Source organism: Micromonospora mangrovicola (assembly GCF_047200535.1).
GTDB lineage: Bacteria > Actinomycetota > Actinomycetes > Mycobacteriales > Micromonosporaceae > Micromonospora.
This window is the reverse complement of the sequence record NZ_JBJZOG010000047.1, coordinates 1-50,342: the sequence shown is the minus strand read 5'-3', so window position 1 is coordinate 50,342 and position 50,342 is coordinate 1. Positions and strand designations below refer to the sequence as shown.

The window sequence follows — 50,342 nt, the reverse complement described above, 5'->3', positions numbered from 1 at the left end:
CGGCGGCGAAGAAGGCTCCGGCGAAGAAGACCACCGCCGCGGTGAAGAAGACGACGGCCGCCAAGAGGACCACCGCCGCGAAGGCTGCCGGGGCCCGCCCGAGTGGCGGTGCCCGCAAGGCGGCCGCGAAGAAGGCGCCGGCGAAGAAGGCCACCGGCACCTCCTCCACCAGCGCGCGCAGGGCGGGGAGGAGAGCCGCCGAAGCGGTCAGCGCTGTCGAGGCCAGGACGAGCACCTCGACCGGTACCCACAAGCGGATGACCGCGGCCCGGAAGCCGGCCGGCACGAGGGTCGTCGCGGGCCGTTCGACGGCCAAGCCGGCGAGCACCCGCCGCAGAACGGGCTGACGTCGGGCACCATCCGTTCACCGGCGGCACGCTGGCTCGGCGCGTCTGACGCCGCGCAGCGACCCGCCGCCGGTGCCGGCGAGCGGATCAACCGCGGCGCTGTCAGGATTGACGCCGTGGTGATCCGACGCGTACTTGCGCCCCGCATCGACTTCGGCGCGCTGCGCCGCGAGCTGGGACTGCCCGAAGGTTTCCCGGCCGCGGCGCAGCGCGAGGCCGACGAGGCGGCCGGCGCGGCGCTGCCCGCCGTCGCCGACCGCACCGACGTCCCGTTCGTCACCCTCGATCCGGCGACCTCGCGCGACCTCGACCAGGCGATGCACCTCAGCCGTCGTCCCGGTGGCGGTTTCCGCGTCCGGTACGCGATCGCCGACGTCGCCAGCCACGTCCGGCCCGGCGGGGCGCTGGAGGAGGAGACCTGGCGCCGCGGGCAGACCGTCTACCTGCCCGACGGCAACGTGCCGCTGCACCCGCACGCGCTGAGCGAGGGGGCGGCGAGCCTGCTGCCCGACGCCGACCGGGCGGCGGTGCTCTGGACCATCGACCTCGACGCCGACGGCGGCACGGTCGCCGTCGCCCTGGAGCGGGCGCGGGTCCGCAGCCGGGCCAAGCTCGACTACGTCGGCGTGCAGCTCGCCGCCGACGCCGGCAGGCTGCCCGAACCGGTCGCCCTGCTACCGGAGATCGGCGCCCTGCTCACCGCCCGCGGGCTGCGAAGGGGCGCAGTCAACCTGCCGTTGCCCGAGCAGGACGTGGAGCCCGACGGCGACGGCTGGCGACTGGTGCTGCGCGGGCCCGCCCCGATGGAGGACCACAACGCGCAGATCTCCCTGCTGACCGGGATGGCCGCCGCCGACATCATGCTCGCCGGCGGGATCGGGTTGCTGCGGACGATGCCCGCCCCGAAGCCGGACGCGGTGGAACGGCTCCGGCTGGCCGCGGGCCCGCTGGGCGTGCCCTGGCCGGCGGACGCGTCGGTCGGTGAGGTGCTCGCCGGGCTGGACGCCTCCCAGCCCCGCGCGGCGGCCTTCATCGACCAGGCGGCCGAGCTGATGCGTGGGGCCGCGTACACGGCCTTCGACGGCGAGCCGCCGGAGCGGCCGGAGCACGGCGGCGTGGCCGCCGCGTACGCCCACGTGACCGCCCCGCTGCGTCGCCTCGCCGACCGGTACGCGACGGAGGTCTGCCTGGCCCTGCACGAGGGCCGCGAGGTGCCCGGGTGGGTCCGCTCCGCGCTGCCAAAGCTGCCGGAGGTGATGGCGAGTACCGACCGGACCGCGTCGGCCGCCGCCCGGGGCGCGGTCGAACTGGCCGAGGCGGTACTGCTGTCCCACCGGGTGGGGGAGACCTTCGAGGCGGCGGTGCTGGACGTGGACGCGCCCCGGCCGGCCGCCGAGGTACCGCGGCAGCCCGGGCAAGCCGAAGCCGCAGCGACGAACGGCGGCGGCCGGCCGGGTCGGACGCCCGGCGGCACGGTCGCCCTGGACGAGCCGCCGGTCCGCGCCCGCTGCCTGGGCGAGCTGCCCCTCGGCGACCGCGTCCCGGTCCGCCTGGTGACCGCCGACCCCACCGAACGCAAGGTCCTCTTCGAACGCGCCTGACCGCGCGTCGGTCGGGTGGCTGCCGCGCCGGGCGGGTCACGCGGGCGGGGACCGGCTCGCCGGGGTCGCCCGGACGTGGCGTAGGCGAGCTGCGTGCGGGGTGCGGGGGTGCTGCGTGCGTGCGGGGTGCGCCTGTAGCTGAGAGCGATATGCCTCTGCGGCATGAATATGACCGAGAGGCACCTCACTCGCGGGACTGCTGTTCTCCGGATGGCAGACGACCGCCGGCCTGGACGACTGTCCGCGGGGACCGGGCCGGCAGCGGGGATTGTCACAGCGCCCGGCCGTCCGGTTTGCCGATGACCTTTGCGAGGATGGCCGCATGGCTTATGACGCGACCACGCTGCCCGACGTCTCCGGGCTGACCGTCGGGATCATCGGTGGCACCGGGGACCAGGGGCGGGGCCTCGCCTACCGGTTCGCCCGGGCCGGGCAGACCGTGCTGATCGGGTCCCGCTCGGCCGAGCGGGCGGCGCAGGCCGCCGCCGAGATCGCCGCGCTGCCCGGCGTGCCGGCCGGCACCGAGGTCTCCGGCGCCGACAACGACGAGGTCGCCCGGCGCAGCGACGTGGTGATCATCGCGGTGCCGTGGGACGGGCACGCCGCCACCGTCGCCGCCCTGGCCGGCCCGCTCGCCGGCAAGATCGTGGTCGACTGCGTCAACCCGCTCGGCTTCGACAAGCAGGGCCCGTACGCGCTCACCGTCGCCGAGGGCAGCGCCGTCCAGCAGGCCGCCGGCCTGCTGCCCGAGTCCCGGGTCTGCGCCGCGTTCAACCACGTCTCCGCGCCGCTGCTGGCCGACCCGGAGATCGACCGGATCGACCTCGACGTGCTGATCTGCACCGAGGACCGGGAGTTGGTCGGCGTGGTCGCCGCGCTCGCCGCACGGATCCCCGGCATGCGGGGCATCTACGCGGGCCGGCTGCGCAACGCCCACCAGATCGAGGCGTTCACCGCCAACCTGATCGCGATCAACAAGCGCTACAAGGCGCACGCCGGCATCCGGGTCACCGACCTCTGATGTCGTACCCGTGCGGCAGCATCGCCGCATGGAGTGGCAACTGGTGATCGACTGTCGGGAGCCGGAGCGGCTCGTCGCGTTCTGGGCGGAAGCGCTGCGCTACCGGCCGCAGCCGCCGCCGGCCGGGCATCGCAGCTGGCGCGACTGGTATCTCTCGATCGGCGTCCCGGCCGAGGAACTCGGCGACGGTGACTGCCAGGACCGCCTGGAGGATCCGACCGGGGCCGGGCCGCGCATCTGGTTCCAGCCGGTTCCGGAGCCGAAGTCGGTGAAGAACCGGCTGCACCTCGACCTGAAGGTCGGGGGCGGCCGCTCGGTGCCGTTGGGTGAGCGGCGACACCGTGTCGACGCTGAGGCGGCCCGGCTGGTCGAGCTCGGTGCCCGGGTCATCGGGGGGATGGACGTTCCCGAGAACGATCACTACTCGGTGCAGCTCGCCGATCCGGAGGGCAACGAGTTCTGCGTGGTGTGACCGTCCGGGCGGCGCGGTCCGCAGCCGCACCGCCCGGCGTACCGGTCAGAAGGTGTGCTCGGCGGCGGGGAACTCGCCGCCGCGTACCTCGTCGGCGAAGCGGCGGGTGGCGTCGGTCAGCGCGCCGGCCAGGTCGGCGTAGCGCTTGACGAAGCGCGGTGCCCTGCCCGTGCGCAGCCCGGCCATGTCCTGCCAGACCAGCACCTGGGCGTCGGTGTCGGGACCGGCGCCGATGCCGACGGTGGGGATCCGCAGTTCGGCGGTGATCCGCTTGGCCACCTCACCGGGCACCATCTCCAGCACCACCGCGAAGGCGCCCGCGTCGGCGACCGCCCGGGCGTCGGCGATCACCTCCTCGGCGGTGTCGCCGCGGCCCTGCACCCGGTAGCCACCGAGGGTGTGCTCGCTCTGCGGGGTGAAGCCGATGTGCGCCATCACCGGGATGCCGGCCCCGACGATCGCCTCGATCTGGGCGGCGCAACGCCGGCCGCCCTCCAGCTTCACCGCGTGGCAGCCGCCCTCCTTCATGAACCGCACCGCGGTCCGCAGCGCCTGCGTCGGCCCCTCCTCGTAAGAGCCGAAGGGCAGGTCGCCGACGATCAGCGCCTGCCGGGTCGCCCGCACCACCGCGCGGACCAGCGGCAGCAGTTCCTCGGCGGTCACCGGCAGGGTGGTCTCGTAGCCGAAGACGTTGTTCGCCGCCGAGTCGCCGACCAGCAGCACCGGGATCCCCGCCTGGTCGAAGATCGAGGCGGTGTACTGGTCGTACGAGGTGAGCATCGCCCAGCGCTCGCCGCGCTCCTTGGCGGCGATCAGGTCGCGGGTACGGACCCGCCGGGTGGCCGGCCCGCCGTACAGGGCGGTCACCTCGGTCGGGGTGGACTCCACCATGGCTCTCTCCTTCCTCGAGGCCGCGCTCGCGGTCCCCGGGTTCTGCCGCGATCGTCGCACCGGACGACCGGGCGGCGGCAGGGCGGAGTGGAGGAATTCACTCCCCGGCCCGCAGGACGGCGGGCCGGGGACGGGGGCCGTCGCTCAGCCGTGCTCGCGCCAGCGGTTGGTGATCGGCAGCCGGCGGTCCCGCCCGAACGCCTTGATGGAGATCTTGGTGCCGGGAGCGGACTGCCGCCGCTTGTACTCGGCGGTATCCACCATCCGCAGCACCTTGTCCACGACCGCCGGGTCGTGGCCGGACTCGATCAGCCCCTCCCGGCCCAGGTCACCGTCGACGTAGCCGATCAGGATCGGGTCGAGGACGTCGTACTCGGGGAGGCTGTCGCTGTCGAGCTGACCGGGGCTCAGCTCGGCCGACGGCGGCTTGCCGATCGAGCTTTCCGGGATCGGCGGGGTCTCCCCGCGCCGGTCGGCGTCCGCGTTACGCCACTTGGCCAGCCGCCAGATCAGCGTCTTCCAGACGTCCTTGACCGGGTTGTAGCCGCCGACCGAGTCGCCGTAGAGGGTGGAGTAGCCGACCGCCAGCTCGCTCTTGTTGCCGGTGGTCAGCACCAGGTGACCCTCCTGGTTCGACAGCGCCATCAGGATCACGCCCCGGACCCGGGCCTGGAGGTTCTCCACCGTCACCCCGGACAGCGACATGTTGGCCAGGAAGGTGTCCACCATGGGCTGGATCGGCTCGATCCGGAAGTCCAGACCGGTCCGCTTGGCCAGCTCCTCGGCGTCCGCCCGGGAATGCTCGGAGGAGTGCTGGCTGGGCAGCGAGACGCCGACCACGCGGTCCGGGCCGAGCGCGTCGACGGCCAGGGCCGCCACCACCGCCGAGTCGATGCCGCCGGAGAGGCCGAGCACCACCGACGGGAAGCGGTTCTTGTTGACGTAGTCGCGCAGCCCCAGCACCAGCGCCTGCCAGACCTCGGCCTCGTCCGCGACCGGCTCGATGATCCCGCCCAGCGCGACCTCGTCGGTGGGGGCCGGCGGCAGGATGTCGCTGATCTTGGCCCGCACCACCCGCATCCCGTCGGCCAGGTGCGTGTGGTGGTCGACCGGCTCCTTCGCCGCGGGCAGCAGCACGTCGTGCACCAGCAGATGCTCGACGAACTGGGGTGCGCGGGCGAGCAGCCGGCCGTCCGCCGCGACGATCATCGAGTCGCCGTCGTAGACCAGCTCGTCCTGGCCGCCGACCATGTTCACGTACGCGATCGCCGCGCCCGCCTCGGCGGCCCGGCGGCGGACCAGCGGCAGCCGGATGTCGTCCTTGTTCAGCTCGTACGGGGAGCCGTTGATGTTGAGCACCAGCCCGACGCCGGCCTGGCGGGCCACCGCGAACGGGCCGCCGGCCTGCCAGAGGTCCTCGCAGATGGTCAGCGCCACATCCACACCACCGATCCGCACCACGGTGAGGGTGTCGCCCGGGACGAAGTACCGATCCTCGTCGAAGACGCCGTAGTTGGGCAGGTGGTGCTTGAAGTAGGTGGCCACCACCGCGCCGCGGTGCAGCAGCGCGGCGGCGTTGCGGGCACCCCGGCCCGGCTCGGCGTCGGCGCTCACCTGCGGCGGGCCGTCCGCGTCCAGGTAGCCCACCATGACCGGCAGGTCGCCGAGCCCGTCGCCGGCCAGGTCGGCGGCGAGCCGCTCCAGCGCGGCCCGGGACGCGGCGACGAAGGAACGGCGGAAGACCAGGTCCTCGACCGGGTACCCGGTCAGCATCAGCTCCGGGAAGAGGGCGAGCTGGGCGCCGGCGTCGGCGGCCTTGCGGGCCCAGGTGCGGACCAGGTCGACGTTGCCGGCGATGTCGCCGACGGTGGGGTTGACCTGGCACAGGGCGAGACGCAGGGTGGGCATGTCCTCATCTTGCCCCAGCCGGCCGGGCCGGATCCGGCCGGACGAGGGAGACACCGGACACCCCGCTCCCACCCGGGAGACGGGGGTCGGGGGCGGCGTCCGCCGGGGCGGGACACGGCGGGACGCCCGCCGGGTGAGGGCGTAACGTCGGCGTAACGAGGCCGGTGGAGACTGGGCGGTCAGGCCGGGCCGACCCGACCGGTGCCGGACGTACGTGCAACGAGGGGTGGAAGTGGACCGTCAGCAGGAGTTCGTCCTCCGTACGCTGGAAGAGCGGGACATCCGGTTCGTCCGGCTGTGGTTCACCGACGTGCTCGGCACGCTCAAGAGCGTGTCGGTGGCCCCCGCGGAGCTGGAGGCGGCCTTCGAGGAGGGCATCGGCTTCGACGGCTCGGCGATCGAGGGCTTCGCCCGGGTCTTCGAGTCGGACATGGTGGCCATGCCCGACCCCACCACCTTCCAGGTCTTCCCCTTCGAGGGCGGGGTCAGCGGCGAGAGCGCCCGGATGTTCTGCGACATCCTCCTGCCGGACGGCAGCCCGTCCTGGGCCGACCCGCGGCACGTGCTGCGCCGGGCGCTGTCCAAGGCCGCCGAGAAGGGCTTCACCTTCTACACCCACCCGGAGATCGAGTTCTTCCTGCTGGAGAACGGGGCGCAGGACGGCTCGGTGCCGACCCCGGTGGACACCGGCGGCTACTTCGAGCACACCACCCACGCGGTGGCCCGGGACTTCCGCCGCCAGGCGGTGCTGGCGCTGGAGCGGATCGGCATCTCGGTGGAGTTCAGCCACCACGAGGTGGCCCCCGGCCAGCAGGAGATCGACCTGCGCTACGCCGACGCGCTGACCACCGCCGACAACATCATGACCTTCCGGCACGTGGTGAAGGAGGTGGCCCTCTCCACCGGGGTGCAGGCCAGCTTCATGCCGAAGCCCTTCACCGACCAGCCGGGCAGCGGCATGCACACCCACCTGTCGTTGTTCGAGGGGGAGCGCAACGCGTTCCACGACGCCGGCGACCCGATGAAGCTCTCCAAGGTGGCCAAGTCGTTCATCGCCGGGCTGCTCACCCACGCCCGCGAGTACACCGCGGTCACCAACCAGTGGGTCAACTCGTACAAGCGGCTGTTCCCGCAGGCCCTGCCGGACCGGATCACCGAGAGCCCGGCGTACGTCTGCTGGGGTCACCTGAACCGGTCCGCGCTGGTCCGCGTGCCGGCGTACGGCAAGCCGAACTCGGCCCGGGTGGAGGTCCGTTCGCTGGATTCGGCGACCAACCCGTACCTGGCCTTCGCGGTCATGCTCGGCGCCGGCCTCAAGGGCATCGAGGAGGGGTACGAGCTGCCCCCGGGTGCCGAGGACGACGTCTGGTCGCTGAGCAGCGCCGAGCGCCGTGCGATGGGTTACGAGGCGCTGCCGGAGAACCTGGCCGAGGCGATCGACGTGATGGCCGGCTCGGAGCTGGTCGCCGAGGTCCTCGGCGAGCACGTCTTCGACTTCTTCCTGCGCAACAAGCGGGCCGAGTGGGAGCAGTACCGTCGCGAGGTCACCCCGTACGAGCGGCAGCGCTACCTCTCGCTCTGAGCACTGTCGTACCTTGGGCTTAGCGTCCGGGGCGTGAACCGGACGGACCGTCTCTACGCCCTGGTGGAGGAGTTGCGGGCGGTGTCGCCGCGCCCGCGCAGCGCCCGCTGGCTGGCCCAGCGTTTCGAGGTCAGCGCCCGGACCGTCGAGCGGGACATCGCCGCGCTCCAGGCCGCCGGCGTGCCGATCTGGGCCGAGCCGGGCCGTACCGGCGGCTATGTGGTCGACCGGGCCCGCACCCTGCCGCCGGTCAACCTGAGCCCCGGCGAGGCGGTGGCGATGGCGGTGGCGCTGCACCGCCTGGGCGGCACGCCGTTCGCCTCGGCCGCGGGCACGGCGTTGCGCAAACTGGTCGCGGTGATGCCCACCGCCGACGTCGCCGAGGCACACCGCCTCGCCGGCCGGGTGCGGCTCATCGGCGGCGGGCCCACCACGCCGGTCCCGGCCGCCGTCGCCGACGCGGTCGCCGCGCAGCGCGTGCTGCGGCTGCGGTACGCGGACCGGGCCGGCGCGGACTCGGTGCGCGACGTGGAGCCGTTGGCCTACCTGGGCAACCCGACGCACTGGTACCTGGTCGCCTGGTGCCGGCTGCGGGACGGGCTGCGCTGCTTCCGCACCGACCGGATCGTGTCGGTGCGCCCGCTGGCCGAGCCGGTGACCCGTGAGCTGCGCCCCGACGACCTCGACATCCCGCACGATCGGGTCCGACCGCTCAGCCTGGTCTGAAAGCCGAAGTGCGGGTCACCCGGATGCGGGATCCTGGTGGGTCTGCCGCATCTATCCCTCGGCCGCTCAAAACACCGACAGGACGGTGTCGCGGACGTCGCCGAGGCTGACTCCTGACGACGCCGGCCGACCGGCCGGCGAACCGAGGAGGAAGCATGTCCAGCACGCCCGTCACCTGGTTCGAGATCGGCTCCGACCGGCCGGAGGAGGTCGAGCGCTTCTACGCCGACCTGTTCGGCTGGACCTTCGAGGAGCAGGGCGGCCCGGGTGCGTCGTACCGGCAGACCACGGCCGGCGGGGAGCAGGGGATCGGGGGTGCGATCCGGGCCACCAACGGCGACTCTCCGAACTACGCGATCTTCTACGCCGAGGTGGCGGACGTGGCGGAGACCTGCCGCCGGGCGGAGGCGTCCGGCGGCAAGGTGCTGGTGCCGCTGCGGACCACGCCGAGCGGGCTGGCCTTCGCGCACCTGCTCGACCCGTCGGGCAACCACGTGGGCGTCTTCACCCCGCCCGCGGCGGGCTGAGCGGCGGGACGGGCCGTAGCTGCGGTGCACGGACGGACGCCCGCCCCGGCAGCGCTGCCGGGGCGGGCGTCCGGTCACGGTGTCACGGGGTGGCCCCGCCGTGGAGAAGGTTCCCGGCCGGGAGGGAGGGTCGGCCGGTGCGGGGACGGCGGGGCCACCCGGTCACTTGTCGGCCGTACCGTTCCCGCCGCCGTGCCGGTGCCCGCCCGGGCCCGGGAAGACGCCGGCCTCGACGGCCTTCAGCACCGCGTCGGCCTGCTCCTGGGTGAGCTTGCCGTCCTTGACCGCCTGGTCCAGCCGTTCCTTCAGCCTCGCCTGCCGGTCCTCGGCCGACGGCCGCTGCGGCCGGTCGCCCTGGTGCTGCTCACGGATCTTCTCCAGCGCCGCGGTGACCTTGTCGGTCGAGACGCCCAGCTCCTTGGCGAGGGCTTCGGCGAACTGCTGCTGCCGGTCGGCGCGCTGCTGCTGGCGGTCGGTGCCCTGATCGGTGCTGGTGCTGGTGCTGGCGCTCGGGCTCGGGCTCTTGTCGTCGGCGAGCGCCACCGTCGGGGCGGCGATCCCGACGCCGAGCACCCCGGCGGTGGCCAGGCCAGCCAGCAGGTGCTTCTTCGACATCTTGCGGATCATGCGGGTCTCCAATCCGGTGGTGGTGCGATGACGTCACCGACGGTGACGGTCGAACCTTGGGAAACCCCGTCGCGACCCTATGAACGCGCTGACAATTCACCCACGAACCGGACGAACAAGTCGTGATCGTTCATGCCGGCCTCGGCTCAGTGGACGGCGGGGGTGACGGTGAGGGTGCCGGTGCCGGCGTCGAGGACGGCAGGGGTGCCGACGGGGACGGTGAGCTGGCCGACGCCGTGGCCGATCGGCAGGCCGCCGAGGACCGGCACGCCCAGGTCGCCCAGGCGTTCGGTGAGCACGTCGGTGACCGTGGTGTCCCAGCCGTCGGCGCACTCGGTGAACTGGCCCACCGCCACCCCGGCGATACCGTCCAGCGCCCCGCAGCGGCGCAGGTGGGTGAGCATCCGGTCGACCTTGTACGGCGGCTCCTGCACCTCCTCGACCAGCAGGACGGCGCCGGTCAGGTCCGGCATGTCGGGGGTGCCGATCGAGGCGGTGATCAGGCAGAGGTTGCCGCCGAGCAGCCGGCCCTCGGCCCGGCCGGGCACCCGGACCGGGTACGTCTCCTCCTCCTTGACCGCCTCGACGGTTACCGGCGCGGTGGTCATCAGCGCGGCGTGCAGCGACTCCGCCGAACGCGGCGGGGTCCGGTCGTCCAGCCACGCCGCCCCCGGGCCGTGCACGCCGGCCAGCCGGGCGCCCCGCCAGAGCGCGAACTGCAACGCGGTGATGTCGGAGAAGCCGGCCACCACCTTCGGGTCCCGGCGTACCGCGGCCATGTCGATCAGGTCGACCACCCGCTGCGCGCCGTACCCGCCCCGGGTGCAGATCACCCCGCGCACCTCAGGGTCGGCGAAGGCGGTGTTCAGGTCGGCCGCGCGCAGGTCGTCCCCGCCGGCCAGGTATCCGTGCCGGGCGTACGCGTTCGGCGCCAGCACCGGGCGCAGCCCCCAGCCGGTCAGCAGCTCGACGCCGCGCGCCACCCGCTCCGGCCGGGTCGGGCCGGAGGGCGAGACCAGCATCACGGTGTCGCCGGGACGCAGGACGGGGGGCCGGAGGCAGTCGTCGGTGGGCACGTGCGGGAGCCTAACGGGCGCCCCGCCGTGACCGGCCGCTCCGCCCGCCACGCGCGCACCGCCTCCGTTCGCCGGGCCGCGGGGACCGGCCGGACGTGCCGCGTTCCCGGACGCCCGCCGAGCCGGACCGGGCGTCGCCGGGCGTACCGGATAGCCTCGACGTCGTGGCGACCGCGCTGGTGATCGAGAACGACCCGACCGACGACCTCCGCCGACTGGGGGAGTGGCTGACCGAGGGAGGGGTCGAGCTGCGGGTGCTGCGCCCGCACGCCGGTGACGAACTCCCCGCCGACCTCGACGGGTACGCCGCCCTGGTGGTGCTCGGCGGCGACCAGCAGGCGTACCCGCTGCCCGACGGCAGCCCCGGCGCGCCCTGGTTTCCGGCGCTGGAGGGGCTGCTGCGCAAGGCGGTCCGGCAGCGCGTGCCCACCCTCGCGATCTGCCTCGGCGCGCAACTGCTGGCCGCCGCGCACGCCGGCCAGGTCGAGCGGAGCCCGTCCGGGCCCGAGATCGGGCCGACCGTGGTCGGCAAGCGGGACGCCGCCGACACCGACCCGCTGTTCCGGTACGTGCCGCTGATGCCGGACGTGCTGCAGTGGCACTCGGACGAGATCACCGAACTGCCGCACGGGGCCACCCTGCTGGCCGCCTCCACCCGCTACCCGCACCAGGCGTTCCGGGTCGGGGACCGGGCCTGGGGGCTGCAGTTCCACATCGAGTGCGACACCGCGATGATCGCCGACTGGGCCCGCGACTCGACCCAGCTGGCCGAGCTGGGCTACGACCCGGAGCTGGTGGTGGCCGCCTGCGACCGGGTGATGGCCGACGTCGAGGAGGTCTGGCAGCCGTTCGCGGTCCGGTTCGCCGCGCTCGCCCTCGGTGAGCTGGGCGACGACGCCACCCGCCGCAGCCTGCCGCTGCTCGGGCAGTGAGATGACCCGACCGACCAGGGGACGCCTCGCCCGCTACGGCTTCGCGGAGGGCAACGGTGGTCGGGCCGCCGACCTGCTCGGGCCGGACGGGCTGGGGCTGTGGCGGCCGGACGCCCAGGAGCCCGCCGGCGAGCGCGCCGCGGAGCTGCTGACCGCGCTCTCCCGGGCCGCCGACCCGGATCTGGCGCTGCGGCAGCTGCACCGGCTCGTCGAGGCGGAACGGCGCACCGCGGACGAGCCGGCGCTGCTCGACGCCCTCCACGACGATCCGGGGCTGCGCCGCCGCCTGGTCGCCGTGCTCGGCGCCTCCTCCGCGCTCGGCGACCACCTGGTGGCCAACCCCGACCAGTGGCGGGTGCTGGCCACCGGGCCGGACGGCCTCGCGCCCGACGCCGACGGCCGGCTCGACCTGGCCGCCGCCGCCCGGATGACCGCCGCCACCGGCCCGGTCCCGGTGCTGCGGCAGGCGTACCGGCTGGCGCTGCTGCGGATCGCGGCAGCCGACCTGACCGGCGGGCGTTGCCTGGAACAGACCATGGCGGCGCTCTCCGCGCTCGCCGACGCCACGCTGACCGCCGCCCACGACATCGCCGTGGGCGAGCTGCCGGAGGGGACGCCCCGACCTCGGCTGGCCGTGGTGGCGATGGGCAAGTGCGGTGGCGACGAACTCAACTTCGTCTCCGACGTGGACGTCATCTTCGTCGCCGCGGAGGACGACGAGCTGGGCGCGGCGACGCAGGTCGCCACCCGGCTGATCCACATCTGCGGGCTGGTCGCCTGGCCGGTCGACGCCGCGCTGCGGCCCGAGGGCAACCGGGGGCCGCTGGTGCGTACCCTCGCCAGCCACCTGGCCTACTACCGGCGCTGGGCTCGGACCTGGGAGTTCCAGGCGCTGCTCAAGGCCCGCCCGGCGGCCGGCGACCTGGCGCTGGCCCGGGAGTGGATCGGGCAGCTCGCCCCGCTGGTGTGGACCGCCGCCGAGCGCCCCGAGGCGGTCGAGGACGTCCGGGCGATGCGCCGCAGGATCATCGACCACATCCCGCCGAAGGAGCTGGAACGCGAGATCAAGCGTGGGCCGGGCGGGCTGCGCGACATCGAGTTCGCCGTCCAGCTGCTCCAGCTCGTGCACGGCCGGGGTGACGAGGCGCTGCGGGTGCCCGGGACCATCCCGGCGCTGCGCGCCCTGGTCGCCGGCGGCTACGTGGGCCGCGCCGACGGGGAGGCGCTGCTGCGCGGCTACCGCTTCCTGCGCGGTGTCGAGCACCGGCTCCAGCTCCAGGGCCTGCGCCGCACCCACACCGTACCCACCGAGCCGGCCGCGCTGCGGTGGCTGGCCGCCGCGCTCGGCTACCAGGCGACGCCGGGCCGCAGCGCCGTCGAGGAGTTCCGCGCCGAGTGGGTCACCCACGCCAGCGAGGTACGGCGGCTGCACGCCAAGCTGCTCTACCGGCCGCTGCTGGAATCGGTGGCCCGGGTCCCCGCCGAAGGGCTGCGACTCACCCCGCAGGCGGCCCGGCACCGGCTGGAGATCCTCGGGTTCGCCGACCCGGCCGGGGCGCTGCGCCACCTCCAGGCGCTCACCGGCGGGGTGAGCCGGACCGCCGCGATCCAACGCACCCTGCTGCCGGTGCTGCTCAGCGAGTTCGCCGACGCGCCGGAGCCGGACCGGGGTCTGCTCAGCTACCGACAGGTCTCCGACAAGCTCGGCAGCACCCCCTGGTACCTGCGCCTGCTCCGTGACGAGGGGCCGGTGGCCCGCCGGCTGGCCCGGGTGCTCTCCTCCTCCCGGTACGCCGCCGACCTGCTGGCCCGGGAGCCGGAGGCGCTGCGGCTGCTGGCCGAGGACAGCGAGCTGACCCCGCGTCCGCGCGAGGTGCTCTGCGAGGGCTTCACCGCGGCGGCGGCCAGGCACGGCGACCCGGTCGAGGCCACCCGCGCGGTGCGCGCCCTGCGCCGCCGGGAGCTGGTCCGGTTGGCCTGCGCCGACGTGCTCAGCCGGGCCGGTGCCCTCGCCCCGCTCACCCCCCGCTCCACCGAGCCCGGCGCCGGGCGGGTACCCACGCTGGTCGACGTCAGCGCGGTCGGCACCGCGCTGGCCGACGTCGCCGACGCCACCCTGGCCGCGGCGCTGCGGACCGCCCGGGCCGCCCAGCCGGCACCTCCGGGGCTGCGCTTCGCGGTGATCGGCATGGGGCGGCTCGGCAGCTACGAGTCGAACTACCTCTCCGACGCCGACGTGCTCTTCGTCTACGACCCCCCGCCCGGCGCGGACGAGGCCGCGGCCAGCGCCGCCGCCCACGCCATCGCCGAGGAGCTGCGCCGGCTGCTCTCCGCGCCGGCCCCCGACCCGCCGCTCGGGGTGGACGCTGACCTGCGCCCGGAGGGCCGGCAGGGCCCGCTGGTGCGCAGCCTCGCCGCGTACGCCCAGTACTACGCCCGCTGGTCGAGGGTGTGGGAGGCGCAGGCGCTGCTGCGGGCCCGGTTCGTCTGCGGCGACGCCGACCTGGGCGCCGCGTTCGAGGCGATGGCCGACCCGGTCCGCTACCCGGCCGACGGGCTGACCCGCGAGCAGGCGGTGGAGATCCGCCGGATCAAGGCCCGGGTGGAGAACGAGCGGCTGCCTCGGGGCGCGGACCCGGCCACCCATACCAAGCTGGGCCGGGGCGGGCTCGCCGACGTCGAGTGGGCGGTGCAGCTGCTCCAGCTCCGGCACGCCGGCCGACTGCCCGAGCTGCGCGGCACCCGTACCCTCGACGCCCTGGCGGCGGCCCGGGAGGCCGGCCTGGTCGACCCGGAGGACGCCGCCGAGATGGCCGCCGGCTGGACCCTCGCCGCGCAGGTCCGCAACGCGCTGATGCTGGTCCGCGGCCGGAGCGGGGACCAGCTGCCCCGGCACGGCGTGGAGCTGGCCGGGGTGGTGCGCCTGCTCGGCCGGGACGACCCCGGCGAGTTCCTCGACGAGTACCTGCGCACCGGCCGCCGGTCCCGGGCCGCGATGGAGCGGGTCTTCGATGCCTGAGGCGCGAGGAACGACCGCCTCATACCGCGCTCCGGACAGCAGGGGTTCCCGGTCGACCCGGCCGGCGTCCGGGGTGCCGGCGAGCGTGGCGGGGGCCGGCGTGGCGCTGCTGCTCGGCGTGGCCTTCCTGCTCGCCCCGCCGATGGGCACCGACCTGGCCGCTCAGGTCGCCCGGGCCGGGTTCGTCGCCCGCCACGGCGGCGTGCCGCTCGACCTCGGCTGGTACGGCGGGGTGAACCAGTACGGCTACAGCCTGTTCACCGCCCGGCTGGGCGCCTGGCTCGGGGTGCGGCCGCTGGGCGTCCTCGCCGCCGTGGTCGGCGCCGCCGCCCTGGGCTGGCTCTTCGTCCGGCACCGGGCCCGCCGGCCGGTGCTGGCCGGGGTGCTCGGCGCGGTGGTGCTGGTCGGCAACCTGGCCAGCGGCCGGATCACCTTCGCCGTCGGCCTGGCGTTGGGCCTGCTCGCGCTCTGCGCGGTCGGCGCCGGACGGCCGGGCCGGCCGGTGCGGCTGATCCTGGCCGCCGGGCTCGCCGCCGCGGCCACCTGGGCCAGCCCGGTCGCCGGGCTTTTCACCGGCCTGGCCGGCGCGGCGCTGCTGCTGGCCGGGCTGCGCCGGGGCGACGGTCCGGGCCGGCCACTGCCCGGCGGCTGGCGGGTGGACCGGCCGCTCGCCGAGAGCCTGGTCCTCTGCCTCGCGCCCGCGCTCGCGCTCGCCCCGATGGCCGTGCTGTTCGGCAACGGCGGCACCCAGCCGTACTCGGCCGAGTCGATGCGGATCAACGTGGCGCTGGCCGTGCTGGTGGGCGTGGTCGTGCCCCGGCGCCGCGGGGTGCTGCGGATCGGCGCGGCGCTCACCGTGCTGCTGCTCGTCGCCGCCTTCTACCTGCCCAGCCCGGTCGGCTCCAACGCGCTGCGGCTGCCGATGCTCTTCGCGCTGCCGGTGCTCGCCGGGTACGCCCCGCTGCCCGGCCGGTGGCTGGCCGGGCTGCTCGCCGCCACCGTCTGGTGGCAGAACCCGGTGATGGTCAGTGACGTGACCCGGGCCGGCTCGGCGGAGAGCACCGCCGCGTTCCACCGTCCGCTCGCCGACGAGCTGGCCCGGCGGCAGCCCGTCGGGCGGGTCGAGGTGGTCCCGCTGCGTGACCACTGGGAGTCGGCGTACCTGCCGCCGACGGTGCCGCTGGCGCGGGGCTGGGAACGGCAGGTGGACAGCGAGCGAAACACCCTCTTCTACGGCGACGCGCTGAGCGCCGACGCCTACGCGGACTGGCTACGCCGGGAGGCGGTCCAGTACGTCGCGGTCGCGCCGGACGCCCCGCCGGACCGGTGGGGGCGCGCCGAGGCCGCCCTGGTTCTCGCCGGCCAGCCCTACCTGCGTGAGGTGTGGCGCGACGCGGACTGGCGGCTGTACGCCGTGCTGGACCCGACCCCGCTCGTCGGCGCGCCCGGCCGGCTGGTCGCCGCCGACCAGGCGCGGGTGCGGTTCACCGCGGACCGGGCCGGCGACGTGCCCGTCCGCGTCCGGTGGTCGCGCTGGCTCTCCCTGTCCGGCGCGGACGGGTGCCTGCGGCCGGGGCCGGACGGCTGGACCGAGGTGCGGGTGCGTGCCCCGGGTGAATTTTCGGTCTCCAGCCGGCTGGCGCCGGCGAACCACTGCTGAACATGTCTCCGGTCCCGGTGCCCACCGTCGGCGCCGGCCGGCCGGGCTGGCAGCATGGCGGGGTGTCTCACCTCCTCTCGCGCTGGACCGGCCTGGCGGGCTCGATACTGCTCGCCCTGGCCGCCTTCCTCGGCGGCGCGTTCCCGCACGGCAACCTGCACCCCACCCCGGTCGGCATCTGGCAGGGCCCGCACGGGCCGCTGATCCTCGGTAGCTGGCTGGTCGGCACCACGCTGCTGGTGTGGGCCTGGTGGTCGCTGCGGGACCGGGTGCCGTCGCTGCGCTGGGCGCTGGTCACCGCCGGGCTCTGGCTGCTGCCGATGCTCGTCGCGCCGCCGTTCGGCAGCCGCGACGTGTACGCGTACGCCTGTCAGGGGGCCAGCTACGCGGGCGGGATCAGCCCGTACGAGCAGGGCGTGTCGGCGCTGCCCTGTCCGTGGCTGGACACCGTCTCGTTCATCTGGCGGGACACCCCGGCCCCGTACGGGCCGCTGTTCGTGGTGCTCGCCGGCGCGGTGGTCAAGGTGACCGGCTCGCTGACCGCCAGCATCGTCCTGTTCCGTCTGCTCAGCCTGGCCGGCGTGGCGCTCACCGCGTACGCCGTGCCGGTGCTCGCCCGCCGCTGCGGCGTGCCGGCCGAGCGGGCGGTCTGGCTGGCGCTGGCCTGCCCGCTGGTCGCCATGCACCTGATCGGCGGCCCGCACAACGACTCGCTGATGGTCGGGGCGCTGGTCGCCGGGCTGGCCGTGGTGGCCTCCCGGCCGGGTCGGCCCGGCCCGCTGCTGGCCGGTGGGGCGCTGCTCGGCGTGGCCGTGGCGATCAAGGTGACCGCCCTGGTCGTGGTGCCGTTCGCCGCGCTGGCCGCGATGGTCGGGCCGTACCGGATCCGGACGCTGGTGCGCGACGGCGGCTGGGTGGTGGGCGGCGCGGTCGCGGTCGTGGCCGGGGTGACCTTCGGCGGCGGCCTGGACCTCGGCTGGGTCGGCGGCCTGTCCCAGGGCGGGGTGGCGGTCGCCTGGACCTCCCCGCCGACCGCCGTCGGCCAGACGGTCGGCTACGTGGCGGTGTTGTTCGGCGCGCACATCGACGCGCTGCCGGTCACCCGGGGCATCGCCGTGGTGCTGCTGGCCGTGCTGCTGGTCTGGCTGTGGTGGCGGGCCCGGGACCGGGATCCGCTCTACCACGCAGGGCTGGCGCTGGCCCTGACCGTGGCGCTCTCCCCGGTGGTGCACCCCTGGTACTGGACCTGGCCGCTGGCCGTCCTCGCCGCGACCGCCGCGCTGCGGGAGAAGTGGTACCTGGTGGTCGCCGCCGTCGGGTCGTTCCTGATCCTGCCGGACGGCACCGGCCTGCCCCGGTGGACCAAGATGCCCGGCGCGCCCCTGATGACGCTGTTGGTGATCGTGGTCACGGTCCGGTTGGTACGGTCGGTTCGGGCGGCCCGCAGGCCGGTCCCCGCCGACGCGGCAGCCGACTGAGGAGAGGTGCCGGTGAGCGAGCCGGACGCGGTGCCCGACGGGCCGGTCCGGCCCGTCGCCGCCGCGCTCGCCCGTTACGCCGGCCTCGCCGGCGCGGTGCTGCTGACCGTCGGCGGCTGGCTGGGCGGCGCGCTGCCCGACGCCCCCGTGACCACCAGCCTCGGTGGCCTCTGGCGCGCCCCGCACGGGCCGGGGGTCCTCGGCTGCTGGCTGGCGGGCACGGTGCTGCTGGTCGGCGCCTGGTGGTCGCTGCGCTGGGGTGCCCCGTCCGCCCGGTGGGCGTACCTGACCGCCGGGCTGTGGCTGCTGCCGCTGCTGGGCGCGCCACCGCTGGGCAGCCGGGACGTCTACTCGTACGTCTGCCAGGGGTGGTCGTGGACGCAGGGGGTGTCCCCGTACCAGGTGGGGGTGGCGGCGGCCGGCTGTCCGTGGACGGACACCGTGTCGCCGATCTGGCGGGACACCCCGGCCCCGTACGGGCCGTTCTTCGTCCTGCTGGCCGGGCTGGCGGTGCTGGCCGGCGGCGGTCTGGCCGGGGCGATCGTGCTGCTGCGGGTGATCGCGGTGGCCGGGCTGCTGCTGGCCGCGCTCTGCCTGCCCGGGCTGGCCCGCGCGGTCGGGGTGCCGACCCGGCGGGCCGCCTGGCTGGCGCTGGCCTGCCCGCTGGTCGGGGTGCATCTGGTCGCCGGTGCGCACAACGACGCGGTCGGGCTGGGCCTGGTGCTGTTCGGGCTGCTGGTGCTGGTCCGCAAGCCGGGAAAGCCGCGCGCGCTGGTGGTGGCCGGCGTGTCGCTGGGGCTGGCGGTCGCGGTGAAGGCGGTCGCCGTGGTGGTGCTCCCGTTCGCCGTGCTGGCCGCGGTGCTGGGCCGCTACACCTGGCGCGCGCTGCTGCGCGACGGCGGCTGGCTGGCCGGGGCGGTGCTGGCCACGCTGCTGGTCGTCTCGCTGGTCACCGGCCTGCGGCTGGGCTGGGTGGAGGGCCTGGCACACAGCGGCGACTCGCAGCAGTGGACCTCCCCGCCGACCGCGGTGGGTTTCGTGGTCGACTACGCGGGTGTTCTGCTCGGCCGGGAGCCGCACGCCGTGCCGGTGCTCCGGGTGGCCGCGCTGGTGCTGCTCGTGGTGCTGCTGGTGGCGCTCTGGTGGCGGGGGTGGACCGCGCTGCGCGGGCTGAACGACGTCCGGCAGCGGGTGGTCCGGATCGCCGCGGCCCGACCCCGGGTGGCCCTGGTCGGGGCGGGCCTGGCGCTGGCCGCCACGGTCCTGCTCGCCCCGGTCTTCCACCCCTGGTACGCGATCTGGCCGCTGGCGCTGCTGGCGGTGGCGACCCGGTCGCCGGCCCGTACGGTGTGGTTCGTGGCGCCCAGCGCGGTGGCGTCGGTCCTCGCGCTGCCCGACGGCACCAACCTGGCCCGGTTCACCAAGGCGCCCGGGGCGATCCTGATGACCGCGCTGGTGGTGGCGGTGGCGGTCGGGGCGGCGCTGCGGGCCGCCGGGAGCCGGCGCGCCACCTGACGCGGCACCGCTGCGGGCCGGACCCGGCAGTAGGCCGCCCCGAGGCCGCCGAACGGGCCCGGCGGCGTCGAGGGGCCAGCGACAGCGTCCTGGCCGGCCGCTTCTGGTGGAACGGGTGTCCTCGACCGTTCAGCAGTCGAAGTACATGGCGAACTAACCGCGCGTGGCGGCGGACCTGGGGGAGTGGCGTCGATCAAGCTGCTGAGCAGGTCGTACGCCGTATAGCAACTTCCATCGTTATTCGGTGTTTCCAGGCGGCATCTTACCCCTCGGGTACCTGACGATCATGGTGTCGTGTGTGCGAGTGGTTCGGAAGAGGGCCGGTAGGGCATCCCGTCGCGCAGGCGCCGCCCTGCCGGGCCGCGCCGGGCTGGACCAGGTCGGCGCGGTCTGGTGGCCTCCGGTGTGCGACGGGTCCCCGATCGCGGCCGGGGCATCCCAGAGTCGCCGAGGGTCCGGGGCGAGTAGCCCCGGCCGCCGGAGGCAATCTCCGGGTCGTAGGGCCGGAGGCCCTACCCGCCGGAGGCATGGGCCTCCGGCCGGCGGTCGTCGCAGGGTGCGGGTCGCGCGCCAGCATCAGGGGCGCGGATTCCAGCGTCAGCGGGATCGTGCCGGGGTCCAGGTGGATGTGACTGCCCGGCGGAGCACTCTCGTCAGACAGCGCGAGGCACCATCGCGCGAGGTCGCGAAGACCGGCAGGGTCGCCGAAGAACTCCACTGTGCCGTTGCGGATCTCGACCGTGACGTTCCCACCCTCGGCGGGGGCGACTGCGCCACGATCGGGGTCGTACGCCGGAATGGACAGCGTGTTGTCTTCCACGCGCGAAGTATGCCGCCATAGTCGTCCGTGGTTCGATCCGAGCTGCCCGGCGTCGCCCGAGTAGGACGGTTCGGGCTTCGTGGTGCCCGCTGACGGCCGGCACGGTCCGGGGTCGGCGCGCCGGGAGCAAAGCGGCAAGGCGCGCCGTGCCCCGGGACCGTGCCAGCGGGCCGCTTGCGGCCCGCCTTAGAGACGTATGGAAAGTTCTCAATGACAGAAGCCCGGACGAGAAGCCCGGTCAGGGTCGTACTCCGCTTGATCCGTGACGGGTTGGCGTCACATGATGCGTGACACTCGGCCGAGTGCTGGTGGAGGCGACTGCGGTTTCCTGCTGGAAGCGGAGGAGCGACACATGGATTTCGCACTACCGGACAATCGGGTTCTGGGTTGGGCGGAGTACGGCGATTCGGCCGGGGTGCCCGTGGTGTACCTGCATGGCACGCCAGGTTCTCGGCTCAGCCGCCCGGACGACGCGGCGTTGGAGGGCGTTCGCCTGATCACGGTGGACAGGCCTGGATACGGTCGGTCGACACCTGTCCGGCGGCCAACGCTGCTCGGCGTCGCCGATGCGGTCGGTGCGCTGATGGCATCTCTGGGAATCGAGCGTTTCGGAGTGGTCGGATTCTCCGGTGGCGCACCGTACGCTGTGGCCTGTGGTGGCCGGTTCCCGCATCGCCTTACCGGCGTCGTCGCCGCCGGTTTCACCGGCCCATACCGGGAGCTGCGGACGGTACGCGGCTGGCAGCGGCTTCAAGCGTGGACGGTTTGCAACATCCCGGGACTCGGCCGCCCCTACGTGACTCGCGCTGCCGCCTGGTACGCGGAAGACCCCCTCAAACAGCACCGAGAACTGCTTGCGACTGGCCAGGACACCTGGATGCAGCCAAGTGAGGAGTCCAACCTCGAAGGCGCCCGTCAAGGCGCCGCCGGCCTGGTCAGCGACTGGCTGGCCACAGACATTCGTCCGTGGGGATTCCAACTTCGAGACGTGCCCTGCCGCGTCCTCATCTGGGCTGGTCGACACGACCCCGGCAGAGCTGTTGCCGACGCGCCACTGATCGCGGCACGGATGCCCGACGCTGAGGTCCGCATCGGTGAGAACGCCGCTCACACACCGTCTCCTGCCCACTGGCGGGAAGTGCTGACGTGGGTCAAGGGTGGCTAGGACCCGGCAGGCAGGGCGTGCGATAGGGCCGGCACCCGCCAAGCGATGAACGGACTCGCGTCCGGCTACACCGGATCAGGAGCCTGACACCAGCGAGATCGTCTAGCCGGAGCTGTCACGCATCATCTGATCCGGACCTGTCACGGATCAGGTGGAGCTCGACAAGAAGCCCGGTCAGGAGTCCAGTCAGCGGGGTGGGGGGATGCCATCCCACCAGCCACCGACCCAGGTAGCCGAGAAGGCCGGGGCCAGGGCGACAAGCTCGTACGTCCGGTAGGGCGATCCACCGATCGTCAGGTTTACCGAAGCGGTGTTCCGCCTGCCTGATGTCGTAGCGGTGGCGCTGCGCCAGCATCTGGCCGACGGGTGCGACGCGGTCGAGGTCGACGACGGCACGGACCGCCGCCGGCCGGTCCGCCGACCCGCGCGCCTGCTGTTCCGGGGTGTCGGTGGTGAGCCGGTCAACGCGGCGACCTTCTCCCGGACGTGGGCGACTGCTCGGGAAGCGGTCGGCCTGCCGGCGCGGTGGGGGATACACGGACTGCGGCACTACTACGCGACGGTGCTGATCCACGCGGGCGCATCGGTGAAGACGGTCCAGCTCGCGCTCGGGCACAGCACGCCGACCGTCACGCTCAACACCTACGTGCACGAGTGGCCGGACGTGCTCGACCGGACCCGGCTGCTCACTGACGGCGCGCTCGGGCAACACGAAACGGCGGCCATGCCGGCTGTGAGCCGGGCATGACCGCCGTCCGTGAGGTTGTACCCAACCTGTACCCAAGATCGGTCGCGATCCTGTTGGTGCAGGTCAGACCCTTGATCGGGCTCAGCAGTCGAAGTACATGGCGAACTCGTGCGGGGTCGGGCGCAGGCGCACCGGGTCGACCTCGTTGGTCCGCTTCCAGTCGATCCAGGTGGAGATCAGGTCCGGCGTGAACACGCCGCCGTCGAGCAGGTAGTCGTGGTCGGCCTCGAGGGAGTCGAGCACGGCCGGCAGCGAGCCCGGGACCTGCTTGACGTCGCCCCACTCCTCCGGCGGGAGGTCGTACAGGTCCTTGTCGATCGGCGCCGGGGGCTCGGTCTTGTTCTTGATGCCGTCCAGGCCGGCCATCAGCATGGCGGAGAAGGCCAGGTAGACGTTCGCCGACGGGTCCGGCACCCGGAACTCGACCCGCTTGGCCTTCGGGTTGCTGCCGGTCACCGGGATACGGGTGCAGGCGGAGCGGTTGCGCTGCGAGTAGACCAGGTTGACCGGCGCCTCGAAGCCCGGCACCAGGCGGCGGTACGAGTTGACCGTCGGGTTGGTGAAGGCAAGCAGCGACGGCGCGTGGTGCAGCAGGCCGCCGATGTACCAGCGGGCGGTGTCGGACAGGCCGGCGTAGCCGGTCTCGTCGTAGAACAGCGGCTCGCCGTTCAGCCAGAGGCTCTGGTGGGTGTGCATGCCGGAGCCGTTGTCGCCGAAGAGCGGCTTCGGCATGAAGGTGGCGGTCTTGCCGTTGGCCCACGCCTCGTTCTTCACGATGTACTTGAAGAGCTGGAGCTGGTCGCCGGCGTGCAGCAGGGTGGAGAACTTGTAGTTGATCTCCGCCTGGCCGGCGGTGCCGACCTCGTGGTGCGAGCGCTCCACGGTGAAGCCGGTGTCGACCAGCCGGCGCACGATCTTGTCACGCAGGTCGGCGTAGTGGTCGACGGGCGGCACCGGGAAGTAGCCACCCTTGTACGCGGTCTTGTAACCGCGGTTGCCGCCCTCTTCCTCGCGGCCGGTGTTCCAGGCGCCCTCGATCGAGTCGATGTAGTAGAACGCCTGGTTCGGCCCGGTCTCGTGGCGGATCGAGTCGAAGATGTAGAACTCTGCCTCGGGACCGAAGTACGCGGTGTCGGCGATGCCGCTCGCGGCGAGGTACGCCTCAGCCTTCTTCGCGACGTTGCGCGGGTCGCGGCTGTAGGCCTCGCGGGTGAACGGGTCGTGGATGAAGAAGTTCAGCGCGAGCGTCTTCTGCGCGCGGAACGGGTCGATGAAGGCGGTCGCGACGTCCGGGAGCAGGAGCATGTCCGACTCGTGGATCGCCTGGAAACCGCGGATCGACGAGCCGTCGAACGCGAGCCCGTCGGTGAAGAGGTCGTCGCTGACCGACTCGACCGGCAGGTTGAAGTGCTGCATCACGCCGGGCAGGTCACAGAAACGTACGTCGACGAACTTCACGTCCTCGTTCTTGAGGTATCGCAGGAGTTCCTCGGGATTGGCGAACACTCGTCCTCCTGGCAGGTCCACTCCGGTGGCTGGCTCCTGGCGACGATATGGCGGCGGGGTTGCCCGTCCGTGTCTCTTCTGTTTCCGCCGTGTTACGTCCCTCGCGGAGCGTCATCTGTGCCGCTCAGTCGCCTTCGGGTCTTCGTTGGGACGATACCCGCCGTGACGGTGTGGCGCTAATTGATGGCTTTGGTCCTATTCAGCGGTGCATGCCGAACCGCCGTATCCGGGCAGTGACCGACACCCCTGCCCGCCGGCCTCACCCGGCTCCGGAGTCGCCGCTGACTACCCTGACCGCTGTGACCGATACCGCTGCCGTGCCGGTGCCGCCCGCCGCGGACCCCGCCTTCACGCCCCCGAGCCTCGGCCGCCGCTTCGGCGCGCTGGTCATCGACTGGGTGCTCTGCCTGCTGATCGCCAACATCTTCGCCGACCCGGCCCGGGACGGCTGGGCCCCGGTCCTGGTGCTGATCGGGGAATACGGCTTCTTCCTCGGCCTGTTCGCGCAGACTCCCGGCATGTACATCACGAGGATCCGCTGCCTGTCCTGGTCCGACGGCGGCCGGATCGGGCCGCTGCGGGCCCTGTTGCGCGGCGTCCTGCTGGCCCTCGTCGTACCCGCCCTGATCATGGACGAGCACCGGCGCGGCCTGCACGACCGCCTCACCGGCTCGGTCGTCACCGACGCCCCCCGCCCCGGTCGCCCCGGTCGCGGCTGACCGCGCCCGCATCCGCAGGCGCTGTTTCACGGAAAAAGTGGTCATCCGGCGGCCGGAGACCACTCTTTCCGTGAACGAGTGCGGATCTTGGGGCGTGGCGCGTACGACCAGGGTCAGCGGCCCCGGGTCTGGCGGAACGCGCCCCGCGGCGGCCGCATGTTCTTCGGGATCGCGCCCTTGGGCATCTGCGGGCGGGCGGTGAGCGCCTTGAGCCGCTTGTCGAGGGAGTTCACGTCCTTGGGGGAGAGGGCGCGGGGCAGCCGCATCAGCGTCGTCCGCAGCTTGCGGATCGGCAGCTCGCCCTCGTCCTGACCGATCACGAAGTCGTGCAGCGGGGCGGTGCCGATCACCTTGGCCAGCCGTCGCTTCTCCTGGCCGAGCAGGCCCCGGACCCGCTGCGGGTTCCCCTCGGCCAGCAGGATCACGCCGGGGCGGCCGAGCACCAGGTGCACCATGTCCATCTGCGTGGTCGAGCTGACCGCCGGGGTGACCCGCCAGTCGCCGCGCATGCTCTCAATGATCTGCGCCGCCGCGCCGGGCTGCCCCTCGGCGGCGTTCATCATCGCCTTGTTGGACCGCAGGTTCAGCACGATCAGCACCGCGAGCAGCGCGAACAGGATGCCGACCGGCAACCAGATCCAGCCCCAGAGAACGACCGCGACCACGGTGAGCGCGAGCGGGATCAGCACCGCCGCCGCGGTCAGCGGCGCGAACCACCGGTCCTGCTTGGCGGTGAACTGGAACACCATCCCGATCTGCTTCAGCCGCTGGCCGAACGTGACCTTCTCCTGGGGGTTTGCCATGCCGAAGAGTCTAGTGGTCGCCCCGCAACCTGTTGATCCGTGGCCACCACTCCGCGACGGCTGAGTACCTTACGGCGTCGCCGCCGCACTGAGGACCCCGAGTAAGGAGGGCGCGGGGCCGAAGATCAGGCGACGGACCCATGCCCCGGGGCCACCTTCGCGCGGAAAGTCAGTGTCGACAGCGAGACGACACCGCACGACAGGGGAACCCGAGATGTTCGGCAACGACGCAGACCTGATGCTCTCCCTCCACCGCAGCCACGCCTCCGAGCTCCAGGCCGACGCGGCCCGCGACCGGCTCGCCCGGTCGCTGCCCCGCCGGCACGCCCGCGGCTGGCTCAACCGCCGGCGGTACGCCGGCCGGACCGTCAACGGCAACCGGTGACCGCCCTCGCCGCGCCGGCCGTCCGACCGGCGCCGCAGCCGCCGGACGCGACCGCCGCGCCGGCTGCTCCCGCCAGCCGGCCCGGCCGCGACCAACACGGCCCCGGGCAGCCTTCGGCGGACCGCCGGCACACCGGTCCGGTCCGGGAAACTCCCCGAGCGGCGGCCGCGCCGTCCGCCGGCCCGGCCGCCACGGGGGCGGCCGGACCGGCGGGCGACGGCCCGGGAGACCGACCGGTCGGCCGGGCCGGCGCGGCCGACCGTCATGGCATGCTCGACGGCGTGACCGTACGCGCCGCCAGCACCGTTCTCGTCGGCCGCCAGGAGGAGTTGACCGCGCTTCGTGCGGCGCTCGGCCGAACCCGCGCCGGGGAGCCCAGCACCGTGCTGGTCGGCGGTGAGGCCGGCGTGGGCAAGACCCGGTTGCTGGAGGAGTTCGCCGGGCTGGCCGGCGGCCTCGGAGCGCGGGTGCTGGTCGGCCAGTGCCTGGAGCTCGGCGAGGCCGGCCTGCCGTTCGCGCCGTTCGCCGCCGCGCTGCGCGAGGTGCTGCGCCGCGACGGTCCGGCCGCCTTCGCCGGCTACGAGGCGGAGTTCGCCCGGCTCCTGCCGGAGTTGGCCCGGGTGCCGGCCGGGCTCGCCGCGCCCACCGGCCTGCCCGTCTCGGACACCCCGCGTGGCTACCTGTTCGACCTGGTCGCCGACCTGTTCCGGCGGATCGCCGAGGACCGGCCGCTGGTCCTGGTGATCGAGGACCTGCACTGGGCCGACCGGTCCACCCGGGACCTGATCGGCTTCCTGGTCCGCGCCGCCCGCGCCGCCCACCTGCTGCTGGTCTGCACCTACCGCACCGACGAGCTGCACCGTGGCCACCCGCTGCGGCCCTTCCTCGCCGAGCTGGACCGGGCGCGTGGCGTGGACCGGGTCGAGCTGAGCCGGCTCGACCGGGACGGCACCGCGGCCGTCCTCGCCGACCTGCTCGGCGCCGAACCGGCCGCCCGGGCCGTCGACGACGTGCACGGGCGTACCCAGGGCAACCCGTTCTTCATCGAGGAACTGGCCGCGGCCGGCGACCCGGTGGGCTGTGCGGTGCTGCCCGAGACCCTGCGCGACCTGCTGCTGGCCCGGGTGGACCGGCTGCCCGAGCCGGCCCAGCGGGTGCTGCGGATCGCCGCCGCCGGCGGCACCCGCTTCGCCCACCAGCTCCTCGCCGAGGTCGCCGGCCTGCCCGAGCACGAGCTGGAGGACGCCCTGCGGGCGGCCGTGGCCGGTCAGCTCGTGGTGGCCGACCCGGACGGCGACTACGAGTTCCGGCACGCCCTGGTCCGCGAGGCCGTCCACGACGAGCTGCTCCCCGGCGAGCACGCCCGGCTGCACGCCCGGTACGCCGCCGCGATCGAGGCGCAGCCGCACCTGGTGGCCGCCGGTCGCGCCCCGGCCGAGATCGCCCACCACTGGTACGCCGCGCACGACCACCCGCGCGCCCTGCTCGCCGCCCGGGTCGCGGCCGGCGCTGCCGCCGACCGGTACGCGTACGCCGAGCAGAGCCGGCTGCTGGAGCGGGTCCTCGAACTGTGGGAACTGGTCCCCGACGCCGCCGAGCGGCTCGGCATGGACCACCCGCGGGTGTTGGAGGAGACCCTGGCGGCGGCCACCACCGCCGGCGACTACAACCGGGCGCTCACCCTCACCCGGGCCGCCCTGGCCGAGGTGGACACCGACGCCGAGCCGCTGCGCGCGGCCCGCCTGCTCGACCAGCGTGGCCGGCTGCTCGCCCTGCTCGGCAAGAGCGACGGCACCACCGAGATCCGCGAGGCGTACCGGCTGGCGGTGGGGGTGCCCGACGGCCCGGAGCGGGTCAGGCTGCTCGCCGACATCGCCGCGCACCTGGCGAAGGTCGACCCCGAGCAGGCCGCCGCGGTGGCCGCCGAGGCGATGGCCGCCGCCGAGGCGGTCGGCATGGACGTGGCCCTGCTGCCGACCCGGATCGCCCTGCTCTGCCGCACCGACAAGGCACCCGACCTGGGGCTGGCCGAGCTGCGCCGGGCGGAGACCCTGGCCCGCGCCACCGGCAACGCGCCCGCGCTGGTCAGTGCCCTGGTGCACCTCTCCGACGTGCTCTACCAGCTGGGCCGGTACGCCGAGTCGGAGGAGGCGGCCGCCGCCGGGGTGAGCGAGGCGCGCCGGTTCGGGATCAGCCGCTCCACCGGGGCGTACCTGCTGTCCAACCGGGCCGAGGCGCTGATCGCGCTGGGCCGGTGGGACGAGGCCGACGCGGCCTGCGCGGAGGCGGCCCGGATCGACCCGCCCGGCGTGTCCGGGCTGCACTGGCTCCAGCTCCGCGCCGGGCTGCGACTGGCCCGGCGGCATCCGGCCCCCGACGAGCTGGTCGGCCGGGCGTTGGCCTTCCTGGCCCGGCCCTACCTCTGGCCGAACCACCGGCTGCCGCTGCGGGAGCTGCGCATCGAGGCCGCCCTGGCGGTCGATGACAAGCTGGAGGCGCACCGGGCGAGCCGCGCCGCGCTGGCCGACGAGCGCCTGCTCGATCTGCCCCGGGAGGGCTGGCCGGTGATCACGGCCGTGGCCCGTACCGCCGCGCTGACCGGCGACGCCGAGCTGGCCGGCGAGGTATCCGCGGTGGCCGCCGCGCTGCCCGCCCGCTACCCGGCGGAACAGGCGCACGCCGCCCAGGTCGCCGCGATCCTGGCCGGCGTCGACCGGGGTGGTGCGGTGCTGGCGGCCTGGCAGGCGGCGGTGGCGGCGTGGCGGACGGCCGGGCAGCCGTACCCGCTGGGCCGGGCGTTGCTCGGCCTGGCCGAGGCCGCCGCCACGGCGGGCGACCGGGACATGGTCGCCGCGGCCGTCCGCGAGGCCGGTGAGATCGCCACCCGGCTCGGCGCCGTCCCGCTCGGCGAGCAGGTCGCCACCCTGGCCCGCCGGGTCGGGCTGCGTGGCGGCGGCCGTCCCGGCCCGGACCTGCTCACCAGCCGGGAGCAGGAGGTGCTGCGGCTGGTCGCCGAGGGGCACAGCAACAGCCGGATCGCCGAGCAGCTCTTCATCTCGCCGAAGACGGCCAGCGTGCACGTCTCCCGGATCATCGCGAAGCTGGACGTCAGCAACCGGGTGGAGGCCGCCGCCCTGGCCCACCGCCTCGGCCTGCTCGACCGGGACCCGGCACCGGACACCGCGCCCGGTCAGCGGCGGGGCAGGTAGATCCGCCAGCCCTGGACGGTGACCACCTCGAGCGCCCCCCGGCCCGGCCCGAGCCGGCCGTCGAGCCGGGCGGCCAGCGGCGACCCCGCCGGCGCGACCCACGCCGCCCCCGGGTCGGCCGCCACCGCCCGCCGGTACGCGGGCAGCCGGTCGAAGCCGGGGCGCAGCTCGTCGTCGACCACCGCGCAGATCACGTCCTCGCCGGTGGCGAAGGTGAGCCGGTTGCACGTCCAGTAGCCGCCGCGCACGTGTCGTACGCCCAGCTCGGTGAGGGTGTCGACGAGGGCGCGGTGCCGGTCGGCCTCGGCGTGCAGCGCCGGCACCCGCCCGATCGCGGCCCCGCTGGCGACAGCGGCCGTGCCGAGGATCGCGCCCAGCACGGCGACCCCCGCCAGGCCGACCGCCCGGGCGCGCCGGTCGCCCGCGGCCGGCCGGCCGGCCGTCGGCCCGGCGCTGGTCGACGCCGGATCGGCGAGGTGTCGGTGTGCGACCGTTGCGGCCATCGCCGGACCGCCGAGCTGGCGGGCAGAGCGGAGGTCCGCCCGCCGCGCGGCGCGCCACAGCGGCCAGAGCAGGGCCGGCGTGGCGATCGCCAGGCAGGACAGGTAGCGGGCGCTCTCGATCGGGGTGCGGCCGGCCGCGTCGCTGACCGTGTACGCCGCCAGCACCGCCGCCGCCCCGCCGAGCAGCGCCAACCGCACCGCCGCCGACACCCGCCGGCCCGCCGCGCCGCCGGGATCGTCGCCGGATCTCGGAGACCTGCCGTTCGCGGCGAGCGACAACAGCCCAGGATCGGTGGGCGGCGCCGGGCGGCGGAGGGAACGTCCGGCGGTGAACACGGCGAGCAGGAGCAGAAGGGGGAACGCGACCGCCCACCAGAGCTGCCAGCCGGCGCAGTGGCTCGGGGAGCAGAAGCCCATGCCCAGCGGCGGCCCGAGCACCAGGCCGCCGTGCAGCCGCTCACCCCAGCTCGCCGACGCCTCTCCGCCGCCGGCCGCGAGGACCGCGGTGAGCGGGTTGCGGCCGTGCCGGAGGCTGTCCAGCAGCATCGGCGCCGCCCCCAGCAGCACCGCGCCGGCCACGACCGGGCCAGCCCGGCCGGCCAGCTCCCGCCGCCGCCGGGCCACCAGCACCGCGCCGGTGCCCAGCACGTACGGCAGGACCAGCGGATCCACCCAGAGCATCAGCCCGGAGACCAGTCCCCAGGCCGCCCAGCGGGGCAGCCGCGCCCGCGTCCGGTCGGCGCAGAGCCCGACGGTGAGCAGGGCGAGCCCGACCCCGGCCGGGTTCAGTTCGGGATAGCCGCCGCCGGCGATCAGCTGGTTCTTGATCACCCGGTCGGAGCCGAGCGCGAGGAAGCCGACCACCAGCAGGGCGAACCAGTCGCCGCCGCCGAGCCGGCGGGTGAGCCGCCAGGACAGGGCGAGGAAGAGGGCGTACAGCGCCAGGGTGGGCAGCCGCAGCGTGAGCACGGCCGGACCGGTGAGCGCGACCAGCGGCGCGGCCAGGTACGCCTCCAGCGTCCCCATGTACGCCTGGCCGTAGAACCAGACCGGGAGGTCCTCGCCCCGGGCGATGTGCAGGGCGGCCAGCCCCATGGTCGCCTCGTCGCTGTTGCTGGGCGGGGCGTCGGCGAACAGCAGGGCCAGCCGGTAGCCGACCCCGGCCAGGCCGGCGAGGAGGGCGAGCAGCACCGGCAGCCGGGCACGCCAGGGCGTACGCGGGCGGTGGGCCTCGCGCGGCTCCTGGCGTACCCCGGCGGTCATGCCTGCGATCATGGCATCCGGAGGGCGGCCGGCGGCGGGTGACGCCGCAGGTGGCCGGCCTCAGCGGGCGGCGACGGCCCCTTCGCGGGCGGCCAGGGCCTGCTGGTAGAGCCGCCCGGCCCGGTACGACGAGCGGACCAGTGGGCCGCTCATCACGCCGGCGAAGCCGATCTCCTCGGCCTCCTCGCGCAGCTCGACGAACTCCTCCGGCTTGACCCAGCGGGTGACCGGGTGGTGCCGGGGGGAGGGGCGCAGGTACTGCGTGATGGTGATCAGCTCGCAGCCGGCCTCGTGCAGGTCGCGCAGCGCCTGGGAGACCTCGGCCCGCTCCTCGCCCATGCCGAGGATCAGGTTGCTCTTGGTGACCAGGCCGGCCGCGCGGGCCTGGCGGATCACGTCGAGGGAGCGCTCGTAGCGGAACGCCGGCCGGATCCGCTTGAAGATCCGCGGCACGGTCTCCACGTTGTGGGCGAGGACCTCGGGACGGGACCCGAACACCTCGGCGAGCTGTTCCGGGACGGCGTTGAAGTCGGGGATCAGCAGTTCTACGCCGCAGCCGGAGCGCAGGGCGTGGATCTGCCGGACCGTCTCGGCGTAGAGCCAGGCGCCGCCGTCGGGCAGGTCGTCGCGGGCGACACCGGTGATGGTGGCGTAGCGCAGGCCCATCGCGGCGACCGACTCGGCGACCCGGCGGGGCTCGTCGGCGTCGAACTCGGCCGGCTTGCCGGTGTCGATCTGGCAGAAGTCGCAGCGCCGGGTGCACTGGTCGCCACCGATGAGGAAGGTGGCCTCCCGGTCCTCCCAGCACTCGTAGATGTTGGGGCAGCCGGCCTCCTGGCAGACGGTGTGCAGCCCCTCGCGCGAGACCAGCCCGCGCAACTGGGTGTACTCCGGCCCCATCTTGGCCTTGACCTTGATCCACGGCGGCTTGCGCTCGATCGGCGTCTCGGCGTTGCGCGCCTCGATCCGCAGCATGCGCCGCCCCTCGGGGGCGACCGTCGCGGTGCGTGCAGCCTGCTCAGTCGTCGGCGCGGAGTGCTCGATCGTCACAAAACCGAGCCTACGCCGGACGGTGGCCGTCGATGAACGTCGGGCGACCGCCGTCACGCCCCAGATGTTGTGACACCGGACACCAGCGGCGAAAAATAGGGCGTCACACGTGCCGGTTCCGGGTGCTAGTGTCCCGGGCAAAGCTGCGACGGAGCCGAGTAGCGCGCCGAACCGCCAGCGCAGAGAGCCGCCGGTTGCTGGAAGGCGGTCTGGCCCGGCACGCGAAGACCCTCCCGAGCTGCGGGAAGAACGGCGCCCGTGCGCCCAGTAGAACCCGCCCGGCTGGCCCCGGTGATCAGGCGACGAACGAGGCTCCCGTCCAGGCGGGGGCGAAGGTGTGGTGGCACCGCGAGGTTCCCGCTCGCCCACACCTCCCGGGGATCGCGTTGCGATTGATCGAGGAGGTAACCGCCGTGCAACGCATCCTGTCCTCCCAGCTCAGCCGCCATGTCGGCGAATCCGTGCGGATCGCCGGCTGGGTGCACCGCCGCCGGCTGCTCAAGTCGGTGGCCTTCCTGATCGTGCGGGACGCCGCCGGCCTGGCCCAGGTGGTGGTCGCCGACCCGGCCGCGCGGGCGATGCTCGAATCCCTGCCCGAGGAGACCGTCGTCGAGGTGGTCGGCACGGTGGTCGCGAACGCCACGGCGCCCGCCGGGGTCGAGGTCGTCGAGCCCGCGGTACGGCCGCTCGGGCCGCCGGCCGTGCCACCGCCGTTCGACCTGTACCGGCCGGCGCTCACCGCCACCCTGCCCACCCAGCTCGACCACGCGCCGACCGCGCTGCGCCACCCGTCACGCTCGGCGCTGCGGATCTCGGCGGCGGCGGTGGCCGGCTTCCGGGCCGCCCTCGACGCCCGCGGCTTCGTGGAGATCCACACCCCGAAGGTGGTCGCCTCGTCGACCGAGAGCGGGGCGAACGTCTTCGCGCTGGACTGGTTCGGCCGGCCCGCGTACCTGGCCCAGTCGCCGCAGTTCTACAAGCAGCTGATGGTCGGCGTCTTCGAGCGGGTGTACGAGGTGGGGCCGGTGTTCCGGGCCGAGCCGCACGACACCGTCCGGCACCTGGCCCAGTACACCTCGCTCGACGTCGAGCTGGGCTTCGTCGCCGACCACCGGGACGTCATGGTGGCGCTCCGGGACACCCTGGCCGGCATGCTGGAGGCGGTCGGGTCCCGGGCCGGCGGGGCGCTCGCCACGCTCGGCGTCGAGGCGCCCGAGGTGCCGGCGGAGATCCCCGCCGTGCACTTCACCGAGGCGCTGAAGATCGCCGGGGCGCCGGCCGACGAGCCCGACCTGGCCCCGGCGCACGAGCGGGCGCTGGGCGAGTGGGCGCGCCGGGAGCACCGCTCCGACTTCCTCTTCGTCACCGGGTACCCGATGGCGAAGCGGCCGTTCTACACCCACCCGGACCCGGCGCGGCCGGCGTACTCGAACGGCTTCGACCTGCTGTTCCGGGGCATGGAGCTGGTCACCGGGGGGCAGCGGCTGCACCGGCACGAGGACTACCTGGCGGCCCTCGCCGCACGCGGCGAGCCGGTCGAGCCGTACGCCGGCTACGTGGAGGCGTTCCGGCACGGCATGCCGCCGCACGGCGGCTTCGCCATCGGCCTGGAGCGCTTCGTCGCCCGACTGACCGGTGCGGCCAACGTCCGCGAGGTCACCGCCTTCCCGCGTGACCTGCACCGGTTGACGCCCTGACCCGGGGTGAGCACGCCGGGCAGCCGGGGTGCCCCTGGTGGCCGGCGAGCCGCTCGCCGGCCACCAGGCAGCCGGGCACCTCGGCTAGGGCGCGATGGGGAGCTGGCGCTTGTGCTCGGTCGCCCGGTAGCGGGCCTCCAGCGCCGCCGCCACCTCGGCCGGCACCGGCCGGCCCTCCAGGTAGTCGTCGATGTGCTCGTACGCCAGGCCGAGCGCCTCCTCGTCGAGCCGGCCCGGGGCCAGGCTCTCCAGGTCGGCGGTGGGCGCCTTGCCGACCAGTTCGGCGGGCGCGCCCAGCGCCGCGGCGAGGGCGCGCACCCGGCGCTTGGTCAGCCCGGTCAACGGGACGACGTCCGCCGCGCCGTCGCCGTGCTTGGTGAAGAAGCCGGTGACCGCCTCGGCCGCGTGGTCGGTGCCGACCACCAGGCCGTCCATCGCGCCGGCCACCGCGTACTGGGCGATCATGCGCTGCCGGGCCTTGACGTTGCCGTGCACGAAGTCCTGGTGGGCGGCGTCGCGGAAGGTCAGCCCGGCCGCGACCAGCGTGGCGAGGGCGGCGTCGCTGGCCGGCTGCACGTCGACCGTGAGCACCCGGTCGGGCCGGATGAACTCCAGCGCCGCCCGGGCGTGGTGCTCGTCGGCCTGCACCCCGTACGGCAGGCGCATCGCGACGAAGGTCGCCGGGTGGCCGGCGTCGCGGGCCCGCTCCACGGCGAGCTGGCAGAGCCGCCCGGTGGTGGTCGAGTCCACGCCGCCGCTGATGCCGAGGACCAGCGTCGTCAGCCCGGTGTCGACCAGGCGGTCGGCGAGGAAGACGACCCGCCGCTCGATCTCCGTGGCGGCGTCGAAGACCGCCGGCACCTGGAGCTCCTCGGCGATCTGCTGCTGGATCGACAGCACGTCGGTCATCGGGGGTCCTTTCGGGCGGGGCCGAGCAGGTCCCAGGCGTTGCCTTCGAGGTCGCGGAAGACGGCGACCCGGCCGTACGGCTCGGTGCGCGGGGGCCTGACGAACTCCACCTTCGCCTCGAGCATCCGGCGGTAGGTGGCGTCGAAGTCGTCGACCTGGAGGAAGAAGCCGACCCGCCCGCCGGTCTGCGCGCCGACGGCCGCCTCCTGCCGCTCCCCGTCGGCGCGGGCCAGCAGCAGGCCGGTGCCGCCATCCGGCGGCCGGACCACCACCCAGCGCTTCGGCCGGCCGTCGTTGGTCAGCGACGGCTTGTCCTCGACCAGTTCGAAGCCGAGTACCTCGGTGTAGAAGGCGATCGCCGGGTCGTACTCGGCGACGACGAGGGTGACGAGATCGATCCGCACCGGACGAGGGTACGCGGTCACCCGGGCAGCTCGGCGCGGCGTCGGCGCAGATGGTCGGCCTGTGGCCCGCTCAGGTCCAGCGCCAGCGCGCGGTCGTACGCGGCGGCGGCCTCGGCCGGGCGGTCGAGGCGGCGCAGCAGCTCGGCGCGGGTGGCGTGCCACCACGGGTAGCCGGCCAGCCCGTCGACCGCCTCGGCGAGGGACAGCCCGGCCGCCGGGCCGTCCCGCTCGGCCACCGCCGCGGCCCGGTTCAGTCGCACCACCGGTGTGTCGTGCACGCTGAGCAGCACGTCGTACCAGGAGACGACCGCGTCCCACGGGGTCCGGTCCCAGCTCGGCGCGAGCGCGTGGCAGGCGGCGATCGCGGCCTGCACCACGTACCGGTCGGGACGGTCCGGGGTGCGGCGCAGCGCCCGGCCGACCAGCTCGACCCCGGCGGTGATCGCCTCCCGGTCCCAGCGGGTCCGGTCCTGCTCGGGCAGCAGGAGCAGCCGACCGTCCGGGCCGGTACGGGCCGCCCGCCGGGAGTTCTGGAGCAGCAGCAGCGCGTGCAGGCCGAGCACGGTCGGCTCGTCCGGCATCAGCTCGGCGAGCAGCCGGGCCAGCCGCAGCGCCTCGTCGGCCAGGGCGGCGCGCACCAGATCGGCCCCGGCGCCGCTGGCGTAGCCCTCGTTGAAGATCAGGTAGACGGTGGCGGCCACCCCGGTCAGCCGGCCGGGCAGCTCCTCGGCCGCCGGCACCCGGTACGGGATCCGGGCCCGGGTGATCTTCAGTTTGGCCCGGGTGAGCCGCTTGGCCAGGGTGGCCTCCGGGAGCAGCAGCGCCCGGGCCACCTCGGCGGTGCTCAGCCCGCCGAGGGTGCGCAGCGCCAGCGCCACCTGCGCGTCCAGCGACAGCGCCGGATGGCAGCAGGTGAAGACCAGGCGCAGCAGGTCGTCGCGGATCACCTCGGGTGGCTCGGGCACGGGGTCGAGCAGGCCCACCGCCGCCGCCTCCTTACCGGCCCGGTTCGCCTCCCGGCGGATCAGGTCCACCGCGCGGCGCCGGGCCACCACCAGCAGCCAGCCGCGCGGGTTGTCGGGCACGCCGTCGCGGGGCCAGGTCTCCAGCGCCCGGACGACGGCGTCCTGGGTGGCGTCCTCCGCAAGGTCGACGCTGCCGGTGACGCGGATCAGGGTGGCGAGGATGCGGGTGCGCTCCTCGCGGACCACCCGCGCCACCGCCGCGTCACCGGGCAGCACCGACGTCACCTCAGAACTGGATGACCGGCCGGACCTCGACCGCGCCGGCCCAGGCCGCCGGGATGGTGGCGGCCACCTTGACCGCCTCGTCCAGGTCGGCGCACTCCAGCAGGTAGAAGCCGGTCAGCGCCTCCTTGGTCTCGGCGTACGGGCCGTCGGTGGTGAGCACCTCGCCGCCCTTGCCGCCGGAGACCCGGACGGTGGTCGCCGTGGCGGTCGGGTAGAGCGCGTGGCCACCCCGGATCACCGCCGCGGCCGCCGCCCCGAACTCGGTGTACTCCGTCATCTCCTCGGCGTACTCCGGCTGGGTCCAGTCGACGTCGGCGGTGTAGGTCAGCGCGACGTACATGGGCATGATCGCCTCCGGTGAGGTCCGTGGCCGGTTCGGTCGCCGGCCTCTCACCATAGGGACGATCGGCCCGGCGCCCGCCGGGACACCACGCCGCGGAAGTTTCCTAGACCTCGACGATGGTGGCGAGGTGCCGCTCCACCACCGGGAGCACGTCGGCGACGGTGACCGGGCGGCCCAGTTCGGCGGTGAGCGAGGTGACCCCGGCGTCCCGGATGCCGCACGGCACGATCCGGTCGAAGTACGCCAGGTCGCAGTCACAGTTGATCGAGAAGCCGTGCAGGGTGACGCCCCGGGCCACCCGGATGCCGATGGCGGCCACCTTGCGGGCCGGACCCCGGTCGTCCTCGGGCACCCAGACGCCGCTGCGCCCCTCGACCCGGCCGGCGGTCAGCCCGAACTCGGCGCAGACGTCGATCAGCATCTGCTCCACCCGGCGCACGTACGCGACCACGTCCACCGGATCGGGCAGGGTGAGGATCGGGTAGCCGACCAGTTGCCCCGGACCGTGCCAGGTGATCTTGCCGCCGCGGTCGACGTCGACCACCGGGGTGCCGTCCATCGGGCGGTCCCACGGCTCGGTCCGCTTGCCGGCGGTGTAGACGCTGGGGTGCTCCAGCAGCAGCACGGTGTCGCCCTGCTCGCCGGCCACCACGGCCTCGTGCAGCCGGCGCTGCTCGTCCCAGGCGGCCTGGTAGTCGAGCACGCCGGCGCGGACGGTGGTCAGTGCGGAAGTCGTCACGCTCACCCGTTCAGCCTAGACCCGTCGCCCTGGGCCCGGCGGCGTGAGACTCGTCGCGTCGGCGGCTCAGGCCGGGGGCACCTTCCACAGCCAGACGTCGTCCACCCGCTGGGGCGGGCCGAGCAGTGCGGTGGCGGTGCGGCGCAGCGCCTCCTCGTCGACGTCGTACTTCGCGCCGTGCACGCGGTCGGCCAGCACCACCGTCTCGACCCGCCAGTGGTGCAGGTCGGCGAGGGACTCCCGGATGCTGCCGTCGGTGATGATCGGCACCAGGCCGGTCCGCCCGGCCTGGTCCATCAGCGAGTCGAAGGTGCGGGGCACCGGCCCGATCCTTCCCCGGCCGTCCGGTCCGCCGGGGCCGAGGAAGAAGCCGGCCGGGATGCGGAACTCGCCCTGCCGGTGCGCCAGCGCGTACGCCTGCCAGCGCTGCCCGTCCGGATAGACGTCGACGGTCAGCGGCAGCGGGGTGAGCACCCCGCCGGGGGAGACGTACCGCTGCCAGGTGCCGCTGGTGATGAATGCCGGGATCGGCTCGCGCACGCTGGTCAGCAGCGGGGTGGGCAGCAGCGGCAGCAGCGCGGCGGCGAAGCCGACCAGCCAGGCCAGCTCGGTGGTGCGGTGCCGGGGCGGCCGGGACCGGAGCCGGTCGACCGTGTACGCCAGCAGCAGGCCGAGCACGGGTGCGACGACCAGGGCGAGCCGGGACGGCAGCGCCGCGTTGATCACCGGCAGGTTGTCCAGCACCCCGAACGGCAGGAGTTGGTCGGTGCGCCGGCCGTTCCACCTGGCCTTCGGCCCCCAGGAGAGCACCGCGAACACCACCGCGGTGCCGCCCAGCGCGGTCAGCGTGGCCCGGAACGCCCGGTCGGCCCGGGCCCAGAGGAAGGCGAAGCACGCGACCGCGAGCAGCAGCAGCGGGATGCCGAAGAAGGAGTTCTCCTCGGTGGGGTTGGGCGCCAGCGAGGTGCCCAGCCCGGCCCAGCCGGCGAGGGACCGGCGCGGGAACGAACCGTACGCGGCGATGTCCTCGGAGTGGATGAGCGGGTCGAAGCCGGTGCCGTGGAAGCGTTGCGGCCCGGCGAAGTGCAGCCAGAGCGGGTACGCCAGCAGCACCGCGGCCACCACCGCGGTCACCCCGAGCCCGCGCAGGAAGTGCGGCAGCGCGGCCCGGGCCTCGGCCCGCCGGGCCGGGTGCAGCGCCCAGAGCAGCAGGAAGAACGCCAGCGCCAGGGCGGTGAAGAAGAGCCCCTCGGCGGCGATGGAGAAGGCCACCGCGATCAGCACCCCGAGCGCGATCCCGCCGCCGACCGCCCGGCCGGGGCGGCGCAGCCGGAACACCCCCCAGATCAGCAGCGGCACCAGCCAGCCGGCGGTCCAGTTCAGGTGCGCGTTGGCGTGCGACACCATCGCGGGGCAGTAGGCGATGAACAGCGCCCCCACCCCGGCGGCCAGCCGGCTGCCCACCAGGTACCGGCTGAGCAGCCAGTACCAGGCCACCGCGGTGGCCGCCAGGTTGAGGGTGAGGATCACCAGGAACGTGGCGGGCGGACCGATCAGGTAAGTCAGCGGGGCGAAGGCCACCGCGTACACGGTGATCGAGGTGTTGACCGCGAGGTTCACCCCGTCCGGCACGTTGAGCAGGTGGGTGAAGAGCGGGTTCTCCCCGTGGGTGACGGCGTGCCCGCCGAAGGCCAGCAGCCACTCGAAGAGCGCCTGGTCGCTGGAGTTCACGGTGATCGTCCGGCTGTTCGGGTCCCGCCACATCCCACTGGTCACCCAGAGCGCCAGGGCCACCGCGGCGAGCACCACCACCAGGTCGGCGCGCCGGTTCCGGACGGCGGGCGCGGACGCGGGCGACGGGCTGGCGGCCAGGGACGGGGAGAACGGCACGGAGCGGACGTTACCAACCGGACCTGGACACGCCGGTCAGACACGTAAGCTTCTCCGCCCGCAGCCCACCAACACTTCGGCGGCCATGAATGTGTGAGTCGCGGCCATTCCGGGTTCGTGAAACACGGACGTAACGTCTCGGCAACTCAACGGGTGACCCAGTTCACAATCCGTCCTCAGGAGGTCGCCGTGCGCCGCTCCTCATCCCTTCTCACCCGGCTCGCCGGGGCGGCGGCCGGGGTCGTGCTGGCCGCGGCCGCCGTGCTCGCCGCCGCCCTGCCCGCGCAGGCCGCCACGCTCACCCAGGTCACCGGCTTCGGCTCCAACCCGGGCAACCTCGCCATGTACGCGTACCGCCCGGACGGCCTGCCGGCCAACGCGCCGGCCGTGGTCCTGCTGCACGGCTGCACCCAGAACGCCTCCGGCTACTTCACCAACTCCGGCTGGCAGAAGTACGCCGACCTGTGGAAGTTCGCGCTGATCGTGCCCCAGCAGTCGTCCTCCAACAACTCCAGCTCCTGCTTCAACTGGTTCCAGACCGGGGACACCGCCCGCGGCCAGGGCGAGGCGCTCTCGATCAAGCAGATGGTCGACTACGCGAAGACCAACTACGGCCTCGACGGCGGCCGGATCTACGTCAGCGGCCTGTCGGCCGGCGCGGCGATGAGCGCGGTCATGCTCGCCACCTACCCGGACGTCTTCGCCGCCGGCTCGGTCATCGCCGGCCTGCCCTACCGCTGCGCCACCGACACCATCAGCGCGTACACCTGCATGAACCCGGGGGTGGACAAGACCCCCGCGCAGTGGGGTGACCTGGTCCGCAACGCCTACTCCGGCTACGCCGGCAAGCGCCCCCGGGTGGCGATCTGGCACGGCACCAGCGACTACACGGTGGCGGTGGCCAACGCCACCGAGTCACGGGACCAGTGGACCAACGTGCTCGGCGTGTCGCAGACCCCGACCAGCACCGCCTCGCTGCCGGCCGGCACCAGCCTGGAGGTGTACGGCAACGACCAGGTCCGCGTCTACCGGGTCTCCGGGATGGGGCACGGCACCCCGGTCGACCCGGGTTCGGCCACCGACCAGTGCGGCAACACGGCTGCGTACTTCCTGGACACCATCTGCTCGACGTACCGGGACGCGCTCTTCTTCGGCCTGGGCGGCGGCACCGCGCCCAGCCCGACCCCGACGGCGACCGCGTCGCCCAGCCCGACCGCGTCGCCTTCGCCGTCGCCGACGGCGTCGCCGGTCTGCGTCACCGCCAGCAACTACGCGCACGTGGTCGCCGGGCGCGCCTACCAGTCCGGCGGATACGCCTACGCGCTGGGCAGCAACCAGAAGATGGGCCTCTACAACACCTTCTACACGACCACCCTCAAGCAGACCGGCCCCAGCTACTGGGTCATCGGCTGCTGACCGCCGCTCGCCGCCCTCGCCGGCTCACCCGGTGAGGGCGGCGCGCAGCGCGCTCGGCAGGTCGGGGTGGGTCCAGGTGAAGCCCGCCCTGGTCAGCACACCGGGGAGGACCCGCGCGCTGGTCAGCGCCTCGTGGGCGAAACCGCCCAGGGCGACCTTGAGGGCCACCGCCGGGACCCACATGACCGCCGGCCGGTTCAGCTGCCGGCCCAGCTCCCGGGTGAACTCCGCGTTGGTGACCGGGGCCGGACCGACCACGTTGACCGGACCGGCCAGGTCCTCGCGGGCCAGCAGGAACGCCACCGCGTCCAGCCAGTCGCGCATCGAGATCCAGGGCAGCCACTGCCGGCCGTTGCCCAGCCTCCCGCCGACCCCGAGCCGGAACGGCAGCAGCTGTGGCTTGAGCATCCCGCCGTCGCGGTCCAGCGGCAGCCCGGTGCGCAGCCGCACCACCCGTGCGCCGGCATCCTCGGCCGGGCGGGTGGCGGCCTCCCAGACCCGGCAGACGTCGGCCAGGAAGCCGTCGCCGGCGGGTGCGTCCTCCTCGACCACCCGGTCGCCGGTGTTGCCGTACCAGCCGACGGCGGAGGCGTTGAGCATGACCGCGGGCCGGTCGGCGGCGGGCAGCCCGGCGATCGTGATGGCCAGCGTGGTGGTGGTGTCCACCCGGCTGGACCGGATCAGCTTCTTGTACGCGTCGTTCCAGCGCTTGTCGCCGACCCCCGCGCCGGCCAGGTTGACCACCGCGTCGGCGTCGGCGACCACCTGCGGGTCGAGCTGGGCGGCGGACGGGTTCCACTGCCGCTCGCCGGCGTTGCGGGGGGCGCGGCGGACCAGGTGGGTGACCTGGTGGCCGTCGGCGGTGAGCCGGTCGACCAGTCGGGTGCCGAGGAAGCCGGACACGCCGGCCATGAGGATCCGCATGTTCATATCTTCCGGTACGGAGCCGGACTCGGATGCGTTGAGCGAAATCACTCACTCGTCACGCTCGCCGCGGACCGGCGCCTCGCGGTCACTCGCCGGTCCGGCCGTCGATCGCCTCCCGCAGGATGTCGGCGTGGCCGAGGTGCCGGGCGTACTCGTCGATCATGTGCGCGAGCACCCAGCGCAGCGAGTGTTCGAGGCCGGTGCCGGGGGAGCGGCCGACCGCGTCGAGCGGGCGTTCCGCGGCGATCCGCCGGGACACCGCGACCTCCTCTCGCCAGATCGCGAAGGTTTCCGTGCCGGTGACCTCGGCGATGGCGGTGAACGGCGCATCCTCGTCGTCGGTGAGGTCGAACAGGTCGCCGGGGAAGGCGTCGGCGATCACCGCCTGGAAGTACCAGCGCTCCACCGTGGCCAGGTGCCGGACCAGGCCGATCAGCGACAGCCCGGACGAGGGCACCGGCCGCAGCCGCAACTGCTCGTCGGCGAGCCCGGCGCACTTGCGGACCAGCGCGTCCCGCTGGAAGTCGAGGAAGGTGTCGAGCAGGGTCCGTTCGTCCACCGCCGCCGGCAACGCGAACCGTTCATCGATCACCCCCGGATCGTAGGCGAGACCGGCCGGGCGTGCGGCCCCGCCGGCGCGGCGCGGGATCGCCCAGCCGAGGAAGCGGGCGAAGAGCTGCGTCGGTGCCGGACCGCCGTCGGGGTGCAGCGTGTGCAACTGGCCGGCCGCGTCGTGCAGCAGCCCGCCGAGGTGGATCAGCAGCGACACCCGGTCGGTGGCGTACTCGCGCAGCAGAGTGAGCCGGGCGGCCGGACACGGCCAGGGCGCGGCGCAGTCCCGGCAGAGCCAGAGCGGGCGCAGCGGCAGGTGTGGGCCGGTCACCACCGGCCGCCGTTGGCCCGCCAGGTCTGTGCCGGAGTGAGCCGGCCGGCCCGCCCCACCTGCGGGTTCGCCCGGGTCACCTCGTCCCACCAGCGGCTGTTCGGCGGCGGCGCGGGCGGTTCGGTGGGCACCGGCGCGTGCCGGTCCGGGCAGGCGGCCCAGCGCAGGCCGCACGAGCACCAGCGCCGTCCGCGCCGCCAGGTCCGCCGGTGCCGGGGCGCGAGCGGCACCGGTCCCGCGTTCCGTCGCGGCCCGCCCATCAGGGCCGCCCGTCGGGTACGCCGACCAGCAGACCGCCGCGTTCCGCCAGCTCGTCGAGCACGTCGTCCGGCAGGCCGCGCGAGCGCAGCACCCGCCGTCCCCAGCGGTGCAGCAGGCAGGGGTACGGGGTCCGGTCGCTGCGGCACAGCGGGCCGGCGGGCCACTCCTCGGCCCGGTGCACCAGCAGCGCCCGCAGGGCGAGCTTGACGTCCGCCACCGTCACGAACCACGGCACCGGCAGCTCGCCGAGCACCTTCTCCATCGCGTCCACCGGTTGGTCGGTCGCTGATCCCACCTGCGGTGCCTCCTTGGTCGGGGTGCGGCGCCGAGGCGGGCGGGGACGGCCGTGCGCGCGCAGGGTCGGCCGGCGCCCGGCACCCGCCCCGGGCCTGCTCACGAAGCCCGCCGACAGCGGGTCGGCGGGTAGGGGCACCCGGCCGGCAACCGGGGGAGTGGCCGGCCGGGTGGTTCCACGGAACGACCAACTCCGGGTTGCAGACCAGGGAGCCGGTCAGGAGGAACTTTGTCAGACAAGACTAGTAAAGTCAACGCTGATCTAGTCCTTGCTTGTCATGTAAAGCTTGGCCGTGATCGAATGGCGGTGCAGACCAGGGAGTCAACATGCCCGCCAAAGCAAAGTGGGCGCAGATCGCGGACCAGATCCGTGATCAGATCGCGTCCGGACAGCTCGCGCCCGGCGAGAAGTTGCCGTCAACAGCCCAACTGAAAGATGAGCACGGCGTCTCGGCCGGCGTCGTGCGTCAGGCGATCCTCGTGCTGCAGATGCAGGGCTGGGTGGAGGGCGTGCACGGCGTGGGTGTCTTCGTCGCCGAGGAACTGCCGCAGGGGTAGCCGGCCCGGTGGCACCCCGCCGGCCGTCGTGCCCGACCGGCGAGGCGCCAGTGCGTCGTCAGGCGTTCGCCGGCGCGGTGCGCAGGTCGGCGAGGAACCGCTCCACCTCGGCGAAGGCCGCCTCGGGCAGCGGGCCGTACGCCAGGGTGCCGAGGTTCTCCTCGGCCTGGGCCACCGTGCGGCAGCCGGGGATGGGCAGGGTCCGCGGGCTGCGGGCGAGCAGCCAGCCCAGCGCGCCCTGGGCGAGGGTGCGGCCGTCAGCGGTGAGCGCCTCGCGCACCCGCGCCACCCGGTCCGCCCACTCCGCCCGCGGCATGCCGTCGGTGAACCAGGGCAGCCACTCCGGGGCCACCCCGCGTACGTCGTCGTCGCCCCGCGCGGCCGGCGTGCCCTGGTACTTCGCGGTGAGCAGGCCCATCGCGAGCGGCCCCCGGTTGAGGCTGGCCAGGTCGAACTCGTCGCAGACCGCGAGCAGCTCCGCGTTGTCCCGGAGCACCGACTGGTCGTGCTGGATCGCCGTGCAGTGCGGCCCTGCCGCCGCGAACGCCCGCGCCGACGCGGGGTCGTCGGTGCTCCACCCGTACGCCCGGATCTTGCCTTCGGCGACCAGTTCCTCCAGCGTGTCGACCAGCTCCAGCGCCTGCGGTGCCGGCAGCGCGTTGACGTGCAGCTGGTACAGGTCGACGTGGTCGGTGCCGAGCCGGCGCAGCGAGCCCTCCAGGCTGTGCCGGGCGTACGCCGGGCTGGCGTCCATGCCGGTTGCCTGCCGGCTGGCCTCGTCGGTGGGGTAGCCGAACTTGGTGGCGATCACGGCCCGGTCTCGGCGGCCGGCGAGGGCGCGGCCGAGCACCCGCTCGCTGTGCCCTGCGCCGTAGTTGCTGGAGGTGTCGAACAGGGTCGCCCCGAGGTCGAGCGCCCGGTGGATCGTGCGTACCGACTCGTCGTCGTCCACCTCGCCCCAGCCGAGCGGCTGCTCGCCCTCCCAGAGCGGACCGCCGATGGCCCAGCAGCCCATGCCGATAGCGCTGACCTCGATGCCGCTGCGGCCCAGTCGTCGTGTCGTCGTCATGGGACCACTCTTCAACCTGGAGCGCGCTCCAGGTCAAGCGTTAGCCTGCGCTGGTGAGTGAACGCTATTCGCCCTCGGAGGCGGCTCGGCGCAGCGGTTTCAGCCTCGACACGCTCCGGTACTACGAGAAGATCGGCCTGCTCGCCGGGGTGAACCGCACGGCGGGCGGACGTCGGGTCTTCACCGACGGTGACCTGGGCTGGCTGGACGTGCTCCGCTGCCTGCGCGACACCGGCATGCCCATCGCGGAGATGTGCCGCTACGCCGAGCTGGCGCGGGAGGGTGAGCACACCGCCGGGAGGCGGCGGGAGCTGCTTCAACAACACGCGGAGCGGGTCGAGGAGCAGATGAGCCTGCTCCGCCGCCAGTACGACCACCTCCGTGACAAGATCCGCTACTACGAGGGTGTCGCCGACGCCGTCCCGACCCGCTGAACGACTTCCGCGGACCGGCGGGACCCCAGCCACGCCGGGCACGTCCCGGCGTACGCCGGCTGCGGTGGCGAGCGTCGGCCGCGGCGAGAAGTGGTCCCCGGTGGTCACCCCTCGAGACCAATCCGGGACAGCACCGGCGTCAACGGTTCGACGGCGTCGGCGCGTACCACGAAGCGGGTGATCCCCCAGCGGCGCCGGTGCCCGGCGACCGCCGCGGCGATCTCGTCCGCCGTGCCGATCAGCACGAACGGCGTGGCCAGCAGCTCGGCGGGGGTGAGGTCGGTGTGCCCGGCGAAGGTCGCGGCGGCGGCCTCCGCGTCGTCGGTGACGGCGACGTGCTGGACGAGGGCCTCCAGCGCGGGCCGCCCGCTCCGCCCGGCCGCCCCGGCCGCGACGTGGGCGAGCTGCGCCTCGATCTGGTCGGCCCGCCAGCGCACCGCGTGCATGTGCCCGTCGGGGAGCGTGCGCCCGAAGCCGGTCAGCCCGACCACGTCGGCGTGCGCGCCGGCCCAGCGCAGCAGCTCGGAGTTCGCCGTACCGATGGTGAGCGGAACGTGCTCCTGGACGGGGCGCAGCTCGGTGAGCCGGGCGGCGTGGGCCGCCAGCTCGGGGGTCTCGACGGTGACCTCGTCGCCGGCCAGCAGGGACCGCACCGCCTCGGCGACGGCGAGGCAGCGGCGGACCCGGCCGGCGACATCGGGGCGCTCGCGCCCGACGGCCCGCCACTCGGCGGGCGTGTGGCCGGCGCCGAGACCGAGCCGGGCCCGCCCGCCGGAGACCACGTCCAGGGTGGCCACGTCGGTGGCGAGCAGGACCGGCTCCCGGACCCCGGCGTTGGAGACGTACGAGCCGAGGCCGAGCGTCGAGGTCACCCCCGCCGCGGCGGCGAGGGCCACGAACGGCGACGCGCCGTGGCCGGGATGATCCGAGGCCAGCAGCGCGTCGAAGCCGGCGGCCTCGACCCGGCGGGCCAGGTCGGCCCAGCTCGTCGCGTCGATGGGCCGGGCCTGCACGGAGAAGATCGCCATCGGCCCAGCATCGCCGGGTACCGCCGGTGCCGGCCAGCCCGGACCCGCCGATTCTGCTGACCGGCGAATCCGGGCCGGGGGAGTCAGCCGGCGGCCTGGTGCACGGTCTCCAGGCGGGCCAGGCCGTCGTCGGTGAGGCGCAGCGCCCCGGCCGCCACGTTCTGGACCAGGTGCTCGGGGTTGCCGGTGCCCGGGATGGCGAGCACGTTCGGGCTCCGCCGCAGCGTCCAGGCCAGCCGGACCTGGGCCGGGGTGACGCCGTGTTCCCGGGCGACGGCGCGTACCTCGTCGTGTTCGACGCCGCTCGCCCCGGCCTCCCGCCCGCTGGTGGCGAGGGCGAAGAACGGCACGAACGCGGTGCCGTGCGCCGCGCAGTCCCGGATCAGGGCGTCGTTGCTCAGCCGGTACCCGAGGCTGTACGAGTTCTGCACGCAGACCACCGGGGCGATCTCGCGCGCCTCGGTGACCTGGTGCTGCCGGACCGCCGAGACCCCGAGGTGCCGGATCAGCCCGGCGTCGCGCAGCTCGGCGAGCGCGCCGAAGTGCTCGGCCAGGGGCTCCGGGCCGTACACCCGGAGGTTGACCACGTCGAGGTGGTCCCGGCCGAGCTGGCGCAGGTTCTCCTCGACCTGGCCGCGGAGCTGGTCGGGCCGGGCCATCGGCAGCCACTCGCCGGACAGGTCCCGGCCCGGCCCGACCTTGGTGACGATGACCAGGTCCTCCGGGTACGGCGACAGCGCCCGGTTGATCAGCTCGTTGGCCGAGCGCAGCGCCGAGAAGTAGAACGCGGCCGTGTCGATGTGGTTGACGCCCAGTTCGACCGCGCGCCGCAGGACGGCGATCGCCCGGTCCCGGTCGCTCGGGCTCCCGTCGGCGTTCGCCGTCAGCCGCATCGCGCCGAAGCCGATCCGGTTGACGGTCAGGTCGCCGAGCTGCCAGGTGCCCGCGGCGGCGGCGTCGATCGTGTCGGTGGTCATGTGGTCCCCGTCCCCCTCGGATCGTGTGGTGCGGCGTCGGGTGACGCGACACCGAGCAGTCTCACGGCGCCGCCGGCCAGTCGGTTCAGCGCGGCGACAAGTTTTCGTTCCTCGTAGGTGAAGTGCGACTCCAGCAGCGCGGCCAGGCCGTTCAGCTCGGCCCGGACCGACCGGCCGTCGGCGGCCTCGGCGAGCAGCGCCTCGATCCGGGTGAGGATCGACGCCACCACCTCGTGGTCCTCGCGCAGTTCGGCCAGGACCGGCCGGAGCTCCGGCGCCTGGTCGGCCAGGACGCGGAACGCGCCGCCGTCCTCGCCGGTGTGGTGCCGGTCCAGCGCCGTGCAGAACCCGACGCAGTGCGCTCGCAGCTCGCGGGTCAGCCCGCCGCCGCCGGGGGAGTCCAGGCCCGCGCGCAGCCGGGCCAACTCCTCGCGGAGCCAGTCGTGGATTTCGATCAGTTGCGTGCCGAGGGCGGTCAGCCGCCCGCCCGGTGGGTGGGATGGGTGCACATGGTCCCCTGCTGTCCCGCGCCTCCATGCCCACGGCGGCCTTCGTGCCGGGTGCACCGCGACGCTGCCGGCGACCCTACGCGATCCGGCCGTCGGCCGCGGCCCCGCGTCACTCGCCCTCGTCCGGCTCCGCCGGGAGGTGCCAGCGGGCCCGCCAGGCCGCCTCGTGCGCCTCGTGGCTGAGCCGTTCCTCGAAGACGAGCTTCCGCAGTGCGTGCCGGCTCGCGCCGAAGATCAGCACCTCGGCGGCCACCATGCCGACGCAGATCGCGGTGAGCAGGGTGAGGGCGCCGAGCGCGGGGAGCCGGTCGGCCACCGGGATGCCGACCACCAGCAGCAGCACGGTGCCGACCCGGGTCCAGCTCAGCGTGCGCAGGGTGCGCAGCTGGAACAGCATGTTGCCGCAGAGGTAGCAGATCACCCCGCCGAAGAGCAGCGGCTCGCCGGGCCCCTTGGCGGGCAGCCAGGGGGACACGTGCGGGTCGGCGATCTGATGCACGATCCCCTCCGCGCCGAGCGCGAAGAGGATGATCCCGGCGATCATCGGCAGGTAGAGGTAGGCGTACGCGTCGCGGGCCAGGGCCACCCGGGGGCCGTCCTCGGCGGCGTGCAGGGTGATCCGGGCGGCCGGGCCGATCATGTCGTAGTGCGCCCACCAGAGCGCGGCGGTGAAGACGATGCCGAGCACCGCCGCCGCGACGGCCGGCAGGGTGGGTGGCTGGCCGAGCAGGTTGCTGCCGACGCCGACCGAGATGACCGACTCGCCGAGCGCGATGATCAGGATCAGGTCGTACCGCTCCGTCCAGTGTTCGGCGGAGGCCACTCCCCAGCCCCAGGTGCCGGCGAGGATGCCGGTGCTGTACTGGAGCAGCACCACCGCGGCCCACAGCCCGTCCCGGACGACCGCCGCCGAGGTGAGGCCGCCGAGCTGCGGCGGGACCAGCGCGGCCACTCCCAGCAACAGGGTGCTGCCGATCATCTCCGGGGCGAACCGCAGCAGCTGCCGGCGCTCGTTCGGGCTGTCCCGCACGGCGTGCAGGTAGAGCAGCATGTGCACGCCGCGGATCACGATGTAGCTGACCGCGGCGACGATCGGCCCGGCGGCGTTGCCGCGCGGGTCCCGGAACGCGTTCGGCAGGGACAGGGCGAAGGTGAACAGCGCCGCCATGCCGACGGTCATCAGCACCGGCACGAAGCCCTCGCCGAGCCGGATCCGGGTGGCGACGATGCTGTGCACCACCCACGCCCACCACAGCACGGCGAGGACCAGGAAGGCGTGCAGCAACGCGCCGCCGCTGATCTGGAGCGCGGTGGCCCGGGTGATGATGAAGAACGAGAAGACGAAGACCAGGTCGAAGAAGATCTCGAACCGGTCCACCCGGGCACCCGGCGCGATCGGCACGGCAGGCCCGAGGCGTCTTCGCCTCCCGAAGCCGCTCACCGGACGAGTCTTGCAGCGGCCGGCCCGTCGCCGGGCCGGAATCGCCTCAGCCCGGACGGTGGCGCAGCCCGTCCATCAGCAGGTCGAGGAGCCGGCCGGCCTGCTCCCGCTGGTCCGGTTCGCCAGCCACCAGGGAGACCCCGCTGAGCCCGGCCAGCACGTCGGCGGCGGCCACGTCGGCGCGGACGGTGCCGGCGGCGGCGCCGGCCGCGAGCAGGTCGCCGAGCGCGGCGAGCAGCCGGTCGCGGCTGTGCGCGTACGGGTTGGCGCCGGAGGCGATGGCCAGCCGCAGCGCGTCGGCCATGCCCCGCTTGGTGGAGAGGTAGTCGACGAAGCGGTCCATCCAGGCACGTATTGCCCGATCGGGCGGTCCGGCCGCGAGCAGCTCCGGCACCGCGTCGCAGAGCTTGGCCAGCTCGTTGCGGTACGCCGCCTCGACCAGCGCCTCGCGGGTGGGGAAGTGGCGGTAGAGGGTGCCGATGCCGACCCCGGCGTCCCTGGCGATCCGGTCGAGGGTTACCTCCGCCCCCGCTTGGGAAAACGCGCGTACCGCGGCGTCCAGCAGCCGCTGCCGGTTGCGCAGCGCGTCAGCGCGCAGCGGTCGGTCGGACACGGCTCCTCCTCGGGGGCGTCGGCATCAGGGCGCGGTCGGTTGGCAAGCGGAGGGCCCTCCGGTTAGGCTCGACTCGTAACGGAGGATCCTCCGCTTCTCATCGTACCGGCGGGGCCGACCGGTCCGCGCCGACGCCGACAAGGATGGATCATGACCACCAGCACACCCGTCACCACCCCGTTCACCCGCGAGACGACCGCCCTGGAGGTGGTCCGCGACCTGGACCTGACCGGCCGGCGGGCGATCGTCACCGGCGGCGCCTCCGGCATCGGCGTGGAGACCGCCCGCGCGCTGGCGGCCGCCGGCGCCGACGTCACCCTCGCCGTCCGCAACGTGGAGGCCGGCCAGCGGGCCGCCACCGACATCACCGGCACGACCGGCAACGACCGGCTCCTGGTCGCGCCGCTCGACCTCGCCGACCTGGGCTCGGTGGCCACGTTCGTGCGCACCTGGGACGGGCCGCTGCACATCCTGGTGAACAACGCCGGGATCATGGCCTCGCCCGAGATGCGCACCGAGCAGGGCTGGGAGATGCAGTTCGCCACCAACCACCTCGGGCACTTCGCCCTGGCCACCGGCCTGCGCCGGGCCCTCGCCGCCGCCGAGGGGGCCCGGATCGTCTCGGTCAGCTCGTCGGCGCACCTGCGCTCGCCGGTCGTCTTCGAGGACATCCACTTCCGCGAGCGGCCGTACGACCCGTGGGCGGCCTACGGGCAGTCCAAGACCGCCAACGTGCTCTTCGCGGTGGACGCCACCCGGCGCTGGGCCGACGACGGCGTCCTCACCAACGCGCTCATGCCCGGCGCGATCCGGACGAACCTCCAGCGCTACGTCAGCGACGAGGAGCTGGCCAGACTGCGTGCGGAGAGCGGTGGCGGAGCCTCGCCGAGCTGGAAGAACACCGAGCAGGGAGCCGCCACCTCGGTGCTGGTCGCCGCCTCACCGCTGCTGAACGGCATCGGCGGCCGGTACTTCGAGGACTGCCAGGAGGCCGGCCCGAACCAGCCCGGCACCCGCACCGGCTACGCCCCGTACGCCCGGGACCCGGAGGCCGCCGAGCGGCTCTGGGAGGTCTCCGAGGCGCACCTGCGCGGCTGACCCCGGATACGACGGAAGGGGGGGGGGGGGGGGGGGGGGGGGGGGGCCG

General features: G+C 74.2%; 47 protein-coding genes. 21 read left to right on the top strand and 26 right to left on the bottom strand.

What is annotated here, in order from left to right; translation table 11 throughout:
- A partial coding sequence (locus ACL02O_RS19630) for a hypothetical protein (RefSeq protein WP_412819553.1) occupies positions 1–316 on the bottom strand: 316 nt, incomplete at its 3' end.
- Positions 317–463: 147 nt separating this feature from the next.
- Between ACL02O_RS19630 and ACL02O_RS19625 the strand changes: the two genes are divergently transcribed.
- From ACL02O_RS19625 to ACL02O_RS19615, 3 genes are all read left to right on the top strand, one after another.
- Entirely contained in the window at positions 464–1,948 is a 1,485-nt protein-coding gene (locus ACL02O_RS19625) for an RNB domain-containing ribonuclease (RefSeq protein ID WP_412819552.1), read from the top strand.
- A gap of 322 nt (positions 1,949–2,270) precedes the next feature.
- The gene (gene npdG / locus ACL02O_RS19620; RefSeq protein WP_412819551.1) at positions 2,271–2,969 is read left to right on the top strand and encodes an NADPH-dependent F420 reductase; all 699 of its coding nucleotides are present in this window, start codon (positions 2,271–2,273) and stop codon (positions 2,967–2,969) included.
- Positions 2,970–2,997: 28 nt separating this feature from the next.
- Positions 2,998–3,441: a VOC family protein gene (locus tag ACL02O_RS19615; RefSeq protein ID WP_412819550.1), complete on the top strand. Its 444-nt coding sequence runs from the start codon at positions 2,998–3,000 to the stop codon at positions 3,439–3,441.
- A 45-nt stretch (positions 3,442–3,486) separates the two neighbouring features.
- Here the strand turns inward: ACL02O_RS19615 and panB are convergent, their stop codons facing one another.
- Positions 3,487–4,332 carry a 3-methyl-2-oxobutanoate hydroxymethyltransferase gene (panB, locus tag ACL02O_RS19610; protein WP_412819549.1) on the bottom strand — a complete coding sequence of 282 codons (846 nt, stop codon included), beginning with the start codon at positions 4,330–4,332 and terminating at the stop codon, positions 3,487–3,489.
- Positions 4,333–4,476: 144 nt separating this feature from the next.
- Positions 4,477–6,240 carry an NAD+ synthase gene (locus ACL02O_RS19605; RefSeq protein WP_412819548.1) on the bottom strand — a complete coding sequence of 588 codons (1,764 nt, stop codon included), beginning with the start codon at positions 6,238–6,240 and terminating at the stop codon, positions 4,477–4,479.
- 232 nt (positions 6,241–6,472) lie between these two features.
- Between ACL02O_RS19605 and glnA (ACL02O_RS19600) the strand changes: the two genes are divergently transcribed.
- From glnA (ACL02O_RS19600) to ACL02O_RS19590, 3 genes are all read left to right on the top strand, one after another.
- Positions 6,473–7,822, top strand: a complete 1,350-nt coding sequence (glnA, locus tag ACL02O_RS19600) for a type I glutamate--ammonia ligase (RefSeq protein ID WP_412819547.1) — start codon at positions 6,473–6,475, stop codon at positions 7,820–7,822.
- A gap of 33 nt (positions 7,823–7,855) precedes the next feature.
- Positions 7,856–8,548 (top strand): helix-turn-helix transcriptional regulator, encoded by a 693-nt coding sequence (locus ACL02O_RS19595; RefSeq protein WP_412819546.1) that lies wholly within the window; start codon positions 7,856–7,858, stop codon positions 8,546–8,548.
- A 155-nt stretch (positions 8,549–8,703) separates the two neighbouring features.
- Complete coding sequence (locus ACL02O_RS19590) at positions 8,704–9,075, top strand: VOC family protein (protein ID WP_412819545.1); 372 nt, start codon at positions 8,704–8,706, stop codon at positions 9,073–9,075.
- A 162-nt stretch (positions 9,076–9,237) separates the two neighbouring features.
- Here the strand turns inward: ACL02O_RS19590 and ACL02O_RS19585 are convergent, their stop codons facing one another.
- Positions 9,238–9,702: a hypothetical protein gene (locus tag ACL02O_RS19585; RefSeq protein ID WP_412819544.1), complete on the bottom strand. Its 465-nt coding sequence runs from the start codon at positions 9,700–9,702 to the stop codon at positions 9,238–9,240.
- Positions 9,703–9,848: 146 nt separating this feature from the next.
- Positions 9,849–10,778, bottom strand: a complete 930-nt coding sequence (locus tag ACL02O_RS19580) for a S66 peptidase family protein (RefSeq protein WP_412819543.1) — start codon at positions 10,776–10,778, stop codon at positions 9,849–9,851.
- Positions 10,779–10,942: 164 nt separating this feature from the next.
- Here ACL02O_RS19580 and ACL02O_RS19575 point away from each other — a divergent pair, with 164 nt between their 5' ends.
- The 5 genes from ACL02O_RS19575 to mptB (ACL02O_RS19555) all read left to right on the top strand — a co-directional run bounded on the left by ACL02O_RS19575 (position 10,943) and on the right by mptB (ACL02O_RS19555) (position 19,382).
- Positions 10,943–11,710, top strand: coding sequence for a type 1 glutamine amidotransferase (locus ACL02O_RS19575; RefSeq protein WP_412819542.1), 768 nt, complete (start codon positions 10,943–10,945; stop codon positions 11,708–11,710).
- Position 11,711: 1 nt separating this feature from the next.
- A complete protein-coding gene (locus tag ACL02O_RS19570; RefSeq protein WP_412819541.1) occupies positions 11,712–14,729 on the top strand; it encodes a bifunctional [glutamine synthetase] adenylyltransferase/[glutamine synthetase]-adenylyl-L-tyrosine phosphorylase in 3,018 nt (1,005 codons plus the stop codon).
- A 142-nt stretch (positions 14,730–14,871) separates the two neighbouring features.
- Positions 14,872–16,389, top strand: a complete 1,518-nt coding sequence (locus ACL02O_RS19565) for a hypothetical protein (RefSeq protein ID WP_412819557.1) — start codon at positions 14,872–14,874, stop codon at positions 16,387–16,389.
- Between the two features lie 2 nt (positions 16,390–16,391).
- Positions 16,392–17,867, top strand: a complete 1,476-nt coding sequence (gene mptB, locus ACL02O_RS19560) for a polyprenol phosphomannose-dependent alpha 1,6 mannosyltransferase MptB (protein ID WP_412819540.1) — start codon at positions 16,392–16,394, stop codon at positions 17,865–17,867.
- A gap of 12 nt (positions 17,868–17,879) precedes the next feature.
- The gene (gene mptB, locus ACL02O_RS19555; RefSeq protein ID WP_412819539.1) at positions 17,880–19,382 is read left to right on the top strand and encodes a polyprenol phosphomannose-dependent alpha 1,6 mannosyltransferase MptB; all 1,503 of its coding nucleotides are present in this window, start codon (positions 17,880–17,882) and stop codon (positions 19,380–19,382) included.
- A 262-nt stretch (positions 19,383–19,644) separates the two neighbouring features.
- Here the strand turns inward: mptB (ACL02O_RS19555) and ACL02O_RS34530 are convergent, their stop codons facing one another.
- Positions 19,645–20,100, bottom strand: coding sequence for an Imm32 family immunity protein (locus ACL02O_RS34530; RefSeq protein ID WP_459560887.1), 456 nt, complete (start codon positions 20,098–20,100; stop codon positions 19,645–19,647).
- 454 nt (positions 20,101–20,554) lie between these two features.
- Between ACL02O_RS34530 and ACL02O_RS19550 the strand changes: the two genes are divergently transcribed.
- Complete coding sequence (locus ACL02O_RS19550) at positions 20,555–21,367, top strand: alpha/beta fold hydrolase (protein WP_412819538.1); 813 nt, start codon at positions 20,555–20,557, stop codon at positions 21,365–21,367.
- Between the two features lie 310 nt (positions 21,368–21,677).
- Complete coding sequence (locus ACL02O_RS19545) at positions 21,678–22,115, top strand: tyrosine-type recombinase/integrase (protein WP_412819537.1); 438 nt, start codon at positions 21,678–21,680, stop codon at positions 22,113–22,115.
- A gap of 81 nt (positions 22,116–22,196) precedes the next feature.
- Here ACL02O_RS19545 and glnA (ACL02O_RS19540) read toward each other — a convergent pair whose 3' ends face one another.
- Entirely contained in the window at positions 22,197–23,621 is a 1,425-nt protein-coding gene (gene glnA / locus ACL02O_RS19540) for a type I glutamate--ammonia ligase (protein WP_412819536.1), read from the bottom strand.
- Positions 23,622–23,911: 290 nt separating this feature from the next.
- On the opposite strand from glnA (ACL02O_RS19540), the gene ACL02O_RS19535 reads away from it, so the two are divergent.
- On the top strand, positions 23,912–24,340 hold the full coding sequence (locus ACL02O_RS19535) for an RDD family protein (RefSeq protein WP_412819556.1): 429 nt from the start codon (positions 23,912–23,914) through the stop codon (positions 24,338–24,340).
- Positions 24,341–24,453: 113 nt separating this feature from the next.
- Here the strand turns inward: ACL02O_RS19535 and ACL02O_RS19530 are convergent, their stop codons facing one another.
- Positions 24,454–25,143: a DUF4191 domain-containing protein gene (locus ACL02O_RS19530; RefSeq protein ID WP_412819535.1), complete on the bottom strand. Its 690-nt coding sequence runs from the start codon at positions 25,141–25,143 to the stop codon at positions 24,454–24,456.
- A 214-nt stretch (positions 25,144–25,357) separates the two neighbouring features.
- Between ACL02O_RS19530 and ACL02O_RS19525 the strand changes: the two genes are divergently transcribed.
- Complete coding sequence (locus ACL02O_RS19525; protein WP_412819534.1) at positions 25,358–25,528, top strand: hypothetical protein; 171 nt, start codon at positions 25,358–25,360, stop codon at positions 25,526–25,528.
- 269 nt (positions 25,529–25,797) lie between these two features.
- The gene (locus ACL02O_RS19520) at positions 25,798–28,737 is read left to right on the top strand and encodes a helix-turn-helix transcriptional regulator (protein WP_412819533.1); all 2,940 of its coding nucleotides are present in this window, start codon (positions 25,798–25,800) and stop codon (positions 28,735–28,737) included.
- Here the strand turns inward: ACL02O_RS19520 and ACL02O_RS19515 are convergent.
- Positions 28,719–30,503, bottom strand: a complete 1,785-nt coding sequence (locus ACL02O_RS19515) for a DUF423 domain-containing protein (RefSeq protein WP_412819532.1) — start codon at positions 30,501–30,503, stop codon at positions 28,719–28,721. The two genes, ACL02O_RS19520 and ACL02O_RS19515, sit on opposite strands and share 19 nt — an antisense overlap.
- Before the next feature lie 60 nt (positions 30,504–30,563).
- Positions 30,564–31,610, bottom strand: coding sequence for a lipoyl synthase (gene lipA / locus ACL02O_RS19510; protein ID WP_412819531.1), 1,047 nt, complete (start codon positions 31,608–31,610; stop codon positions 30,564–30,566).
- A 356-nt stretch (positions 31,611–31,966) separates the two neighbouring features.
- Here lipA and aspS point away from each other — a divergent pair, with 356 nt between their 5' ends.
- Entirely contained in the window at positions 31,967–33,250 is a 1,284-nt protein-coding gene (gene aspS / locus ACL02O_RS19505; RefSeq protein WP_412819530.1) for an aspartate--tRNA(Asn) ligase, read from the top strand.
- An 84-nt stretch (positions 33,251–33,334) separates the two neighbouring features.
- Here the strand turns inward: aspS and nadE are convergent, their stop codons facing one another.
- The 6 genes from nadE to ACL02O_RS19475 all read right to left on the bottom strand — a co-directional run bounded on the left by nadE (position 33,335) and on the right by ACL02O_RS19475 (position 38,785).
- Positions 33,335–34,159 carry an ammonia-dependent NAD(+) synthetase gene (gene nadE / locus ACL02O_RS19500; RefSeq protein ID WP_412819529.1) on the bottom strand — a complete coding sequence of 275 codons (825 nt, stop codon included), beginning with the start codon at positions 34,157–34,159 and terminating at the stop codon, positions 33,335–33,337.
- A complete protein-coding gene (locus tag ACL02O_RS19495; RefSeq protein WP_412819528.1) occupies positions 34,156–34,563 on the bottom strand; it encodes a VOC family protein in 408 nt (135 codons plus the stop codon). Before ACL02O_RS19495 ends, nadE begins: the two co-directional genes overlap by 4 nt.
- Positions 34,564–34,580: 17 nt before the next feature.
- Complete coding sequence (locus ACL02O_RS19490) at positions 34,581–35,813, bottom strand: RNA polymerase sigma factor (RefSeq protein WP_412819527.1); 1,233 nt, start codon at positions 35,811–35,813, stop codon at positions 34,581–34,583.
- Between the two features lies 1 nt (position 35,814).
- On the bottom strand, positions 35,815–36,159 hold the full coding sequence (locus tag ACL02O_RS19485; protein ID WP_412819526.1) for a YciI family protein: 345 nt from the start codon (positions 36,157–36,159) through the stop codon (positions 35,815–35,817).
- Between the two features lie 100 nt (positions 36,160–36,259).
- Positions 36,260–36,901 carry a lipoyl(octanoyl) transferase LipB gene (gene lipB / locus ACL02O_RS19480; protein WP_412819525.1) on the bottom strand — a complete coding sequence of 214 codons (642 nt, stop codon included), beginning with the start codon at positions 36,899–36,901 and terminating at the stop codon, positions 36,260–36,262.
- 60 nt (positions 36,902–36,961) lie between these two features.
- Positions 36,962–38,785 carry a DUF2079 domain-containing protein gene (locus tag ACL02O_RS19475; protein ID WP_412819524.1) on the bottom strand — a complete coding sequence of 608 codons (1,824 nt, stop codon included), beginning with the start codon at positions 38,783–38,785 and terminating at the stop codon, positions 36,962–36,964.
- A gap of 189 nt (positions 38,786–38,974) precedes the next feature.
- Here ACL02O_RS19475 and ACL02O_RS19470 point away from each other — a divergent pair, with 189 nt between their 5' ends.
- Positions 38,975–40,201 carry an extracellular catalytic domain type 1 short-chain-length polyhydroxyalkanoate depolymerase gene (locus ACL02O_RS19470; protein WP_412819555.1) on the top strand — a complete coding sequence of 409 codons (1,227 nt, stop codon included), beginning with the start codon at positions 38,975–38,977 and terminating at the stop codon, positions 40,199–40,201.
- A gap of 24 nt (positions 40,202–40,225) precedes the next feature.
- On the opposite strand, the gene ACL02O_RS19465 is transcribed toward ACL02O_RS19470, so the two are convergent.
- The 4 genes from ACL02O_RS19465 to ACL02O_RS19450 form a co-directional block, all read right to left on the bottom strand.
- Positions 40,226–41,125 (bottom strand): TIGR01777 family oxidoreductase, encoded by a 900-nt coding sequence (locus tag ACL02O_RS19465; RefSeq protein WP_412819523.1) that lies wholly within the window; start codon positions 41,123–41,125, stop codon positions 40,226–40,228.
- 88 nt (positions 41,126–41,213) lie between these two features.
- The gene (locus ACL02O_RS19460) at positions 41,214–42,011 is read right to left on the bottom strand and encodes a DinB family protein (RefSeq protein ID WP_412819522.1); all 798 of its coding nucleotides are present in this window, start codon (positions 42,009–42,011) and stop codon (positions 41,214–41,216) included.
- Positions 42,008–42,241 (bottom strand): hypothetical protein, encoded by a 234-nt coding sequence (locus ACL02O_RS19455; RefSeq protein ID WP_412819521.1) that lies wholly within the window; start codon positions 42,239–42,241, stop codon positions 42,008–42,010. The genes ACL02O_RS19460 and ACL02O_RS19455 overlap by 4 nt, the downstream gene beginning before the upstream one ends.
- Positions 42,242–42,270: 29 nt before the next feature.
- Positions 42,271–42,567, bottom strand: coding sequence for a hypothetical protein (locus ACL02O_RS19450; protein ID WP_412819520.1), 297 nt, complete (start codon positions 42,565–42,567; stop codon positions 42,271–42,273).
- A 326-nt stretch (positions 42,568–42,893) separates the two neighbouring features.
- On the opposite strand from ACL02O_RS19450, the gene ACL02O_RS19445 reads away from it, so the two are divergent.
- Positions 42,894–43,124 (top strand): winged helix-turn-helix domain-containing protein, encoded by a 231-nt coding sequence (locus ACL02O_RS19445; protein ID WP_412819519.1) that lies wholly within the window; start codon positions 42,894–42,896, stop codon positions 43,122–43,124.
- Between the two features lie 58 nt (positions 43,125–43,182).
- Here the strand turns inward: ACL02O_RS19445 and ACL02O_RS19440 are convergent, their stop codons facing one another.
- The gene (locus ACL02O_RS19440) at positions 43,183–44,193 is read right to left on the bottom strand and encodes an aldo/keto reductase (protein WP_412819518.1); all 1,011 of its coding nucleotides are present in this window, start codon (positions 44,191–44,193) and stop codon (positions 43,183–43,185) included.
- A 50-nt stretch (positions 44,194–44,243) separates the two neighbouring features.
- On the opposite strand from ACL02O_RS19440, the gene ACL02O_RS19435 reads away from it, so the two are divergent.
- Positions 44,244–44,627: a MerR family transcriptional regulator gene (locus tag ACL02O_RS19435; protein ID WP_412819554.1), complete on the top strand. Its 384-nt coding sequence runs from the start codon at positions 44,244–44,246 to the stop codon at positions 44,625–44,627.
- Between the two features lie 104 nt (positions 44,628–44,731).
- On the opposite strand, the gene ACL02O_RS19430 is transcribed toward ACL02O_RS19435, so the two are convergent.
- The 5 genes from ACL02O_RS19430 to ACL02O_RS19410 all read right to left on the bottom strand — a co-directional run bounded on the left by ACL02O_RS19430 (position 44,732) and on the right by ACL02O_RS19410 (position 49,195).
- Positions 44,732–45,655, bottom strand: a complete 924-nt coding sequence (locus ACL02O_RS19430) for an LLM class flavin-dependent oxidoreductase (protein WP_412819517.1) — start codon at positions 45,653–45,655, stop codon at positions 44,732–44,734.
- Between the two features lie 83 nt (positions 45,656–45,738).
- Positions 45,739–46,632 (bottom strand): oxidoreductase, encoded by an 894-nt coding sequence (locus ACL02O_RS19425; RefSeq protein WP_412819516.1) that lies wholly within the window; start codon positions 46,630–46,632, stop codon positions 45,739–45,741.
- Complete coding sequence (locus ACL02O_RS19420) at positions 46,629–47,141, bottom strand: hemerythrin domain-containing protein (RefSeq protein ID WP_412819515.1); 513 nt, start codon at positions 47,139–47,141, stop codon at positions 46,629–46,631. The genes ACL02O_RS19425 and ACL02O_RS19420 overlap by 4 nt, the downstream gene beginning before the upstream one ends.
- 109 nt (positions 47,142–47,250) lie before the next feature.
- Positions 47,251–48,582, bottom strand: coding sequence for a low temperature requirement protein A (locus ACL02O_RS19415; RefSeq protein WP_412819514.1), 1,332 nt, complete (start codon positions 48,580–48,582; stop codon positions 47,251–47,253).
- Between the two features lie 46 nt (positions 48,583–48,628).
- Positions 48,629–49,195 (bottom strand): TetR/AcrR family transcriptional regulator, encoded by a 567-nt coding sequence (locus ACL02O_RS19410; RefSeq protein WP_412819513.1) that lies wholly within the window; start codon positions 49,193–49,195, stop codon positions 48,629–48,631.
- A gap of 150 nt (positions 49,196–49,345) precedes the next feature.
- Between ACL02O_RS19410 and ACL02O_RS19405 the strand changes: the two genes are divergently transcribed.
- Positions 49,346–50,293, top strand: coding sequence for an SDR family NAD(P)-dependent oxidoreductase (locus ACL02O_RS19405; RefSeq protein ID WP_412819512.1), 948 nt, complete (start codon positions 49,346–49,348; stop codon positions 50,291–50,293).
- The last annotated feature ends 49 nt before the right edge of the window (positions 50,294–50,342 follow it).

Bases quoted from the DNA above. Each gene is read 5' to 3' on its own strand.
- npdG (WP_412819551.1), top strand. From the start codon at position 2,271: ATGGCTTATGACGCGACCACGCTGCCCGACGTCTCCGGGCTGACCGTC.
- ACL02O_RS19615 (WP_412819550.1), top strand. From the start codon at position 2,998: ATGGAGTGGCAACTGGTGATCGACTGTCGGGAGCCGGAGCGGCTCGTC.
- panB (WP_412819549.1), bottom strand. From the start codon at position 4,332: ATGGTGGAGTCCACCCCGACCGAGGTGACCGCCCTGTACGGCGGGCCG.
- ACL02O_RS19605 (WP_412819548.1), bottom strand. From the start codon at position 6,240: ATGCCCACCCTGCGTCTCGCCCTGTGCCAGGTCAACCCCACCGTCGGC.
- ACL02O_RS19590 (WP_412819545.1), top strand. From the start codon at position 8,704: ATGTCCAGCACGCCCGTCACCTGGTTCGAGATCGGCTCCGACCGGCCG.
- ACL02O_RS19585 (WP_412819544.1), bottom strand. From the start codon at position 9,702: ATGATCCGCAAGATGTCGAAGAAGCACCTGCTGGCTGGCCTGGCCACC.
- ACL02O_RS19570 (WP_412819541.1), top strand. From the start codon at position 11,712: ATGACCCGACCGACCAGGGGACGCCTCGCCCGCTACGGCTTCGCGGAG.
- ACL02O_RS19565 (WP_412819557.1), top strand. From the start codon at position 14,872: ATGGGCACCGACCTGGCCGCTCAGGTCGCCCGGGCCGGGTTCGTCGCC.
- mptB (WP_412819540.1), top strand. From the start codon at position 16,392: ATGTCTCCGGTCCCGGTGCCCACCGTCGGCGCCGGCCGGCCGGGCTGG.
- ACL02O_RS19550 (WP_412819538.1), top strand. From the start codon at position 20,555: ATGGATTTCGCACTACCGGACAATCGGGTTCTGGGTTGGGCGGAGTAC.
- ACL02O_RS19530 (WP_412819535.1), bottom strand. From the start codon at position 25,143: ATGGCAAACCCCCAGGAGAAGGTCACGTTCGGCCAGCGGCTGAAGCAG.
- ACL02O_RS19525 (WP_412819534.1), top strand. From the start codon at position 25,358: ATGTTCGGCAACGACGCAGACCTGATGCTCTCCCTCCACCGCAGCCAC.
- ACL02O_RS19520 (WP_412819533.1), top strand. From the start codon at position 25,798: ATGCTCGACGGCGTGACCGTACGCGCCGCCAGCACCGTTCTCGTCGGC.
- ACL02O_RS19515 (WP_412819532.1), bottom strand. From the start codon at position 30,503: ATGACCGCCGGGGTACGCCAGGAGCCGCGCGAGGCCCACCGCCCGCGT.
- nadE (WP_412819529.1), bottom strand. From the start codon at position 34,159: ATGACCGACGTGCTGTCGATCCAGCAGCAGATCGCCGAGGAGCTCCAG.
- ACL02O_RS19485 (WP_412819526.1), bottom strand. From the start codon at position 36,159: ATGCCCATGTACGTCGCGCTGACCTACACCGCCGACGTCGACTGGACC.
- ACL02O_RS19465 (WP_412819523.1), bottom strand. From the start codon at position 41,125: ATGCGGATCCTCATGGCCGGCGTGTCCGGCTTCCTCGGCACCCGACTG.
- ACL02O_RS19445 (WP_412819519.1), top strand. From the start codon at position 42,894: ATGCCCGCCAAAGCAAAGTGGGCGCAGATCGCGGACCAGATCCGTGAT.
- ACL02O_RS19440 (WP_412819518.1), bottom strand. From the start codon at position 44,193: ATGACGACGACACGACGACTGGGCCGCAGCGGCATCGAGGTCAGCGCT.
- ACL02O_RS19430 (WP_412819517.1), bottom strand. From the start codon at position 45,655: ATGGCGATCTTCTCCGTGCAGGCCCGGCCCATCGACGCGACGAGCTGG.
- ACL02O_RS19425 (WP_412819516.1), bottom strand. From the start codon at position 46,632: ATGACCACCGACACGATCGACGCCGCCGCCGCGGGCACCTGGCAGCTC.
- ACL02O_RS19405 (WP_412819512.1), top strand. From the start codon at position 49,346: ATGACCACCAGCACACCCGTCACCACCCCGTTCACCCGCGAGACGACC.